Origin of the sequence: Sphingomonas sp. BAUL-RG-20F-R05-02, from assembly GCF_022662305.1 — a bacterium.
In the GTDB taxonomy this organism is placed as follows: Bacteria; Pseudomonadota; Alphaproteobacteria; order Sphingomonadales; family Sphingomonadaceae; genus Sphingomonas.
Map to the genome: position 1 here is coordinate 57672 of NZ_JAKNQH010000008.1, position 56315 is coordinate 113986.

The window sequence follows — 56315 nt, forward strand, 5'->3', positions numbered from 1 at the left end:
CTACGGCACGGCGGCGATCCCGCTGGGCGACAATGCCGGCGCGGTGGTCTCGTTCGAAAACAGCCGTTACGGCTACCCCCGCCGCTAACCGAGGAACGGCAACCAGCGGAAGCGCGGGCCGGTGCGCGCGGTAACGATCGTGCCGCGCATCACCGCAACCGGCCACGGCTCCAGCCGTTGCCCCTTGCACGGCCCGGAGATGCAGGCACCGTCCGCAACTTCGAACAGCGCGCCGTGCCAGCGACAGGCGAGCAAGGTGCCGGTCGAGACCTGGTGCACGATATAATCGTCCGGTGCCGCCGCCAGCGGTACGCCAGCGTGCGGGCACAGATCGACGTACCCCGTCACCGTATCGCCGGTGCGAACAACCACGCCGTCGAACCTCCCGGCCTTGAACGACAAGCGGAAACCGCGCGCGGCACCATCGGCGATGTCGGCGAGCGGCCCGAGTTTGATGCCGGGCGGCGTAATGTAGATGCGGGTATCGGTGGCCATCGCGGCGCCTTATCGAATCAAAAAGCTTTGGATGCTACCGCCTTCGCGGTTGGGGATCGGGGGAGCTTCGCGAGCATGCAGCAATTTTCGGCATCGGCATTCGGCGGCCAAGGCGCTATGCGCGGGACTATGCAACGTCCTGCCCTCTCCGTCGTCATCCCGTGCTATAACGAGGCTGCCTGTCTCGATCAGCTTTACGCGCGCGTCTCCGGCGCGGCGCGGGCGGCGGTGGGTGAGGATTTCGAGATCCTGTTCATCAACGATGGATCAAAGGACGATAGCTGGCCGGTGATGCAGCGCCTCGCCGCGGCGGACCCGCACCTCGTCGCGATCAACCTGTCGCGCAACCACGGCCATCAGCTTGCGCTCACCGCCGGGCTCGACCTGTGCGCGGGCGAGCAGATCCTCATTATCGACGCCGATTTGCAGGACCCACCGGAATTGCTTGCCGACATGCGCGCGATGATGACCGCGCAGGACGCCGACGTCGTTTATGCGGTGCGCCGCAAGCGCGCGGGCGAGTCTTTGTTCAAGAAGGTGACGGCGGCGGCGTTCTACCGGCTGCTCGACCGGGTGACCGACACTGCCATCCCGCTCGATACCGGCGATTTCCGGCTGATGAGCCGGCGCGCGCTCGACGCGTTCCTGTCGCTCCCCGAACAGGCGCGCTTCATTCGCGGCATGGTTGCATGGGTCGGCTTCCGGCAGGTGCCGTTCGTGTACGACCGGCACGAGCGGTTCGCCGGTGAGACCAATTACCCGCTCGGCAAGATGATCCGCCTCGCGCTCGACGCGGTAACGGGGTTTTCAACCGCGCCGCTTCGGCTCGCCAGCCACGCCGGGCTGGTGCTGACCGGGCTGTCGCTGCTGCTGTTCGTCTACATTGCGGTCGGTTTCCTCACCGGCAGCGCGGTGGCGGGCTGGACCTCGACGATGCTGGTAGTGGTGCTGCTGGGTGCGGTGCAGATGTTCGTCTTGGGCATGATCGGCGAGTACCTCGGCCGGCTCTACGTCGAATCGAAGCGGCGGCCGTTGTATCTGGTAGCCGACGTGGCCGGGCCGGTGCAGGGCCGCGCGACGCTGGGCTTCCGCGCCGAGCCGCGCGTGGTACCGGGCGAAGCAGCCGTGGAGACTGCGGCGGAGTAAGCCGCGCCGTCGGCTCCGCGCCCGGATCGACGCTCAGCCGGTAACCTTCGCCAGCAACGCCGCCGCTGCCGCCGTCTCGGCCTCCTGCTTTGACCCGCCCTCGGCCTGCGCCTCCGCAAACCCGCCCAACGTCGCCTTCACGATGAAGCGCGGTGCATGGTGCGGGCCGGAACGGTCTACCACCTCGTAAGCCGGCGCCTTGCGGTTGTTTGCCGCCGCCCACTCCTGCAACGCCGACTTTGGATGCAGCGGCGCCGCCGTCGCGCGCATCGGCCGGTCGCCCCAAGCGGTACGGATCGCGCTCCGCGCCGCCTCCAGTCCGACATCGAGGTACAGCGCGCCGATCAGCGCCTCCATCACGTCGCCGAGCACATTGTCGCTGTCCGCCGCGCCATCGTCGCGCGCCTGTTTGCCGAGCCGCAACTGCGCCGGCACGCCAAGCGCGCGCGCGACGTCGGCGCACGCCGCGCCGGTTACCAGCGTGTTAAGCCGCCGCGAGAGCGCGCCTTCCGGCTCCTTGGGGTATAGCGCGTACAGCCACTCCGCCATGACGAGGCCGAGCACGCGGTCGCCGAGAAATTCGAGCCGCTCGTAATTCGCCGCCGCCTGGCTGCCATGCGTCAGCGCGCGCTCGTAACTGGCGAGATCGGCGGGCGCATGACCGAGCGCGCCCGCGATCCAATTCCTAAGCGCCTTGCTCAAAAGCCTTCCCCGATGCGGTTCAGCCGCGCGGCGGTGAACCACGTCCACGGCAGCAGCCAGTTGGCCGAACCATCGGTCGACCAGAAACCGACCACCGCCTTGCCCTCGATCCGCTCCATCGGCACGTACCCCATGCCTGAGGCTTCACCCGGCAACGCGTCGGCGGGCGCTGGGAAGCGGCTGTCCGAACTGTTGTCGCGGTTGTCGCCCATCACGAACACGCGGCCGGCGGGTACGGTGTATAGCTTGGTGTCATCGCGGTCGGGCATCTCGCCCTTGTCGAGCACGTTGTAGCTCTTGCCGTCGGGCAGCGTCTCGCGGAACTGCATGTAGCGGCATACCGGCTTGCCCTTGGCGTCGACGCTCTGGAACGGCGTGTCGCAGGCGTCGGTGCCGTAATTGGGCGACAGCGGCAGGATGAAATCGCCGATCCGTTGCTTCGGCACGGCGACGCCGTTGAGGATCACCTGACCGTACCGCACCTGAATGGTGTCGCCGGGCAAGCCGATCACGCGCTTGATAACGTCGACGTCGTCACCCGGCGGCCCGCGGAACACCACCACATCGCCGCGCGCCGGATCGTGCGGGAAGATACGGCCGGGGATCAGCGGCACGCCCCACGGCAGCGACCAGCGCGAGTAGCCGTAATTCCATTTCGAGATGAACAGGTAATCGCCGATCAGCAGGCGCGGCATCATCGATTCGCTCGGGATGCTGAACGGCGCGAGGATGAAGCTGCGGAAGATCAGCACGACCACCGCAAGCTTGAGCAGGAAGGTCAGCGTCTCGCGCGTCTCCGAACGCGGCTCTCCCGCCTTGGTGGTAACGCGGGCGGGTTTTAAATCGGGTTCGGACATTTTCGGGCCTTTGGTCAGGGTGCCACCCCTCGTCAAGCTGGTGGTTGTAATGTGGCGCGGCTAGGACGATCTGACCATCCCGTCCTAAACCATTTCCGAGGTGCCCATGCCCGCCGACTGGACCGCGATCGAACAGCTCCCTGCAACCAAGCTCACCGAGCTTTTCGCCGCCGATGCCGGGCGGCTCGGCAGCCTCAGCCTCGACGTTGCCGGCATCCACTTCGACTGGTCGAAGACGCACCTCACCAAGGATGCGGTTGCCGCGTTCGAGGCGCTGGCGAAAGCGCAGGATCTGGCCGGCAAGCGCGAGGCGCTGTTCGCGGGCAAGGTCATCAACACCACCGAAGGCCGTTCGGTCACGCACGTCGCCGAACGCGGCGAGGGCGCGGAGGAGGACGTCGCCAAGGCGCAGGCGCTGCACGCCCGCATGCGCGCGCTGATCGACGCGATCGATGCCGAGGCGCTCGGCCCGATCGCGCATATCCTCCACGTCGGCATCGGCGGGTCGGCGCTCGGCCCCGATCTGCTGGTCGACGCGCTCGGTCGCGAATCGGGCCGCTACGACGTGGCGATCGTCTCCAACGTTGACGGTTCGGCGCTGGAGGAGGTGTTCGCCAAGTTCGATCCGACCGCGACGCTGCTGGTGGTCGCCTCCAAGACCTTCACCACCAAGGAAACCATGCTCAACGCCGAAAGCGTGCTGCAATGGATGGCCGAGGGCGGTGTCGAGGACGTCTACGGTCGCGTCGTCGCGCTGACCGCCTCGCCGGACAAAGCGGTCGAATGGGGCGTGGACGAAACGCGCGTGCTGCCGTTCGCCGACTCGGTTGGCGGGCGCTACTCGCTATGGTCGTCGATCGGTTTCCCGGCCGCGCTCGCGCTCGGCTGGGACGAGTTCGCAGACCTGCTGGAAGGCGCGGCCGAGATGGACCGTCACTTCAAGCAGACCGCGCTTGGCCAGAATGCGCCCGCGCTCGCCGCCTTCGCCGACCTCTACTACGCGCAGGTCCGTCACTGTGAGACGCGCGCCACGTTCGCCTATGACGAGCGACTGCGGTTGTTGCCGTCGTACCTCCAGCAGCTCGAGATGGAATCGAACGGCAAGGGCGTGACCATCGACGGCCAGCCGCTCACCCGGCCGAGCGCGCCGATCACCTGGGGCGGCGTCGGCACCGACGCGCAGCATGCGGTGTTCCAGTTGCTCCACCAGGGCACGCACCTCGTGCCGGTCGAGTTCGTCGCGGTGATCGAGCCGGGCGATACGCTGTCCGAGGATCACCACCGCCAGTTGCTGCTCAATGCGTTTGCGCAGGGTGCCGCGCTGATGGCGGGGCGCGACAATGCCGACAAGGCGCGCGCCTATTCAGGCGACCGGCCGTCGTCGACGATCCTGCTCGACACGCTCGATGCACGCACGCTCGGCGCGCTGATCGCCTTCTACGAACACCGCACGTTCGTCAGCGGCGTGCTGATCGGCATCAACTCGTTCGATCAGTTCGGCGTGGAGCTGGGCAAGGAAATGGCCAAGGCGGCGGACGCGGGCGGCCAGGAGTTCGATGTCTCCACAACCGACCTCATCAAACGCGCATTCGGATGATCCGGTAGGCGGCGGGCTCACCCGGGTCCGCCGCCTCCTCCTGAACAATGCGTGGCAACACCGGCGCCGCGTGACGCCGGCTTATGCGCCCTGTGGAACCGGCGCGCTGGTGCCGCCGCTGGTGCGGTGCGCGACCCGCATGTCATCGGTGAAGATCAGCCCGCTATTGATCCGCCAGTCGCCGATCAGCGGATTGCTGGGATCGGGAACGGTCAGATATCCGGGTTAGGGCGTCTCTTGCGGGGTGTCCCGTGACAGCCGGCAAGCACCAGCAGACCTCACAGAACAAGAGGTGGCGTATCGACCTGATTCTGCCGACCCTTGCAGCGCTGCGGGGCGCTCCCCAACTTCCGAACATGCGGGCCGTCCGGCCCTCAGCCAAGCGCTTCCATGCAGCAAAGCCGCATTGCGACAAATGCGCTTTCATGGGGTTCGTGCGCGGTCTAGGAGCGCTGGATGAGCGATAGTTACGATTATGATCTGTTCGTCATCGGCGCCGGTTCCGGCGGCACCCGTGCCTCGCGCGTCGCCGCAGCCTATGGCGCCAAGGTCGCTGTGGCGGAGGAATACCGCGTCGGCGGCACCTGCGTCATCCGCGGCTGCGTACCGAAAAAGCTGCTGATCTACGGCGCGCATTTTGCCGAGGATTTGGCGGACGCACGCCGGTTCGGCTGGAACGTGCCGAGCTGCGATTTCGACTGGAAGGTGCTGACCGACAACGTCTTCGAGGAGATCGACCGGATCAACGGTGCGTACACCTCGACGCTGACCAACAACGGCGTGACGATCATCAACGATCGCGCGGTCGTAACCGGCCCCAACAGCCTGCGCCTAGGTGACGGGCGCGAGGTGACCGCGGCGCGCATTCTGGTCGCCACCGGTGCGACGCCTTCCGTGCCGAAGTGCCCAGGCCACGAACTCGGCATCACCTCAAACGAGGCGTTCCACCTCGAAGCCATCCCGAAGCGGATCGTCATTGCCGGTGCCGGTTATATCGCCAATGAATTCGCCGGCATCTTCCACCAGTTCGGCGCGCACGTCACGCTCATCAACCGGACCGACGTCATTTTGCGCGGTTATGACGAGCAGATCCGCGATCGGCTGCTCCAGATTTCGATGATGAAGGGGATCGACTTCCGTTTCCACGCCGATTTCCGTGGCATCGAGAAGCAGGCCGACGGCAGCCTGCTGGTGTCGATGACCGGCCACGACCCGATCGAGACCGATTGCGTGATGTTCGCGACCGGCCGCGACCCCAACACCGAAGGTCTAGGGCTGGAGAGCGCCGGCATCACGGTCGATGCCAAGGGCGCTATCCCGGTCGACGATAGCGGACAGACCGCGTGTGCGAGCATCTACGCGATTGGCGACGTCACCAATCGCGTACAGCTCACACCCGTGGCGATCCGTGAGGGGCAGGCGTTCGCCGACACGCTGTACGGCGGGAAGCCGACGCGGGTCGATTACGACAACATCCCCTCGGCGGTGTTCAGCCATCCCCCGATCGCAAGCGTCGGGCTTACCGAGGGGCAGGCCAAGAACAAGTTCGGCGCGGTAAAGGTCTACGCGTCGGATTTTCGGCCGATGAAGAACGTACTCGCCGGCCGCAACGAGCGCGCGCTGTACAAGATGGTGTGCGATAGCGTGACCGGGCGGATCCTCGGCCTGCACATGATCGGTCCCGACGCGCCGGAAATCCTGCAGGCGGCGGCGGTGGCGGTCAAGGCCGGCCTGACCAAGCAGGCATTCGACGACACGATCGCGCTGCACCCGACGATGGCGGAAGAACTGGTGCTGCTACGATAGCCAGCCCGCCGGCCGGGCGTCAGTGCGCCCCGGCCGGCGTCTCCATGATCTCGGTCAGGACGCCGCCCATATCCTTGGGGTGGAGGAAGAACACCGGCGTACCGTGCGCACCGATGCGCGGCTCCCCGAGCAGGCGAACACCCCGACCCTCGAACCACGCCTTGGCAGCGGCGATGTCGGGCACTTCGTAGCAGACGTGGTGCTGCCCGCCGGCCGGGTTCTTGGCGAGAAAGCCGTGGATCGGCGATGCGTCGCCGAGCGGCTCGATCAATTCGATCTGGGTGTTGGGGGTGTCCACGAAGCAAACCTTGACGCCCTGCGCAGGCAAATCGAACGGTTCGCCGATGCGGGTGGCGCCCAATAGGTCGCGGTACAACGCCACCGATGTCGCGATCGAGGGCGTCGCTACCCCGATGTGATTAAGCCGGCCGAGCTTCATCGCCTCAATTTCCCGCATCATCGGTCTTGGGTGCCGGAACGGGCGGCGGCGGCGGTGCTGGCATCTGGCCGAACACTTGCCCGCATGCCTCCACCGTCTGGCGGATCGGCGCCTCGCTGCCCGGCCCGGTGAATACCGCGTCGACGGGAGCGTTGGCGGGGTCGATCGCGCGAATTTTGATGGTGTGGGCGTGCGCGATCGCAACCGTCAGCGTGGTGACGACACCGTCCTGCGCGGTGAAGGCGCCCCCGCCGGGGAACTCCCAGTTGGTGCCGAGCGCCGGGCCGTTATCGGCCGTCAGCGTCACCGGTCGCGGTGTCGCCCTGGCGAAGCCACCCTTGGGGATGAACTGCACCGATACGTTGTTGATGTTGCCCGCCGCCCGATCGCACCGCACCACCAGCCGTGCGCCGCCATCGGCGGTGCGGACCGACACCGACGTCGAGCCGAGGTGCGTCGCGGGATCGATCTTGGCAATCGTGGTCCAGCCGGGCGCGGCAGCGGCGGGCACCGCGGCCGCCTGGAGCAGCAACATCAGGATCATCTTCGCTCTTTCCTCCGGCGATGGTCGCACACGCTGGGCCAAAGCCTAGCCGCGAGACAAGCGGCGCGCAAATAGCGGCAATTCGAACGCGCCGCCACCTTGCCACGTCCCCGCCTGACCGGGCAAAGAGCCTGTCAGGAGACCGGCATGTCAGAACAGACCCTCTACCCCGTGCCCGAGGAATGGGCGAAGCGCGCGCGTGTCGATGCGGCGGGCTACGAACGGCTTTACGGGCGCTCGCTCGCCGATCCGGGCAGCTTCTGGCTGGAGCAGGCGCGGCGGCTGGACTGGATCAAGCGGCCCGAGATCGCCGGCGACTGGTCGTTCGACGAAAAGGACTTCCGCATCCAGTGGTTCGCGGACGGCAAACTGAACGTCGCCGCCAATTGCATCGACCGGCATCTGGCGAAGCGCGGCGATCAGACCGCGCTGATCTGGGAACCGGACGATCCCAACGCCGAGCCGCGCCGCTTCACCTATGCCGAACTCCACGCCGAGGTGTGCCGCTTCGCCAACGTGCTCAAGGCGCAGGGGGTGGCCAAAGGCGACCGCGTGACGGTGTATCTGCCGATGATCCCCGAGGCCGCGTTCGCGCTGCTCGCCTGTGCGCGGATCGGCGCGATCCATTCGGTGGTGTTCGGCGGCTTCTCGCCCGAGGCGCTCGCGGGGCGGATCACAGATTGCGACAGCCGGATCGTCATCACCGCCGACGAGGGCCGGCGCGGTGGCAAGACCGTGCCGCTTAAGGCTAACGTCGATGCGTGTGCGCCGAATGCGCCGGCGCTGGAAACGGTGATCGTCGTGCGCTCGACCGGTGGCGCTGTGACGATGCAGAATGGCCGCGACGTATGGTATCATGAGGCGGCGGCGAGCGTCTCCGCCACCTGCCCGCCCGAGCCGATGGGCGCGGAAGATCCGCTGTTCCTGCTCTACACCTCCGGCTCGACCGGCAAGCCCAAGGGCGTGCTGCATTCCTCGGGCGGCTATCTCTTGTGGGCGAGCCTGACGCACGAACTCGCCTTCGATTACCGCGCGGGCGACGTGTGGTGGTGCGCCGCCGATATCGGCTGGGTGACCGGACACAGCTATATCCTCTACGGCCCGCTCGCCAACGGCGCGACGACGCTGATGTACGAAGGGCTGCCCAACTGGCCCGACGCGAGCCGGATCTGGCAGGTGTGCGACCGGCATCATGTGCAGGCGCTCTACACCGCCCCCACCGCCTTGCGCGCGCTGATGAAGGAGGGCGACCAATACGTCACCAAGACCAGCCGCAAATCGCTCAAGCTGCTCGGCACGGTCGGCGAGCCGATCAATCCGGAGGCATGGCGCTGGTATCACGATGTCGTCGGTGAGGGCCGCTGCCCGATCATCGACACTTGGTGGCAGACCGAGACCGGCGGCCACATGATCGCCCCCCTGCCCGGTGCGACCGCCTTGAAGCCCGGTTCCGCCACCACGCCGATGCCGGGGGTAGACCCGCAGATCGTCGATGCCGAGGGGCAGGTCCTGAACGGCGCGGCCGAGGGCAACCTCGTTATCGCGCGGAGCTGGCCGGGGCAGATGCGGACCTTGTGGGGCGATCACGAGCGGTTCTTCCAGACGTACTTCACCACCTATCGTGGCAAATACACTACGGGTGACGGCGCGCGCCGCGATGAAGACGGCTATTACTGGATCACCGGGCGGGTTGATGATGTCATCAACGTGTCGGGTCACCGCATGGGCACCGCCGAGGTGGAAAGCGCGCTGGTACTGCACCCGCAGGTGGCGGAGGCGGCGGTCGTCGGCATGCCGCACGACATCAAGGGGCAAGGCATCTACGCCTATGTGACGCTGAACGCGGGCGCGGAAGCGTCCGACGACCTGCGCCGCGATCTGGTGAAATGGGTGCGCGGCGAGATCGGGCCGATCGCCACGCCCGACAAGCTGCAGTTCGCGCCCGGCCTGCCCAAGACGCGCAGCGGCAAGATCATGCGCCGCATCCTGCGCAAGATTGCGGAGGGCGACGTGTCCGCGCTCGGCGATACCTCGACGCTCGCCGATCCGGCGGTGGTGGACGATCTGGTGGCGAACCGCGTGGCGTAGCCGCGCGGGGGGATTGCGGAGCGGCGAGCGTACCGTTACGCTTTGACAATACACTGTTTGTTGGGGGACTTCATGCGCTTATCGATCCTGCTCCGCTGCTCGGCGGCGGTTGCGCTCGCCGTTGCCGTTCCGATCGTCGCGGCGCCCGTCGCCAAGACCGTCTACGGCGATTTCGGGGTAGATCTCGCCGCGCGTGACACGGCAGTAAAGCCGGGCGACGACTTCTGGGCCTATGCCAACGGCAACTGGGACAAGGCGACGCCGATCCCCGCCGACAAGGCTTCCACCGGGCCGTTCGTGCTGCTGCGCGACAATGCCGAGGCAAATGTCCGCACCATCCTCGACGACATGGCAAAGGATCCGGCGAAGTACGGCGCAACCGGCCAGCAGGTCGGCGATTTCTACGCAAGCTGGATGGACGTGCCCGCTATCGAGGCAAAGGGCGCCGCGCCGCTGAAACCCTATCTCGCCAAGATCGCGGCGGCGAAGGACCGCACCGCGCTCCAGACGCTGTTCGCAAGCGTCGGCTATGCGACGCCGGTCGAGATCGGCATGATGCCCGGCCTTGCCGATCCGACGCACTACACCGCCGTCGCAGGGCAAGGCGGGCTGGGCATGCCGCGCGACAATTACCTGCTGCCGGGCGAGAAGTACGACGCGTTCCGCAAGGCGTACCGCGCGTACATCCAGCAGATGCTGACGATGGGCGGCATCGCCGACGCCAGCGCCAAGGCGGATGCGATCTTCGCGCTCGAGACCGCGATGGCGAAGGACCAGTGGTCTCCGGCTGAAAGCCGCGACATCGCCAAGCTGAACGACCCCGAAGATATCGCCGGCCTCACCGCCAAGGCGCCCGAGTTCGACTGGCCGCTGCTGGTCAAGACCGCCGGGTTGGAAGCATCGCCCAAGGTGCTGATGACCCAGAACACCGCGATCGCGGCGATGGGCAAGCTGTTCGCCGCCACCCCGGTATCGACGTGGCAGGATTACCTCGCCTTCCACTTCATCAGCGATCACGCGACCTACCTCACCAAGGCGTTCGACGACGCGCATTTTGCCTTCTACAGCCAGACGCTGTTCGGTGTGCCCTCGCAGCGCGAGCGTTGGCGGCGCGGCATCGCCATCACCAATGGTGCGCTCGGCGAGGCGGTGGGGCAACTCTACGTCCAGCGCTTCTACCCGCCCGCCGCCGAGCGCCAGATGAACGAGCTGATCGAGAACCTGCGCGCCTCGTATCAGGAGCGGATCTCCAAGGCGCCCTGGATGGACGAGCCGACCCGCAAGGCGGCGCTTGCCAAGCTCGCCGCGTTCGAGCCGCGCATCGGCCACCCGACCAAATATATCGATTATTCCAGCTTCAAGGTGGTCCGCGGCGATCTGCTCGGCAACGTGATGCGGTCGGGCGAGTTCGAGCATCAGTTGGAGCTGTCGCGCTTTCCGAAGCCGGTCGATCGCAGCTTGTGGGGCATGACCCCGCAGACGGTGAACGCCTATTACAGCCCGCTCGCCAACCAGATCACCTTCCCCGCGGCGATCCTGCAACCGCCGTTTTTCGACCCCAATGCCGATCCGGCGGTGAATTACGGCGCGATCGGCGCGGTGATCGGCCACGAAATGGGCCACGGCTTCGACGATCAGGGCGCGGGGTTCGGTCCTACCGGCAAGTTCGAAAACTGGTGGACGCCGACCGCCAAGGCGCAGTTCGAGAAGCGCACCGCTGCGCTCGCCGGCCAGTATGATGCGTACGAACCGGTGCCCGGCACACACATCCAGGGCAAGCTGACGCTGGGCGAGAATATCGGCGATCTCGGCGGGATCGAGGCGGCATACGGCGCGTACCAGCGCTATCTCGCCAAGCACGGTGCGACAGGCAAGATCGATGGCTTGACCAGCGACCAGCGCTTCTTCCTCGCGTTCGCGCAGGCGTGGCGCGGCAAGACGCGGCCGGATGCGCAGCGTCAGGCGCTGCTCACCGATCCGCATAGCCCGGTGTATTTCCGCACCAACGGCGTCGTCCGCAACGTCGATGCATGGTACACCGCGTTCAACGTCAAGCCCGGCGACAAGCTGTACCTGCCGCCCGCGCAGCGCGTTCACATTTGGTGACACTCGCGTCGGGGGGCGGCGAATCTCACCGCCCCTTGGCGAACGAGTCGAAGGAGCCTTACCCAGCCGCCCTGGCCAGAGTGTAGGCGTAGCGTGCGCGCTGCTCCGAGCCCTTCGGGTACTGGCGCAGCTGGTGCAGTTGCTCGCCGGTCAGCGTGAAGCGCCGGTACCCGTGCGACACGAGGCAATAATCCAGTACCGCCTGTAGCTGGTCGACGACGTCGTGGTATGCGGCAACGCGAAACATCTGCGTGTAGGTCGAGTTGCGGTACAGCACGCGGTCCGGCGCCACCACGTTCATCGCCGCCTGATAGCCGGCGGCGCCTCGGTAGTCGGCGCCGCCCGGGCCGGTGGTGTGTTGCAGGCCCTGCACCAGCCCGGCCAGTTGCGCACCGTTGAGCGCGGCCAGCGCGTGCGCCGTTCCCGGCTTCATGCTCACCTCCAGGCCATAGGTCTGGTTTGCGCACGTCAGCGCATCATGCTGATAGTCGGCAAACGACACGCCGGGTTTGGTCCAGCTGACATTGTCGGGCTTGCGCTTGGCCTCGGCGGGGCGCGCCGTGATGGTCACGGCGGTGACGAGCAGGGCACCGGCTACAAGCAGACGAACCAATGGCATCGCATGTCGCTCCAACTATGCCCGCGCAGGTTCAGACTTCCGGCGCGAGCCGTTTCGCAGAGGGTATATCAGGCTAAAACGCCGCCGATGCGGTATCGTTCAACCGCGGGTATTGCACCGCCTTAGCCGATCAGGCTGACCCGCCCGCCGGCGTGCCGTTCCAGCCGCGCCGCCAGTTCCAGCTCCAGCAGCACCGTCTGGACAACCATCGGCGCCGCGCCGGACTGGCGGATCAGTTCGTCGACGGCGACCGGCACCGGGCCGAGCAGCCCGGAGATGCGATCGCGTTCGGCCGCGCTGGCATCCTGCGGCGGCGGTCCCGCGAAACGCGCGATCGGTGAACGCACCCGCCGCGCGTCGATCGGACGGATCGCCTCGATGATATCGGCGGCGGACTGGATCAGCGTCGCACCTTCGCGGATCCAGCAAATACGGTTGCACCACGGGTTCGCAGACGCTTTATGCTGCCCAGCTATGACCCTTCCTGCCTTCATTTACGCCCGATACAGCGCTGCCGAACAGGGGCGCGGCACCTCACTAGTGCGCCAGTTCGAGAAGGGTCGAGATTACGCGCAGCTTAAGGGCTGGCTTGTCGATCCAGACCGGGAAATATCCGACAAAGGACGTTCCGCATTCCACGGCGCAAACAGGTCCGAGGGTGGAGCGCTTTACGAATTCGAGCGGCAGGTTGAGAAAGGCTTCTACCGGAACGGCGCGGTGTTCGTTTGTGAGCACTTCGACCGCATCAGTCGAATGGGCTGGGAAGAGGTTCACGCCTTTCTAAAGCTATGCGTCAGCAACGGTGTCAGCGTCGCGACGATAGAGGGCGACCGTTACTATCCTGCCGGTCAGCGCATCGACGGCGGCACCATCATGGAATTGGTGTTCAAAGCGGAGGGCGCGCGCGAGGAGAGCGACAAAAAGAGCAAGCGCGGTCTCTACAATTGGTCGAAGAAGGTAGAGGCCATCCAGAACGGCGATAGCGCAGCCAAAATCGGCTTGGCACCCGGTTGGATGGATCGCGACCCGAAGACCAACGAGCCGGTGCTAAACGACCATCGCACGAAAGTCCTCCGCGAGATATTCGACCTCTATATCGACGGACACGGCTTGCCCTCGATCGTGCAGGTATTGAACGACCGCAAGGAGCCAAGCTGGTCCATTGGCGGACGTGCAAAGGGCAATGGTTGGAATACTGCCTACCTGCACAAGCTGCTCACCAACCGCGCCGTGCTTGGTGAATACGTACCGATGTCGCGCACGCATGGCGGGATTGTGGAAACAGCAAAGGGCCTTCGTGTCGCAAATCACTATCCGCAGGCCATACCTGCTGAGGTGTTTGAAAAGGTCGAGGCGGTACGAAAGCTGCGTCGGTTTAGCGGTGGACCAGCCGAGGCAAACGTCAGCAATCTATTCTCAGGGTCCGCCTTCTGCACTTGCGGCGCGCCCATGTATTTTCAAAGCCAACAGAAGGCGGGACGGTCCACCAACCATAAAAGTCGGATCGACGGCCGCAAACTCACCTACACTAGTGGGGTCAATCGCAGCTACCTCAAGTGCAACAATAACCGTCGCAAGCATAAATGCGGCAACGGCATCAATTTCCGCTACGAGCACTTGGAACCGGCCATCTTGGATGCGGTACTCGCTGTGGCGATTGACGATAAGAAATTCGCCATACCCGACCAGATAGCCGCCCTTAGTGCGAACATAGCTGAGTTGGAGCGGATGATCGAAAACAAGCGCCACAATCTAACGTCGATTGTCGATGCGCTCGCGGAGCAGTTCATCAAAGCGCTGGCCGTCAAAGCAGCGCAGATTGAAGCCGAGATTGACGAGGACGAGATCAAGCTACGTGAGATGCGCGACGACTATGCGCGTCAACGTGGTGGTGCAAACCCGATTGAACATCTGGCCCGAGTGCTTGAGGTCAAGGAGAGCATCAACAGTGAGGATAAGCATGCGCGATACAGCGCGAGGGTCCGGGTCAAGCAGGCGCTCTCGTTCCTCACTCGATCAGTCTTTGACGCCGATGGCGCGGTAACGGTCATGCTCCAGAACGGCCTCATGGCTTGGCGCTTCGATCGCAACGGCAACCAAATCGCTGCGCCAGTGGACTTGCGCAACCGCTTGGACCTTCATCGCGGCCTACCGGGCAATCCGCAGATGATTGCAGACGTGCGCAACCGTATGGAGCAGCCAGATCGACCAAAAGTCGATCCATCCGAGCAGAAATGGAAATACGGCGGCTGAGAGCGTCTGTGAGGACCAGACAGGAAGAGCGCACCCAGCAAGCGCGCTCCTCGTGTGTGGCTCCCTGTGGCCCCTGCTAGGGCGTCAGTGGCGCGGTAACTCGACTACGTTGTCCTCGTGGCCGACCTCAATGCGGAAGTGCGTGTTGTAGCGCTCGCAGTAGCAGCGCACGCCTTCGATCGTCACCGCAAACTGATCGTCTTCGTACTTTGCATCATAATCGAAGTTGTTGATTGCGAAGTCTGCGATTGCGTTCAACTCGATCTGCGTAAGCATGTGTCGGCTCCTTGTGTCCGACACTCGATCAATACTCTCCTATTCAGAAGAGCAACCAGAAAATCACCTACTCGCCATTCTTCTATTCGGACCACCTTTCCATTTGCTCTGTCACCAGAATGACGCTTGATACCTTTGTGGCACAAAAAGGAGTAGCCACATGGAATGGAAAGCAATGCTCGGCCCGGTAGCGCTGGAGCAGCTACAGGCAAATCATCGGGAGCAAGAACCGCTCAAAGGCACCAAGCGTAAGATCGACTTCCTGCCTGTCTGCAAACTATTTTTGCTGTGGGCGAGCGCGACGTGGTTGGTCACGGAACTTGACGAGGACGGCTTAGCGTTCGGGCTGGCCGACATTGGTCATGGTACACCAGAACTCGGCTACTTCTCGCTCGATGAGATATGGGAGGTAGTTGGGCCGGGTGGTCTGCGCGTGGAGCGCGACATACACTGGCAGGCCAAAAAGCCCCTAAGCCAGTATGCAACCGAAAGCCGTCGATCGGGGTACATCAAGGCATAGCGCCTGAATAAATAGAAACGGCAGGACATTATTTACCCTGCGGTTTCTCCTTGCAATACGGTTGGGAGCCGGTGGTTTGGTCATTTCCACCGGCGTACACTTCGGCGAAAAGCGTTAGAAAGGACCTTGTTTGCGCAACGCTGCTTTTCGCTTGGCTTGCTCCAACTCTCGCGCCCGGGTGGCGAGCCTCAGCTTCTCCTCATGCTTTTTATTATTTTCGACAATGCCGTAGATCACTGCGACTGGGATAATAGCACAACAAATCCACATAAGAACATCGCCACTATCGTAGCCAGTAACTGAGCCAAGCGCAGCCACGCCAACGGTGACGGCTATGATCCCGACTATCGTGCCAAGGATAATTCCCACGATGCCGATAAATCGCGAAGCACCTAGCATGAGGATAGCGGCGATGACGAGCAGTAGGAATACGATCATCGCACGACCCTTCTTTAAGCGTTCGCGGCTTCCTTGGCGGCGCGCTGGCGCTCGGCGCGAGCCTGTGCGGCCTTCTTCATGTTGGCCTTGGCCTCGTCGCTGACCGGCCCACGCTTGCCACCTGCCTTGGAGATATGCACCTGTGCATCGCCGTTGCCGTGGTTCTTCAACTCGGCATCAAACTCGCCAGCATCCACGGCGGCTTTGAACGCCTTCATGAAATCACCAAAGCGCTCCTCGGGAAAATGGTTGGTCGCAACGCCGTTGATGTCAAAGGTCTCGCCCTTCAGCTTCACCGTCAAGGCAACCACACCGTTGCTGGCCTTCCACCAACGGCCCGGCGCTTTGGTGCTGCCGTTCTCGAATTGCTTGGTAGCCTGCTCAATGCCCTTGAGCAGCGGCGCGCGGAGTTGTTCCGGCTTGGCTTCCTTGCGGTTAAACGTCTCCGACAGCTTATTGTCGATGAGGCTTACGAGATCTTTGAGCGCCATGTTGCTTCTCCACTAGTAGTGGAGCGATAGGTGCTGCCGATAAGCAGGATGTCAAGCGCAGACGCAAAAACGGGAGGCCGAAGCCTCCCGCTGGGTAGTGTTGGTAGAGGGTTACTCGGTTGGCGTTTCCTCCGGCTTGCTGGCTTTCTTGGCAGCGCGCGTGGTTCGCATTTTGTCCTTGCGTGCTTCCATAGCGCCGGTTGCAGCGTTCAACTGCTCGTCCAGCTTGCCCGCTGCGATCTCCTTCGCAAAGTAGTCCAATGCGGCTTCGAAGTCCTTTGTTTCCACGGCCAGCTTGGTTTCTTCGCCAGACAGTTTGAGAGGCTTGTTGGCTACGCGAATGGTGAACGCGGTGTGGGAAGCACCGCTGGTAAACCAGCGCCGACCTTCCACCCTGGGGTCTTTGAAAAGCGCGAGTTGCTTCTTGATCCCGTCGAGCACAACCGCCTTTGCAGTGCGTTGACTCTGCGCGCTGTCTGCGAACTCCGCGACGGTGTGTGCGGGCTTGAGGTTCTTGGGGTCGAAAGCAGCCATCGTATTCACTCCGATCTTGTAGCGCTCGATTGCCCTACCCCAGTCGTATGTGTTCGCCTGACAAACAGAGCAACCGAAAGGCGACATTTTGTAATATCAGTTCATGCGAATCCAGCCTGCTCCGTCAAGAACATGATGGCCGCCGCCGTTTGGTTTAGTTGATAAGCCGCCAATTGCTTCTCTACTATACGGGGAACCGAACCTGCGCCGTGGCCACCCTCTTTGTTCCTGACGGTGGCCACCCCCATCAGCATCATACGAAGGCCCTTCATCTGCTCCTGCATCCAAGAGGGAATAAGCTCGTGATCGTAAAGTGCTTTGATCAAGGCAGAGGCATTTGAATTCACGTCAACATCTGTCCAGTCTTTTTGAGCGGCTATCACTTTGATCACGCTCTCAAAAGCTTTTCCACAATCGGCGATGCAATCATCGTAATTGCGCTGCTTGAACTCCTCAAAGGCATCGCGGAATTCAGAATTTGCCGCTTCGAAAATAGGGGATGCCAAAATAGCAAGTGCCGGGACAACCACCTCTTGGTAAGCGAACTGTGACGTCACCTCGATCAGTTGGCCATCCTGATATTGAAACCCAAACCCATCCTCCATCATCCATGCGTTAATTGTGTCAATTATAGTAATTATTGCCGGCGTTGTCCTCGTTCCGAATGAACGCACGTTCACATAGTCGACAGCTTGCGCTCTTTCTAGCGCTAGCGAACATGCCGCCTCCAGCGCAGTTAATCTAAGATCGTGCTCAAGCTCAGTTGTGTTTGGTCGCTCATCAAACCACCAAGACATAAACTCGCCTCCCAAGTCATGACCTTTCGCAAGCGCAAGCACTCCCGCTTGCTCCCTCATGAAAACAACGAGATCACCCATAATTTGTTTGTCGTAGGCGAAGGTAGCATTTAGACTTAAGATATTTTGAAAGAGCTGTGTGAGCAGTTTGCGTCCAAACGGCTCGGTTCGGAATACGGGGGCAGCGCCGTTGTTTTTTCTTAATTGTTTCCGGCGAGCATAAGTCATCGGCAAAGCCATAATCAACGGAGCCCTTTTCAATACCCGAATGCGTAAATAGCCGTATGGCGCAGAACAAACAAAAGCAACTAGATGGGGACACGGCAAAGAGCATCGCACAGATCGCACGCAGGGACCGTGAACTTGCGACGATCGCGGAGATCGCGGACAGCAACCTCAATCCAAAAGATCATTGGCGCTCGGTTTTGCCAGAGCATATAGAAGCGATCAAAACGCGCCTTCTTGGAGGCGACACGCTGCGGAGGACGTGCCGCGCGCTTGGCCTTGATCCAGCAAGCGTCACGCGAAACCTGCATGAGAACCCCGAGTTGCTCGCGCAGTATCTGGATTGGAAGGCGTTCGGCACGCACGCGCTTTACGAGAACCTGCTAGAATTGCCTTTCGATCCGACTATGAGCGATGCCGACAAGCTGCTCTATTACAAGGTCGTGTCTAATTACGCTCCAAAGATGAACCGTCAGGTGTATGGTGACAAGGTGCAGGTTGATGTCGTGGAGCACAAGCCGGTTATCCTCGATTGGAACATCATTGAGGGTGATGGCGGGGACGGCGTTTAAGTAAGAGAGATTTCATTTGCCCTCAAGGTAGAGCGAACATAAACGACGACTACGGGTCGCAAACCGTTGAAAGCCCCGGCAGGAATACTGCCGGGGCTTTCTTGTATCTCCGGCGCATCATAGTCACAGACACCCGCAGAACCCTCAGGAACGCCAGCAAGCCCCACTTATGGAGTTGGGTAGCGCTAAGCAGGATAGACCCTCACAGACGCTCTACGAGCCAGCCCCGTAAGAACAGGGATTACTCTGCCGTGATGTAACAGCAGACCCACAAAAGCCGTAACAGCAGGCTTGCTCTTCTGACAATGTGACAACAGAGCATGAGGGTCTAGAGGAGATTGTTACATGCTTGTCGGCTATGCCCGCGTGTCCACAACAGACCAGAGCCTAAATATACAGATAGCCTCACTAATCGCGGCTGGATGCGAGAAGGTCTTTAGTGAGAAGCTATCTGGGACGACGAGCAACAGGCCGCAACTCCAGACGGCGATGGAGTTCGTGCGGGAAGGCGATGTGCTGCTCGTAATGCGGCTCGATCGCTTTGCGCGTAGCAATCGCGATCTCCACAACATGCTCCATCAGCTTGTAGCGAAGGGCGTTGGCTTCCGCTGCATCGAACAGGCGGGCATCGACACGACAACTAGCCTCGGCAAGCTGATGCTTGGCGTGCTTGGTAGTGTGGCAGAGTTTGAAACTGATCTCCGCAGAGAGCGTCAGCGAGAGGGCATCGACGCCGCTAAGGCCAAGGGAGCCTACAAGGGCGGGAAGGCCCGCATTGACCCTGCTAGGGTGCGTGCGATGCTATCTGAGGGGATGAGACCGGGAGAGGTTGCGAAGGCACTCGGATGCAGCCGCATGACGGTTCACCGGGCGTCGGCCTAATCAAGAGCAAGGGGTATATACCCCTGCCTCCTTTTCAGGCGCTGGGTGTGTGCTCACAGATATTTCTCCACTCTGAGAAACCACCGCCGCGCAGATATTTTTTGCCACCTTTCTAAAACCTCGCAGCAAGAATATCCTGCCATGCGGGGGAACCATGACGAAATCACCTGACTATTACGCTGTTCTCGGCGTTAGCGCCGCCTCTGATGAAGTGGTTATACGCGCGGCGTTCAAGGCGCTGATGCTCAAATATCATCCTGACACGAACAGAAGCCCGGACGCTACGGCTCGCGCCGCTGCAATCAACGAGGCGTTCAGCGTTCTGGGCGATCCAGAACGTCGTGCGGCTTACGACGCCTCACGTCGCGAGCGCTCCGCACCGCCAGCCTCGCCTCCGCCACCACCAGACAAGCCGGCGTCTGGCGCAGCCGCTAACTCCGAAGTGCCGAAGGTAGCAGCAAAAGCCGGTTGGGGCAGTCGCATCGTTGGGATGATAGCGGTCGTCCTTGTCGGAGGAGTCGTTCGCGTAGCCATTCAGAGCATTAACAGCGGATACCATTCACCTGCTTTGGCGAGCACCGCCGCCGCTGGAGAACCGGAAATGACGGACACGCTATCCGATAACATCGATGTTGCGGCAGACCGAATGGATGCAATGGCTGACGCTACTCAGCCAGCCGGATTTGGCGGGAACACTCAGGCCCTTTCGTCGCCGCCATCTGGAACGGAGACGTTCACCTTACAACCGCCGACAAGCATAGACTTCAATGTGATCGAGGGCGCGGGCAATACCTTCGCAAAGGTGCTCAGTCGCGGCGGAATTGCCGGAGCGCGGGCTTGGAGCCAAGAATGTCATAGCAAGTTGGCCAAGGCCCCTAGCTGGCCGGGCGCTGATCGCTGCGCTGCTTTTGATTACGCTGCTCGGTACATGGACCTGAGTTTCGTTCAGGCCGCAGGTACGAGGGCCGACCCATATTTCGCCTTCGAGGCCGAAAACCAAGGTGACAACTACAAGGCTGTTGGCGGTCAGTATTACATCGCTGGCGAACGTCTTCAGCATATCCGCTCTGCCGTCGAACCAGTCACTTATGAAGCCGTCATGGCCGGAATTCGTCAGCGCGAAAATAGCAATGCGCCTGATCCCGGGATTGACACCACAACAAACGATGCAGCGACGAACTAAACGAGAGGCTGCATTACGACTATTTTCCTACTCCAAGGTAGGCCGGTCTTTTTCAGCTTACGTCACGATCCTGATTATCTATCAGGCGCTCGAGAAGCATCAGCGATGCGGCCTCATCAGCATCCTTTTTTTCACGACTTTCCATTCGTACTGGGATCAAATCGTTATCCAGGACGATCAGTGCGTACTCCATGTATCCAATAAAGTCGGTCGCATCGGTGAAATAATTGCGGAATGCGTTTCGCACATCTTGCCGATTTCCCCTTACAAGCACGATGTCTTTCCGGTTGTCCTTGTTGTCATCTTCCAATTCGAACAGATCAACGATCGCCTCGGCAGCATCCTTATAAGTCCGCACCTCAAGAGGTGATCCCTCGGAGAATATGAGGATGATATTGTTTCGGTTTCCTTTCATACCGATGTTGGATTTCTCCAATTCTCGGAGCATGTCCATGAAGTTCAATTCGTGATCGTGAGCAGTAAAGAGGGCTACCAACTCTTCATTCGCGAGGTGCTCTAGAGGCCCATATCGACCCTCAAACACTCGTGCGATCATTTCACTGGCACACGCCAAAATGTCTTCGTAGCGGCGATCGCCCGACTTGAACTTCGGATTACTGCCCGTCACAAGCCCAACAATCTCTACGCACGTTGCCCACGCATGTTGATAGATCGTTCGATACTGCAACTCGATCTGAAGACCTTTATAGCTTGCCCCGCGATTGCTGTTTACATCATACTTGTAAACGTCGTGGATACCCCTGTAGCCATCACCCTTTGGTGACTTAATATAGTCGTACTTGTTCGGGTCATTTCTAAGTTCGTGCTTGAAGCGCGCCTTCTGAAACTGCTCCCGGAATTGGTACAACTCCGCAATTGTGGGAAAAATAAGCCGGCAACCCGCTACGTCATCCATTCGATGAAGTCGCATCCCCGGCAGGCGACGCAATTTGCCAAAGATCGTGCTTCGCCGCTTATGCCGCTGGGCTACGACGATATTCTTGTTGCGTGTTCTAGTCCGCAACACGGCTTGGAAGCTGTTTAGCACATGACGATGCGCCGCGCGCCATCGTTCGATGACCGTATAGTCTTCGGCAGAAGCCGTACCCTCTCTGACAGCGTTACCCGCTCGGCTTACACGCTCTCTAGAGCCGCCAGGGAAAGTCTCGACAGGTAAGGCCATAAAGAGACGTTAAGGCGTAGAACTAAGGAAATCAAACCACAAATCCAAATACGAAGTCGTACAACTTCAACGGTTTCTCTAAATATCGGATGAAAACTCCGCTTAAGGGCATCGTTCCACAATTCGTATTCAATAAAGACCAGAGAGCCGCTTATGCTCTGGCTACCACCGCGGCACACAAGTACCTCTTGTTTTACGGGCCTAGCCGTTCCGGCAAGTCGTTCCTGATCCTCTTTATCCTGATCCTGCGCGCCTTGCGTGCGCCGGGCTCGCGTCATGCCGTGTTCCGTGGTGCGCGCAACGCCTGCGAAACCACGCTGTTCAAGCTGACGCTGCATCAGGTGCTCGACAAGTGCTTTCCCGGCATCAAGAACCAACCCGGCTTCGACATAGCGCTATCAACGATGACCGTGACGTTCCCCAACGGCTCGATCATCACCTTTGATGGCCTAGATGCCGATCGAATGGACAAGGTGCTCGGCAACGAGTTCAACACCGTCTGGATCAACGAGTGCAACGACGACGAGATTGACTACGGCACAATCAGCCAGTTGATGTCTCGTTTGTCCGTGGTCAGCAAGACCGAGGACGGTAAGCTACTCCAGAACAAGATGTTCTTTGACTGCAACCCGCGCTTCTATAGCGATTGGGAATACAAAGCCTTTAAGCTGAACATCAATCCCGAGGACGGCGATGCAATGCCCGATCCCGAGGAGTGGTGTGTTGCCAAACTCCGCACGGAAGCCAACCAAGAGAACATCGCAGCCGATTACATCAAGACGCTGCACAAAGGTAGCGCGGCGAAGCGACAGCGCTTCCTTGTCGGTGAATGGACGGATGAGAACCAGCATAGCTTGTTTACGGAAGCTATGTTCAGGGATCATCGCATTCCCAAGCCGCTGACCGTGCAGGAACCGCATGAGGTTCTAGATATGCTGGCGGATCAGGGCATCATGCTCGACCGCATCACAATCGCCGTCGATCCTGCGAAATCCGACGACGCCAAAAGCGATCTCACCGGCATCACCGTTCAGGGCATCGCCAGCGACGGTCAGGTCTATGTGTTGGAGGATCGCAGCGACCGCCTCTCACCTATCGTGGTGTGTCAGGACATCAAAGAAGCCTACGACGCTTGGGGTGCCAGCCGCATCATCGTAGAAAGCAATGCCGCTGGCTCGTGGCTCGACGCGACCATGCGAACCGTCTGGCCCGCTGCTCCACTAAAGAACATCGCTGCAACAGCGCAGACTGGCGGCAAACGTGAGCGCGCGGAGCCTGTGTCAGCGCAGTATGAGCGCGGCATCGTCCACCACGTAGGGACGTTCAAGGATTTGGAAGTTCAGATGATGGAATATGGCAGTCCAGCGCAGAAGCGACGTGGCAAGTCGCCCGATAGGCTGGATGCGGTAGTATGGGGCATCACCGAATTGCTCGACCTCGCGAACGAGCAGAAACGCACGCCCGGTTACACCGCGATCAAAACAGTTCGCCTTCGCTGACTTTCTAGGCTTTCACTGCTAGATACAGCGCTTTGCCAAGTTCAGTGGCGTCGATATATTCTCGTTGCTTGACCCGAGACGATATCTCCCTACCCCAAGCAATGTGCTCCGGTGTCTTTGTCGCAACGGCTCCGCCGCTGCCGCTGAAATCTAACCTCATCGCGCGCGAAAGGCACCCCTGAACAACTAAATTATCAATTGATATTGGCGTGAAGTTGGGATGAACGTGCTTCAACAAGGCATATAGCCAATCTACCGGCCACCCTTTCTCTCGATCGTCGCCTATCCCATGCGTGTCGCTGTAAACTCCTGTATCCGGGAACGGCTCATCGGAATACATCCGCTGAAATAGAGAGGCATCTTCCGGCGTCAGTCGCGCCAAAACATCAATAAGCCGCCTATCACTCCCGGTATTGACTCCGTCATCCGAAGCACGAGCCAAAAGTCGCGCGAAGAGAACCTGTATCTCAGGCTCATCCTGCTTTGTCGCCTCGTCAAACCATGTGAACGCGAATTTATCAGGTATCTTAGCCGCGTTCATTTTCAAACCAAGGCGATCAGCCTCTGCTTTTAACAAAGGCTGATACTTCATGGCATTCTTCATACGCCAGTAGGTAGCGCGATCTCCAATTAGTGAAGCCCATGCTTCCGAGAGCGAGCCACCAACAGGAGCCATCATCTCTTTTACGAGATCGATAGCTTTTCCAAGTCCAAGAGCATCCATAGGTCTTTGCTGCCAGAACTCGTCACCAAGGTAAATACCAGCGGCGGGAGCCGTGCCCCTTGCCAAGCGTGCGTCTGTGACGCTCCCCCGAGTGCCCTTGGCAAGAGGATCACAGTGCCTATCGACTTTAAGATCAACGAACCCGATCCCCGCATTTCGTGCCACTACTGCGAATGGGAAGATAACCGCGCTTTCGTTAACGGCGAACGCGCTGTGAAGCGCATGGGCAGGAAGTACCTGCCACAAGCCAACCCCGACGACACCCAAGCAGAATATCAGGCGTTCCTAGACCGGACCCGCTTTCTGCCAGCCGCTGCGAAGATCGCGCAGGGCTTGTCCGGTCTCATCTTCCGCAAGCAGGCGCAGCTTAACAGCGCCAGCACACGCATCCAGCTTCTCACGCAGCTAATCACCCCGGATGGTCAGAGCCTAGACGATCTAGCCGAATGGGTGGTCCGCGAGACGCTGATTACCAATTTCACCGGCCTGCTTGTCGATCATCCTGACCGCACCGGCTTCGACGGCCTGAGCGCTGCAAATGAAATCGAAAAGGGCTATCGTCCTCGCATCGCTGGTTATTGCGGCGAAGCAATCCTTGAGGTCACTCCCGGCCTCGTAAACAACCAGCGTCAGATTGTCCGCGTGCGTCTCAGTGAGGACGAGGGCGCGACGATCCGCGAATTGATGCTGAATAATGGCGTCTATCAGGTCCGTCTCTGGACGCGCACCGATGGCGGCTTTGCACCCGGCCCGATCACCACCCCCGGTCGTAACGGCCAGCCCCTTAGCGAAATCCCGTTCGTGCTCGTCAGCACCGGCGACAAGCTGACGCCTGAACCGTCGCTGCTCCAGCACTCGGTTGACCTGAACCTCCAACATTATCGCGTTCAGGGGCTTCTTACGTCCGTGCTCTACTTCCTTAGCGCGCCGATCCCTGTCGTGACCGGCCTAAAGCCAATCCAAGGCGCTGACGGCAAGGACATGCCGATCAACCTAAGCGTTGCCCCCGGCGCGGCGTGGGTCTTCCCCGAACCCGATACCAAAGCCGAGTATCTGGAGTTTAGCGGCGCTGGTGCGTCCACGATCACGGAGGAATTGAAGAATATCAAGGACGAGCTTTCGACCATTGGTCACTCGATCCTTGCACCTGAAAAGCCAGCCCCAGAAGCGGCGGAAACGCAGATGCTGCGCCGTGCTGCGGAGAACGCCACGCTGGCCGGCTTCACGCGCTCGATCTCCCGTAAGCTGGAAAAGGCGCTCAAGCAGTTCGCACAATGGACGGACCCAGCCGCATCGGATCTAGCGTACAGCCTCAACACCGACTTCCTGCCACAGCAGATGTCACCGCAAGAAATGACGGCGCTGCTACAGGTTCTGGTGGCGGGTAAAATCTCGCATTCGACATTCCTCTACGCGCTGCGCGATGGGGAGATCGTCTCGCCCACGCTGGACGTGGAAGCAGAGATTGCGGCGACCGAACAGGAAGCGGCTGACCGTCCGCCGGTCCTCTAATGGGCAGCGTGAACGAAGCCCTGCGCGACAGGGCGATCCGGCACGCACTTGAGATTGGGCGATACGGCAAGGGACGTTCAGGTCTCCAAGGTGCTCTTCACGAGCTTTGTGGTCTTCAAGACCCTGAGCATCGCATCCACCTTCCTCCAGACCGCGAGTGCGTTCCAGTTGGTTGGCAAAGCCGCCGAGGGACTTAATGCGATCATCAAGGGCGCGACCGCAGCACAGGCATTGTTCAACGCGGTCGTCCTCGCCAATCCTTTCGTGGCGGCAGCGGCAGCAATCACCGCGATCGTCGGCCTGCTCTACACGTTCCGCGATAGCATCACGCTTGGTGGCGGCTCGCTGACCACGCTGGGCGATCTGGGCCGTGCGTGTTTCGAGAGCATTATGCCTGCCGTCAACGCGGTTGGCTCCACCATTAGCAGCGTCTTCGGCGCGATCAGCGGCACGGCGCAGACCGTGTTCAGCGCGGTCGGCGGTTTCCTCACAAACGCATTCTCAGGCGTAAGCGCTGCTTGGCAGTCCACATTCGGGGATCTCGATCTTTCTTTCTCAGGGGTGCTGACCGGTGCAGCGCGTGTCGCTGACGGCATGGTCGGCCTGTTCCGTGGCTCGTTCCTCGCGATCGGCGCTATCTGGAACGATCTGCCCGCACTGCTTGGCCCTAACATCATGTCCATTCTGGCCGGTGCGAAGAGCATCGTTGTCGGTATCGGTCAGGGCATCGCTGGCGTTTACAGCGCTGTCGTAGGATTCGGATCGTCGGTCGTTTCGACCGTGTCCGCGATCTTCAACAGCGTTGCCAGCTTCATCGAAAAGTGGGCCAACACGGCAATCACCGCGATCAACGGTGTGATCGCTGGCGCGAACAAACTGGGCGCAAGCATTGCGCCACTCGACAACATCACCATCGGCAAGGTCGCTGCGCCTAATGTGCAGACGCCATTCCAGAAGGCAGGCCAGGACGCTAAAGCCGCGTTCCTGTCAGGGTTCGGACACGAAGCAGAGAACGCCGTTACGGGCCTGCTCAAGCGCGCGGACGCCATTGGTGCTAAACGTCGCGGACAGGGCGCAGCGGGCGCCACAGGGGCAGCACAGGGCATCACAGCCCCTAAGCCTAACGACGATGCGTTCGCGGACGATAAGAAGCCGAAGAAGACTAAGGCCGAGGAGGAAGCCGAGCGCCGCGCCAAGCAGGAAAGGGAATTCTGGGCGACGCTCAAGGGTGAGGCCGAGACGGCCAAACTGCTTCCAGCAGCCGCAGAGGATTACAAGAAGGAACTGGAACTCCAGAAAATCCTTGGTCGCGATCTTACCGATAGCGAGAAGAAGCGCGTCGATAGTCTCATGGACGAGGCGCGCACCTCCAAGTTCGTCACCGCTGCACTGAACGACCACAACAAGGCTGCTCGTCAGAACGCACAAGATCAGAGCGCGTTCGCGGCTAAGATCATGGGCCAGACAACAGAGCAAGCAGACGTGGAACAGGCCATGTTCACGTTCCGCAACAATGCGCTCGACGCTGGGGTTAATCTGGCGAGCAAAGCCTACCAGATCGCAGAAGCACAGGCGCGCTTGGATGCTCAGAATGCTTCTTCGATCAAGAAGAAGAACGAGCAGCTTGCAACGGCAGTTGATCTCGCGGGCCAGTATAGCACGGCCTACCAGAAGTACGCTGACAACAAGAAGATGATCGACAACAAAGCGGCTCTGGAAACTGGCTACAATGGCGGCAAGAACGACATTGGCATCACCAAGCAGGTTCACGATCAAATCGTGGAAGGCATGGGCAAGGCGATCACCGACAAGGCCGCGCAGCTTGAGGATCAATTCGGCCAGCGCATCAGCGATCTAGGCGACCAGATTAGCGGCAAGTGGGGCGATGCAATCAGCGGCATCGGCAAGCTGATTTCCAGCATGGCGAAGGCCGCGCAGGGCGACTTCTCCGGTCTGGGCGTTGCTGGCAGCCTCATCAACCTGCTTGGTACGAACAAGGACGGCAGCAAGAACGATCTGTCCAAGCAGGCATCCACTTCCACCAGCGATATGGTTCAGGGCGTTCTCAAGAGCAGCACCTATACCGCGCCCCTCAAGAGCCTGTCCGATGGCTTCGGCAGCTTCAAGACTGACCTAAAGGGCCTGTTCGGCAAGAGCGGCGACTTCACCAAGAGCCTTGGTAGCGTGCTGGGCAAGGCTGGCGCAGGCGCAGCCATTGGCGATGCAGTCAACGGCCTTGCGGGCGCGCTCGGCGTCAAGCTGAACAAGACCGGCAGTTCGCTTGGTGGCGCTGTAGGCGGCTTGGCCCTCGGCCCCTTGGGTGCAATCGGCGGCTCGATCCTCGGCGGCTTGCTCGGCAATCTGTTCAGCAAGCCCAAGTCCTCCAGCACCGGCTTCACCACCGATGCCAAGTGCAACGTCGCGGTTGGTAACGTCTCGGGCAGCAATGCATCGTTGAAGGCCGCTACCAGCGGTGCAGCGGGCGAGGTTTTGTCTGGCCTACAGAAGATCGCGAGCAGCATCGGCGGTTCGCTCACTGGCGCACCTAATCTCCAGATTGGTACGTGGGACGGCAAATGGCGCGTCAATGACAACGCGACATCCTCGAAGCTGAATTACAACAATTTCAACGAAAGCACGCTTCACGACTTCGGCGCAGATGGTGAGGCTGATGCCGTCGCGTATGCGATCAAGAAGGCGTTGACGCAGGGCGTAATCACCGGCTTGAGCGACCTTGCACAAAAGGCATTGAAGGCGCTGGACGCTGATAGCGCTGTCTCGTTCATTCAGCAGTGGTCGTCTGCGCTCTCGGACTTCAAGAGCATGACCGATCCAATGGGTGCGGCTGTTCAGGCAATCATCGACCCCTTGAAGGCGTTGCGCGAAACAATGCTAACGATTGGCGCCTCCACGGAAGACCTGACCAAGCTGGACGAGTATCGCGCAGCCAAGCTGGACGCGGTTCTAAAGCAGCAGACCCAGAGCTTCACCGATATTCTTGCCAACCTCAATGGTGATGCCGGTGGCGTGACCGCGCTCTCGCAGCTTACCAGCGAACTATCTGACTTCGACAAGTTCAAGTCTGACATCGCAAGCGGCAAGACAGTCAATCAGGATGATTACAGCGCATTGGTGCAGAAAATCATTGGCAACGCTGGCAACGTCTATGGCACCAACAACAGCCAGTATCAGGACATCGTGTCGCAGTTGAAGGGCACGACCACGGATGCGCTTGCAAATGCAACAAAGCAGTTCAACGCAGATGCCGGTTCAGTGCCAACTGCAACGTCCACGGACATCGCGACACAGACGACCGCGCTAACAAGCGAACTGAGTGTCCAGACAGGCTACCTCTCGCAGATTGCAGCGGGCATTAACAACCTGAGCACAAGCGGCGGAACTGTCACGACCTATGGCAGCGTCAACGGCTCTGTGGCGAAAGCCTATTAAATAGAAGATGGCGACTACACTTGATCCGAACCGCGCGGCCTTCGTTACCAACGAGTACCGCTATGTCACTCCAACCAGCCCGACTGTGAAATCTCGCAATCCAGCGGCTCGCGAGGTCAAGGTAGATACAAACCTCGACCAAGCAGCCGCCACGGCACTCGCTGCAAAGTATCTGGCAGAGAACATCCAGCCCCGCGTGTTGGAGATTGTGCTGCAAGGTATCATCAACTTGGACGCGTTCATTGGTGGACCGCCAAGCTACATTCCCAACTTCCCCAAGCTGGCAACCGATGGCCGCACAATGAAAGTCATTGGCGCAACCGTCGATTACGGCGCGGGCAAAACAACAGTGAGGGTTCGCGGCTAATGGGTCTTTATGTTTGTGCGCCTAGCGCGTTCTCCGTCACCAACAGCAATTCCGGCCCGCTTACGCCAGCTTCACAGCTAGGCTTGGAAGTGCCCGGCATGGTGTGGCGCTCGGCTAACCTCACCACCGTTTACCTGACCGTCCTCGTTCCCGCTGGCTGGGACACGGTCGCGCTGGTGGAAAACAATATGCGATCCTCGGACACATGGCGCATTCGTGCTGCCTCGACAGAAGCCGCCACTACTAGTGGACCAACCTATGACAGCGGCACGCTCTCCGCTTGGAGCGGAGCGGCCCCAGCCAATCGTGCAATGAGCCTCGTTGCCTTGCCCACTGCACGTACCGAGACTTACGTTAGGATCGACATTACGAGCACCGGCAACCCAGACGGCTTCGTGCAGGCGCAACGTCTCGTAATCGGCAAGCGCCTTGAAAACGTAGGCGCAGACCTCGGCGTTGAGCGCAGTTATGAAGATACCTCGAATGTCGAAGACGGTCCCGGCTATATGCAGATCGACCGCTTCAATGTCCGCACGCAATGGAAGTTCACAATCAGCGACATCAAGGAAGCTGATTGGGAGGGTAATTGGGCACCGTTCCTAAAGCGCGTTGGCGTTAGCCGCTCGTTCCTGTTTGTCGAGGATAGCAACCCCGCGTTTCTGAATAGCCGCTCTGGCCTCGTTCGTAGCATCGTAAGTGCAAAGGGCGCACCGAAGAGCAGCGACTTCTACGTGCTCGACATGACGGTTAAGACGGTCAGCTAAGAACCGCCTCCCTCGGTAAATAACCGATGGGAAACATGCTAATCGAAGTCGCGCCGCTCCTTAATGGAGTTACAAAAACTGTCTGGATGTCATCTGCTGGCAATTACGACGCTAGTGGCACTTTGCTGAACAACTTGCAGTGGCTGCCGGTTATCACACAACAGCCGACGCGAGACATTTCGCTTTCCAGCGATGGCGTGTTGGACACGATCACGGTCAGCTACGGCGCAGTCAACTTCTGGATGGCTCCAGACTTCTCGAATGAGGTTTGGTCTAGCTACGAATGGGTAGGCGCACTCGCGCGCATTTACGTCGGCAATGCAGGCGATCCGTTCACCGCTTACACTCAGATTTTTGAGGGCAGCGTAAGCAGCCTTGAGCGTGACGGCATCACGGCAACGATGCAGTTGCTCGGCCCAGACGCCTCCCTCGATCGAAATATCCTGTCGCTGACTTACGGCGGCACTGGTGGCGCAGATGGTCCGCCCTCGCTGGCAGGCAAACTCAAGCCGATGGCGTTCGGTCAGTGCCTTACCGTCGAGCCTGTCCTTGTCGATCAGGCGCACTGGATTTATCAGGTCCACGGCTACGGCGCGGTATCCGCGCTCAACGTCTATGACTTCGCTATTGCGCTCGATCCGGCCAAGCGCAAAGCCGATCAGGCCAGCTATTCCGACCTGGCCGCACTGACGCTGATTCCCGGCGAATGGGCGACCTGTCTCGCGCAGGGCTTGTTCCGTCTCGGCGCTACCCCGACGACCAAAATCAGCGCAGACGTGACCGTCGGCGGCTCCACGGTCGCGACCATCGTTCCCGCCATCCTTGCTGTCGCAGGCGTGCCCGCCGCGAAGGTCGGAGACTTCTCCGCGTTCTCGTCGGCTGGCTGGTGCCTCTATCAGACCGAACAGGCGACCGTTGGTGATCTCGCACGAGCTGTGCTCCAGCAGGCAGGCGGCTACCTCATCGCGGACGGTACGGGCAAATGGAGATGCGGCGACTACTTTGCGCCTCAGGCAGCGGTGACGCTGACCCCGGACAGCACGTCCATGCCGCTGGTGCAGTCCTACAAGGAATTGCCCAGCGCAGCGCCGATCTACAAGGCGAGCATCGGTTATAGCCGTTGCTGGAACGTCCACAGCGATAGCGACGTGTCGCCGGCTCTACGCGATCTGTCTGACGCGAACGCTGCCAATGCGGCTGCACTGAAGGCGCTACAGGATAACGCCGCGCAGACTGCATCCGATGCACAGGCTGCAAAGGCCCGCCTCGATAGCATCGAAGCCGACGGCGTGCTCGATCGCAGCGAGAAGGCAGAGGTTATTGCCGAGTTCTCGACTGAGACCGCGCAGCAAACCGGCCTCCAGAACCAGACCACGAACGTCGATGTCACCAGCGAGAAGGCAAACCTCGCATCCGCATACGCGGCCCTGAAAGCATATCTGGAAGGCTTGTCGCCTGCCTACACTGACAGCACTCAGAACACGACAATCGACCGCGCCACGTTCAATACCAAGTGGGGTAATTATTGGCTCGCCAAGCAAACTCTGGTGAACAAGCTGGCCGGTCTAGGCTCCACGACTGCGAATTGGGGTGGCGTCACCGGCACCGGCAAGCCTGCCGATAACGCGGACGTTACCAGCCAGAACACGGCCAAAGACACCGCCGCAGTTGGTGGCGTAGCAGCTTCTACGGTTGTCGGCGCGATCAAAGATAGCAGCGGCAACGTCGTAGGCGTTCAAGCGCTTAAGGATGCGACCGCAGCCGCAGCATCGACCGCAGCTACCGCACGAACCGAAGCGGCACAGGTCCGTACCGATCTCACCCCGTCGGTTTCGCAGGCTCAGAGCGATGCGACCGCAGCAAAGACGGACGCGGCAAAGGCCCGAACCGATCTGGCCTCGGAAGTGTCCCGCGCGCAGGGTGCAGAGGGCACGCTGACCACGAACCTCGCAAGCGTCAAGCAAACTGCCGACAAGGCTACCACGTCCATCAGCGACGAAATCCTTGCTCGCACGACAGCAGACAGTTCGCTTGCAAACCGCACGACGACTTTGGAGAGCGGTTTCACTAAACTAAACGACAATCCGAACCTGCTTGGTCCTATCAATGAATGGACCGGCGCGGTGACTTACTTCGCGAACCAAGTCTGGGGTCCAATCATCGCTTGGTCGGGCACCCTGCCGGATCATGAAGAGGTTTTCGCGACCAGCCCGCGTGTCACACTACAGGCGAGCACCACCTACACACTCAGTTGCGATCTTCAAGGCGCAGGCGGTGCAACCGTTTACTCCAACATGGACGTGGTTTGCTACGATGCTTCGGGCAACATGCTACTCGATGGACCAAACACCAACAGCATTACCAATCAGGACTTCTCTGACAGTCGCGGGATTGGTGCGGTTGCGATCACGTTCACGACACCGGCCAACACCAGCTATGGAATTGTGCGGCTCGTCGGCAACGCCCGTAACGTAACGCTCGCCTACATTGGTGCGCGCAAAGTCAAGCTGGAGCGCGGTAGTGCCGCGACGATCTACAACGACGCAATGGCGTTGCCGATCGTCAACGCATCGTTGAAGACGGAAGCCACAACGCGCGCGACCGCAGACACGGCCATCAGCAATCGCACCACTACTCTGGAAAGCACGGTCAATAATGCGACGACCGGGCTAGCAGCGACAACCGCGCGCATTGCAACAGAAGAGACCACGCGATCCAATGCCGACACTGCGCTGGCTAATCGGGCTTACACTCTCGAAAGTCGAGCAGGTAACTCCTCCAACTACGCGAACCCCAATGCCAACTTCACCGCTTGGCCCGATGGTGGCGCAATTCCGGCTCAGTGGTCTTTCTGGAGCAATCGCGGCACCTTCACCCGCGAGAACTCACAATTCACAAACGGAAACTACCTACTCGGTCATGCCGTAACAGATGGTAACGATGCCGGTCTAGCGACAACCGTTTATCTAACCCCCGGCTATTGGGTCATGGAGGGGCAAGCATGGTGCTCGTCTGGCACATTCGCTGGCGCTGGTATGTATGTCGATAACCTCGCGCTGCTGAACTTCTCGACTGTCCCAGATAGCAATAACACGACAGGTGCCGGCGGTCTCGGTGTCCGTAACTGGTCATTTATGATCCAGACCGCATTCACTGGTAACGCAGTTCTCTACCTAATGACCAACTGGAGCAGCTTCGGAACCACATCGGCCAAAACACTGCATTGGCTAAAATGCGGCATCCGTCCTGCGACCGATGGCGAGATTAAAGCACAGAAGGCGGATGCGACCCTCAACAATCCGGGTGGCATCGTCGCTCGTATGGGCACTGAGGAGACGACCCGTGCAAGCGCAGACACGGCTCTAGCAAATCGCGCAACGTCTCTTGAGAGCACGGTCAACACTCCGACAACCGGCCTTTCGGCTCGCATGAGCACGGAGGAGACGACACGCGCTAACGCAGATACGGCATTGTCTAATCGCGCTACCAATCTGGAAAGCACCGTCAATAATGGTACCAGTGGTGTAGCTGCAACCTATGCGCGCATTGGTGCAGAGGAAACCACCCGAGCGAACGCCGTTAGCGCCGTTGCGAACCGCACCTCCACGCTGGAAACACGCGCGGGCAACAGCACGAACTTCACAAACGCAAACCCGACATTCGCGGCTTGGCAGGACGGTGCAGCTTTCCCCGCACAATGGAGCACTTGGCAGGGCGGCACAGTCTCGCGTGAAGCGGTCAACTTCACCTCAGGGGGCTATGCGGCTTACCAGAACGTACCAAATGCCGATCAGGGTTTTTGCACTCAGTTCTACGTTACGGCGGGTTATTGGGTCTATGAAGCAAGCGTCTGGTGCTCAACCGGCACGTTCCAAGGTGCGGGCCTTTACGCGGATAATCTGCCCGGTCTGAACTTCTCAACCGTTCCTGACATCAACAATGTGACGGGTGTTGGTAGCACCGGCATTCGCAATTGGTCGTATTTGGTCCAGACTACCTACACCGGCCAGATCAACCTCTACGCTATGGGCAATTGGGCGAGCTTCGGCACAACGTCTGGCAAGGTACTCCACTGGCTTAAGGCGGGCATCCGCCCTGCGTCTTCCGCAGAAGTCCTCGCGCTTAAAGCGGACGCCACTCTCAACAATGCGGGCGGCATCGTTGCTCGTATGGGCACGGAGGAAACCACGCGAGCAAACGCGGACAGCGCACTAGCGAACCGCGCAAGCACTCTGGAAAGCAATTTCACAAAGCTGCTTCCTGCGCCAAACCTGCTTGGCCCTCTCAACGATTGGACCGGCCCCGGCTCGTTTATCACCAACGGCTATTGGGGTCCGACATTCCAGTGGGGCGGCCAAAGCGGTGATTTTGAGCAGCTATTCGCACAAAGCCCGCGCGTTTACCTGCCCGGCAACGCGACCTTCACTCTAAGCTGCGATCTACTCGCTGCGGGTGGTGCGACCGTTTACGCAAGCATGGATGTTATCGGCTACGACGCCAATAACAATCTCGTCCTAGATAGCCCGAATACCAATAGTCTTACAAATGCTGACTTCTCAGATGCTCGCGGTATTGGCGCAATCGCTGTTACATTCAACACGCCATCCAATCTCGCATACGCTTACGTTCGCCTACTTGGTAACGCGAGGAACGTAGCGCGTGCAGACATCGGTTGTAGGAAGGTCAAGCTAGAGCGTTCGCCATCGGCAACGGCTTACAGTAACGACATGGCTGTCACGATCGTCAATTCCTCGATCAAGGATGAGGCGACCACTCGTTCCAGCAATGACGGCGCGCTATCAAATCGCATCGGCACGCTGGAAGCGAGTATCTACACAGGCGGCACCGGCCTTGCTGCTCGCATGAGCACAGAAGAAAATGCGCGAGCGAACGCAGACGGTGCGCTGGCTTCTCGCACAGGCACGCTGGAGGCCAGTGTAAGCACAGGCGGCAATTTGCTCACGTCGAGCAACTTCAATAGCGGTTCTGCTGGTTGGGGCGCTGCCTACACCAACGCTTCGTTCTCGGCTGGTATCAACATCGCGGGTGACGATTGGCACCCCGCAAACGAAAACGCATTGTCATTCACGCAGAATAACAACGACGGTGGGCAGTACGGATACTGGTACAGTGATCTTATTCCGGTCAATCAGGGGCAGTGGTATCAGGTCTCCTGCTACGTTGCGAGCCATCGCGCCGATAGCGGCATCGGCTATGAGTTCTGGAACTACAACGGCCAGACGCTCCTCGCCAGCACCCAACCAGTTCGTATCTCTCGCGGCAGCAATGCCAACGGCGGCAAAGACCTGAATAGCTGGGACAGGGTTTACTTCAACGTCCAAGCCGCAGGCCCGCTGATGAAGGCGCAGCTTTGGAAGTGGGGAACGAACGGCGGTAACAATGACAGTTACGCTTGGTTTGTTCGTCCGCAGATTTGCGCCGTGGCAAATGGCAATGCGCCCTACAATCCTTATTCGCCAGCAAGCGGCTCCGCGCAGTTGGGTAACACCACTGCTCGCGTAGCTACATCGGAAGCTGCAATCAGCAACCTGAACGGACGCGCTGCGGCTTACTGGCAGGTTCAGACGGTAGCGGGCAACAACCGTGCTCAGCTTACCGTTCGTGCAGATGCAAATGGCGGTGCGGGCGTGGACATCGTGGGCGATGTGAACTTCTCCGGTAACTTGAACATCGGCGCTGATAGCGGAGGCAATCGCACAAAGATCACCAATCAGAACTATCAGGTCTTCGATGGCAACGGAGTGCGTCGTGTCGCGCTCGGGCTGGGCTTCTAATGGCAGACGGCCTACAAGTCTGGGATGGTAGCGGCACTACCATGTTTGATGCGACCACGCAGGTTGTGAAGTTCCTCGGAACCATCACAATCGGCTGGTCTCCGAGTGGTGCAAACTACACAGGGGACGCACGCTCCGGATCATTGAGCGATGGCCGTTTCACGCAATACGGGGGGCACGTTCCCTTCTTTGCGCGTATCGACGGCGGCTATGCGAACGATTATTCGGACGCGCAGTGGAGTTTCAGCGGTAACACACTGACTTGGACGTATCCGCTTGCTGATCCCAAATATGTCACGCTCAACGGCACGACCTATCCGGCGGCGCGACCCGTTCAGACGATTATCTACGGTATCAGGTAAGTATCTGATGACCGATGGTATTCAGATAAACGACGCAAACGGCAAACTCCAGTTCAATGGGGAAATGCAGACCTATGCCTTGCGCTTAACCGGCACGGCTTACGTCGAGAGCAGGGCCATCGGCAACACTTGCCCGACCAGCGTGCTCATCCCTACGACCGACACCTACAGCAACGCTCTCATCGCCCTGGGCAATGGTAACGGCTACGCGGCTGCTTATGCGGGCCGCTACAACAACCAACGCATCTACGCCACCAACAGCGCTCCAGCGGGAACGCCCTTCGACTACTACATTTTTGAGCGCAGCAACCTCATCCCGGCGACCAACTTCGGCTTGGAGGTTCGGAACGCCAACAATGAGATTACCTTTTCCAGCAATCAGCGGGTAATGAGCATCCCGACGATCTTGGGCAATCCCGGCCTTACCGATGGTGGTAGCCCGAGTGCAACTTATGGCGGGCGCACGCTGGCTTATTGTCAGGCGAACTTCGCAGGGCACACGCGCAAGGGTGGCGTCCTTTACAGCAACAGCAACGGTGGTCCGCTCATAGCGGACGGCACCGGTCCGTGGTGGCGCTACTCGCAGGACGGCAAAGTGTATGGCGCAGTCGTGTCGAACAATCGCCAGACAGTGACTACCAAGCAGATTAGCTGGAGCGATGTTCAGGTGCGTGCTCAGACAGCTAATCAACCATTGCCCGACGATGTTACGCGAGACGTTGTGATGTTCGTTGTTGACGTGACGGGCATCCCCATCGGCCAACAATTCTTCTAAACCGCTTAAATAGGCGACTAACAATAAGAGGGAGAACCCCCATGCCTACAGAGACTATTACCGACGATCAGGCAGCAGCGCTGCGCGAACAGCTTGCTCTTTATGAACGTCAGAAAGCCTATCAAGCGGCTCTTGCTCGCAATGCCCTCTGCCTCGTGCTCAAACCGATCGTAGAAAGCGAAGAGTTCATCGACCTGCACCAGAAGATCAGCGACATCAGAGATAACGGACCCAAGGACGATATGTTCTTCGGCATCCCTCTGGATGCGATCTTTAACGGCATGACCGGCCTTGGCATTCAGGTGGCAAACTGGACTGCACCCGTCGATCCAAACGCACCGGTCGCTCCACTAGTAGTGGAGGGCAGCACCAATGAATAAGGATCAGGAAGCAGCCGCACACGCCGCAGCAGATGCGGTTCTAGCTGGCCGCGCGACTGCTTACTGGCAGGTTCAGCCTAAAGCTGGCGAGAACAGGGCGGAACTGACTGTCACCGCCGACAAGCCTGAGATTGCCGAGCAACCATCGTTCTTTAAGGATGTGCTAAACGGGGTCGTGGGCATCGCTAAGACGATCTGGCACGTTCCGGCAGCACAGGGCGCAATCGCTACGCTGGTGGTGCGTGCGGGCGTTCCTGCGACGGTCGTGGCCGTCCTCGTCCCGATCATCGACGCGCTGGTGAAATGATGAGCGATCCCGCAACCCTTGTCGACATCGCCGGGATGAACATCACGGCTGGTTCCCTAGGCATTATGCTGACGGGGATCGGCGGTGCCATCACGTTCTGGTTCAAGCTGAAATCTGAGGGTCGCGAGACACGTAAGGAGCAGGCAGCAGCGCGCGCCGTCGCGGAGAAGGCGCTTAATACGCGCCTTCATCCTATCGAGGTCGCGATCAGCACGTTCAAGAGCAAAGAGGAGCTGGCGGATGACCGCGCAGCAATCCTTCGCGACATCGACGATATTCATCATGATCTAAAAAACGAGCGCAGCCGTGTTGATGCCCTCGACACCAAGAGGCAGGAGAGCGACCGTTGGCCAGCAAAGGTCGATCTTACGATTGCGAACATCGAGAAGGGTCAGGCTCGCATCGAGATTTCGATCAAGGAGAACCACAAGGAAACGCTGGAGCAGATGAAGGCTTGGGCCGAGCAGTTCAGCGCCAGCATCCGCGAGGTCAGGGACGTGAAGCCTCGCACTTGAAGCGCTCGATCCTGCATCCTAGGTAATGCGCCTACGGGTTTCACCCGCAACAGGCTCGCCACTGCTGGCAGTGGGGCAGTCCTTGGCTGGGAACTGATCGCCCATCACGTTACCGTCCACGCCGCTTTTCACATCGCATTCGGGTTTGTCCCGAAGATCGGAGAATGGCTTATGGAAAAGGTAGCTGACATGGCAAAATCAATGACGACGATTTGGAATACCTACTCATCGGAAATCAAAGAGCTTTCACTCTCGGTGCTGGTAACAGCGGCTGCAACAATCTGAGGCCCCGGCGTTGTCCGGGGCCTTTTGCAATTACGACCGCGCTCATCTGGGACGAATGGGCCTAGGGCAAACAGTGGCGCGGCTGCTTTATGGTTTCTGCGCGGCGGAAATCACAGGGCTTTGCCTCGCAAGTCGTGAATAAGTGGGTTTTGGCCGGGGTTTCCGCTTGGGGGTAATCCCGGCGGCGCGGTATTCTCTCGCCATGCCCATACCCATTCCCAAATCGCGTGCCGCCGATAGGCGCTTCAAGGAGGTAGAGACCGTCAGGGTTTTCACCTCTGCCGGTCATCCTTGGATCGGTTTTGCGGCACTGGTGCTCCTGCGCGCGCCGCTAATCGTCGGGGCAGTCCTAGCTATCCGGCATTTCACCTGACAACCGATCTGGGCAAGGCGATGAACGATAGCCCGTCTCAGCCCCGCCATCTGCGACGAACGGGCTGCGTCCAAAGCCCATAATTCAGGTGTCATCGACACCCTCCGTTTTGGGCCAAGTCAAATCAGCGGTGACGTAGCATATTGGCGCGCTGTATGATGCTGACATGCAGCAATATCTCGATCTCATGCGACGTAAGACGGCACGCGACGATGTTGCAATCGTGAAGGATTTCAACGCTCGCGGGCATCCTTGGATGGCTTTCACGATCGCGATGGTTTCGCGCATACCTTTTCGCTTCATCTCGACCGTCATCGCGGGACAGACGATTATCGACCACCTACCGATCTGGTCTTGGAGATGATCGAACACCCGCTTCAGCCCCGCAGATGCCCGTGCAGCGTCGTTCCGATATTCTCATACATAACGGGACATAGTCTCGTTGCTGGTATCACGGCAGCGTTCGCGATACTTTGACACCGCCGTCTATCGGCTATGGAGTTCATTATGCTGAAATCGCTTCTGCTCGCCGTTTCCCTCGTTGGCCTCGCCGCCGCACCCGCAATCGCCGCGCCCTGCCGTGACGCCAAGGGCAAGTTCGTTAAATGTGCGGATAAAGCAACGGCCAAACCCGTGCGTTGCAAAGACGCCAAGGGCAAGTTCGCGAAGTGCGGGACAGCGGGCGCGAAAGCAATCTGACACGAATGCATTGCAGGGGGCTGCCAGAACAGCCCCCTGCGATTTCCACCTAACGGAACGCGCCCTTGTAAGCGCCGCAAGCGTGCTTCTTGATTTCCGCACGAGTTATCTCGTTGCCGTCAATCAGATATGCGCCCACGATCTGGTTTTCGCCAGACCACTCCAGCGCCACGCATGCCTCAGCGGCAACCGGCTCCTTGCGGGCAAAGCTGTCCGAATAGTCGTAAACCGCGCTCGTCTGGAACAGGTCGCCATACTCACGTCCACAAGACGCACTCCGATAAGCCGGATACACTGTATCGTTGAGCATCTGCCTGAACGGCGCATTCTCAAACCCTTCACCGTTTAGACGCTCCATCGTCCAATCAAACGCGCCGAATACAAGCCTGTAGGCCTTCCCGTTAGAATCGAGATTGCCTGAGGCCGTTGCCTTGCCATTTGCGTCCTTGACCCAGATGCTGACGTGCGGGCTGGTGCGGCGCGGCGTTCTCAGATGAGCTATCTTCTCTTCATACTGCTCTGGATGAATGATGGAAGGCTGAGTGCCGTCATGCTGTTCTGGCTCGACATCTGAGTGAAGCTCTGGCTTCTCACGAGCCTGCGGCGAAGCAGCAATCATGTCAGGCTTATGATTTACTTTCGTTTCGTTTCGTTTCGTTGAGCAGAAAAACTCCAGCTTTTCCACGGCGTTGCGGGGCATTTTTGCTGAAACGATGCTGAAAGCGTGCTGAAACTCTGCTGAAAGAATGCTGAAAAACTGCTGAAAGGCATCTTCAAGTTCCGCATCTTTCAGCATCCTTTCAGCAACCGGTTCAGCATCTGTGTCAGCATTGCGCTCGCGACCTTCGGCAAACAACTCCTCGAACGGGCGGACCTTGTCCCAGCCCATCCTCTTTGCATAGTCACGCTGATGTCGAGTTAGGATGATCGTTTCTGGGTAGTCCAGAGCCTCGCCAGTGCGAATGCGGATGTTGTCGAGCAGGTTTTTTCTCAAGCCGTTGCCCACCCCCTTCTTGGTCATCAGGTCAGGTATAGCGCGTGCGAGAACGCCGTAGGTCTTTTTGTCGTTGATGCTACCAAAGCGGCCACCGATTGTCGCGAGAGTTGCGTTGATGTGTGTGAACAGAGGTGTGGCGTTTTTTGCCATCTTATATCTCCCAAAGAAAAGCCCGCCTGTGCGGGCTGGATTTGCACAGGCGGGCCAAGGCTATTCTTCGAGATGCAAGGGGCTCCGCTGTCATAGGCAACAGCGGTTTCCAGCCCCGTCGCTTACATTTATATTTATAACAAACGGGTCAAACCGCTGTCACTATATGAGTGCACCGGCACTCAATAAGACCAGAAATCCCCCAACGCCCGTATCACGCCGTCCATGTTCCCAGCTTCCCAAGCAGCATCGGCGATCATCTTTGCGTTACGTCGATGGGCGAGCACCTTAGAGGAAACGTCTTCGTCTTCTTCGTCGGCACTAAGTGCGTCCGAGGTAATGTGTAGGGAATAATCTAGGTCATCCTCAAGCACCGAACCATTCTCAAGTATCGAGCGCAGCCGTGGGTCCGATACGTTACCAAAACTCATTGGTCGCTTCCATTCCATTCTCTCAGATATGCAACTATTAACGCTATCGAAATCGCTCTGTCATTATCGATTCCTCAGTGCGTCTTGCACCCGCACGAGGCGTGCATCTAATCGCGCGACGCTGCAATGACGGCCTGAAGTGTCGGGATCATAGTAAGCTGCTCTGACACTCGTTCCGTCAACATAAGCCTCGGCGACAACCAACGCCTTTTCGAGTTCAACTCTGACCTCGGCGGCAGAGGTTGCGAACATAGCTTGGCCGCTTTTCTGGATGCGCCGCGCTCGGTTGTATGCGCCAATCGCCTGTTTGCGCTCGTTAAAAATCAGATCATTTGGCGCAACGTCGCTCCAAGATCGAATGTGACGCACCAGTTCTCTAGATGCGCGCTCGACCGCCTCTTCAGTGCCGGGAACCGCTTGCGCTTCGACCAGTGCCTCGCCGCGCTCGCGCAGATCGCATAAGACGCCCAAGTGCTCGTTCTCCACGCCATCTAGCGCGCACTCCTGTAGACGCGCCCAGAAGCGGCCCTGAGGGTCGTGTATGAGCACGTCGAGCTTTCGCAGCTTTGCCCAGCGCTGCTTGACGTTCCAGACTTGCTCTTTGGACAGTCGCATAGCTTTGAAGCCGTCAAGACGCTCCGCTCTAAGCGGAGGCGTCGACACAAGTGCGCTAACCGGGATCATGTGATGAGCGGGTGATCCACGCCGGAAGTTGCGTCGAAAATCTGTCGCGGTAACGCCGGTTGCAAGCAAGATGTGGGTGTATTCGCTGGCGCTCTGCTTCACTACCGTTTCGAAAGCGGGCCACGCTGCGCGATCTACGCGGACTTCTCGTAGTGTCGCGACCAAATCGGGGGTCCAATCCTTCACCTCGCGCTTAGTGCGTCTTACCTGATGATAGCGTTGATCGCTCGACTTCATGCGGCTTTGTGGCTCGCCCCAATTGCCAAATTATTAAAGGCTAGACGTTTACATTTTGGAAACGAACGCCGGATACGCAGGGGGCGTCGGGAGCAATCCAGACACGCTATTTGACACGACGAAATCTCTAGAGGCGACAGGGCAACTAGTCGGGAAACCGGCAATGTCTGGGAGGAAACTCCTTTGCAGTCCAGCGCAGCGGTTGGTCCCACGACCTGATGCCAATGCATCAGGCCGACGAACTTAGGTTCACCATACGCTGAATATCGAGAGTTGCGGCAGTAATGTCGCGTCAAGCTGCTCGATAGCCTTGCTGTCAAAGGAGATCAGCTATGTCGAATGCAAACAACAATCTCGTCAGCACCTCGCTGTCGAACAACACCAATCTCGACCTCGATGTTACAAACGAGGCCGAGTTCAAGAAACTGTATGAGGGTTTCCGCAACAGCGTGATGGCCATTGGTAAAGGCTACTCAGCCGAAGCCAAGAAGCTCTCCACGCGCAAGCGAGATGCACTCTACGTCGATCTCGGTGCGGCAGCCGCCGTCGCCGAAGTGATGCTTGATCCCATGAACGTCGATTATCTGATCGACGCTCTCGACTTTCATGGCATTCCTGCCGTGATGGACCCGGATAAGGGGAATGTATTCGTTCCTATCTGCCGGCTCCTTTGGGGTCATTGGCCAAAGGCAACCAAGGGCAATCCCGATCCCGCGTTCACGTGGGATCGCAGCCCTGAACTGTATGGCAAGGTGCTACGGGGCGCTCGCGTCCTTGGCGTCAAGCCTGCTGATCTTGCTGCTCAACTCTCGAAAGAGAAGGGCTTCAAGAAGTTCAAGGAAGCCGACGATAAGCGGTATCTCAAGGACGATCTCGATGAGAAGGTGAAAAAGGAGCGGTTCGAAAAGGTCATCTCTGATGACCCCAAGGCTGTCTTCCCTTCGGAAGGCTTCAATATCCCGACGAAGGACCGCCCCTCTTTGGTGGCTGTTCTATGTGCCGTTTCCGACGATGGTCTAGAGCTTCGTGCTCTCCAGAAATTGGACATATCGGTTCAGACGCTGGAGCAGCAAGTTCACAAGATGGCTCCCACACTTGTGGGGGGCATTTTGTTGCGACAGGCTGAGCGCAAGGCGAATGATGCGGAGGCTCGTGCATTGGCAGCGGAAGCTGCTCTGGCACAGTCCATTACCGACGTTGCTGTTGACGTTGCAGCGGGCGTAGCCCGTTGGAACGACGACAACGCAGCTTCCTGAAAACATGGGGCCGAGGGGAAACTCTCGGCCCTATTTGATTAGGAGGCCGCAATGGCATCTGCCCTTTATATCAGGCTGCTTGAACGTAAGATCGAGCGGCTCAAAGACCCATATGGGCTTAGCGCGCGTGAAAAAGCCGGCATCGACGGAATGCTGACAGTTGAAGAGTTGGAAGAGGTAGATAGGCTTCGTCGGGAGATTTATGAATACAACGAATTCATGGCGCTCCCCACGGATCTTTATCGTGAGTATCGCTTCACAATGTATAACGCTTTCAGCTTGTTCTATCAGGAATATCCTGGCCAAGTCTCAAGGCTCAAAAGTGCCAAAAAGCGTATTGCCGCGCGGCGTGCACGAGGGATCAAAAACCCTACGGCTTATGCCGCTGACGAGGAAAAGGTGCGATTTCACACCGAATTTCCGATGGTCCTCGTCAACTCCATCCGCGCCGCTTACGAAAAAATGTCAGCGGAAGATGCTCTTTTCTGGGAGCATCGTGGAGAGTGGACGCCCGACAACCTCCCTCGCCATGTGGAGAGTTGGGAGAACGTCTTTTGGCCAAATCATCCCAATGCACGCCGTCAGGCCTACATTGAGGTTTTTAGCAACAAGATCCAGCAAAGTCGTGCTGGCTTATAAATGACGATTTCAACCCGGTAGGTTCATCCCTGCCGGGTTTTTGTCGTATTCGACAGCGTCGCGGTTCAGTTGCTGATATTCGCGTTCCCAGCCCCTTTGACCCGCCTTTTCGGTGTTTGGCGATAATTATTATTGACAACATAAAGGGAGGGGCACCCAATGAACAAGATCGACATCACCCGTTTTCACTCTGGTAAGCGCGGCTACATCAAAGCCGACAGCAGTAAGATCGCCGTTGATCCAGAAGGTCGCTTGCAGGAGATTGTGCAGCATATAGAGAATGCTGTGGCTCAACTCAGGTTCGGACAGGGCGAGCCACGCGGACTTAGCTTCGCGGAATGGCGCGGCGCACGTTGCAGCAACACGGAGGCCAACCTCGTCGCCGTTCACGCGCTGGCGCTCGATTACGATGCCAAGCAATTCGAGGCATTGAAGGACGCCGCCGATAAGCTGGGTTACGCTAGGCTCTGGGTCTTGGGTGAAGACCGCGCACAGACAACCAACGCAGTTACCCTCGTGATCCCCTTTAAGGCGTCTCTGACGCCCGCGCAGTATGCGCGCATCGCAAGTTGCATCGCGACCGAGTTGGGCATCTACGGGATGCTAGAGGGCGCTCTAGCGGCTACTCACATGGTCAACGTCCACGCGACAACCCTGACGGCGTTCGAGCGCGGCAAAGTGCTGGACGGTGAGGCTTACATCAAGCGCACGGCCAAGATGTTTCAGGGCATGGACGCCCGCCGCTACGAACGACCAGCCCCACCCACCCCAGCTGTCGAGGTTCAGGTCGAGCGTCCCTTCTACACCACCAGCGATGGCCTGTTCGAGATGCCGTTTACCGACGCCGATCTTATCGTCATGCAGGCTCACCAAACAATTCACGGCACCACGCCAGACCTGACCCAATACGGCAGGCTGATCTACTAACAGGAGCGCAGCGTCGAGCAACCGGCGCTGCCGCCATGAAAGAGCCACTTACTGCTTCGGAGGTGTCGCCTCGATTGCATCTAACTGTGCCAACAGGTCCGCGAACTGATCGTCCTCAGGCTCCAGATGGTACACCCGCGACAGCTTCGCGCCAAATGCATCGACGTCTCGCTGGGTCAGCAATCCCACGGCTACGACTTGATCGCCTCGCACACGCCATCTCCTCGTTGAATTGTATCAACCAAGGGCGGCGTGCGTTTGTTGCGACATTATTACACGAAAGCGGCAGGGCGTTGGCCGCACCCGGAACGGTCCTGCTCAGATAGGGCAGCGAAGTCATGGTGGGTTAAGGTAAAACCATTAGGAACCTATTTTCCAGCCGAGGTGATTTGGGTCGCTTAAGGTGGTGTGGCTAACCCGGTGCCCCCCGCGCCGGGTTAGTCCTTCTCCCGGCTTTCCCGGATCAGCGTTTTAAGCTGCTTCTTTATCGTCTCGCCCGATAGGTGTGCGTGGACGCTTTCATGCTGCTCTTTGGTAAGCTGCCGCTCGATATCTTTGACGTTCGAGACGGAGCCTGACCTAGCAAGCTCGTAGGCACGCTCGACGGTAGTCTTCATCTATCCTCCTGTGGAGCGCCAAACGGCCCGTCCCACGAGATCGTGCGCGGCTGCTCCCCGTATTGGTCATCCATATATTCGTGAATTGCAGCGCGGAAGTTGGACGCCTCCTCCTCGGTTTCAATGGCTCGCGGCCATACGGTCGTCTCCTCGATGGGTGCGCCCTTTGGCGTTTCGTCGTACCATTCGAGTTTGATTTTGATATGCGGCATCGAACCACCTCCGATAAAATCTCGCCTGCCGACTTTCCTACAGTTCTCCTTTTGTTCTAACAAGGGGCCGAGGAGGATTCGGTATGGCAAGCGTGACACCAGAGCTGATTGAGGACGTAATCGCGGAGGCACCTGCATGGTGTAAGATCGCGCTGACGATGCCCAACGAGCGCCTACGCGGCGATGCTCACGCGGCTCTGGCGCAGCACGTCTATGAAGCGCTTTATCAGCAGGTCGTCATCGATCTAGACCAATTGGCACTCCCACTTTGACGTGGGCGCCAACATACGGCTCAGGTCGCTTAGCGATTATGCTCGCCACGACGCCAATCTCCTGATCGACTGCCGTGCGTGCGATCATGTGGGCATCCTCGATACGAGGAAGGTGCAACGCTGGTACTTCTGCCACCGCTGGAGCGAGCAAATTGAGGTTCTAGGGCTGCACCTCTACTGCTCTGTATGCCGGGGAAAACCTAATCGCATCCGGCCAACACCGCGCAAACCTGACCGGCCGGAATGGATGGAACTAGAGCAGGATTGGAAGCGGCTGGTGAAGAGGCTGCGTGGATAGGTTTCCGCAGAGGTTGCTATCGTTCAATCAAAAGTGATTTCTACCATATCTACTTGAACTTATGTGCGAAAACAATAATACTTCAAGTCGTCTCTCTTTTTCGATAGTATTCAAGCTGTCTTTCGCTGATTCTGTTGAAAAAGAGGCAGAATGAAAGGGTTAGCTGTAGCAGTCTCGGTGTGCGTCATGGCCACCATCACGTTGTCCGGATGTTCTAGAAGCGATGCGAGGAAAAGAGGGCTTTTGGATGCTAACCAAAACCTCGTCGATAAAATAGCGGACAATCTGTACGCGCATATACATGCTGACGGGAAATGTCGCCTACTCTTCGTAGATTACGATGCGCAGGTCGCACTACGCACAACCGATCGCTCTGAATCCTCAGGTGTTCCCGGTCATACGATTGTTCTACACCGGATTATCAATGGCAATCGTTTGCCAGACGTACAGTGTAATGGTTCGGATGCTTGTGCAAAAACCGAGAGCGACGTTGGCCTTGGATGCCATACGTCTTGTGTTTACGGCACCATCGACGGCACTCACAATACGCCACAGGCGTGTTGGAATCCGTAGCTGTCAAAGCCTGCGGGGCCGGCATCATCGGAGAGTAGCTCCTCGATGTTACGGTACAAAGGACCGCCCAAAACTGCGAAAAACGATATAGGCGGGTCCGTAGTGCAACCAAAGTATGCTGGATCAGGCCATTGCAACCTTGCGCGCGCGGGTCGAGCGGACTGCCCGGCACCGCCATTACCTCACGCCCCATCTCGCCCGCCAGCCGCGCGGTGATGAGCGAGCCGGAGCGCGGCGCCGCCTCCACCACCAGCGTACCGAGCGAAGCGCCGGCGATGATGCGATTGCGATGCGGGAAGTGCCGCGCGCGCGGCTCGATACCGGGCGGTTGCTCGGCGATCAGCAGCCCTTCGCGGGCGATCCGCTCCTGAAGGTCGGCGTTCTCGGGTGGGTACACCACGTCGATACCGCCCGCGATCACGCCGATCGTACCCCCCTCGATCGAGCCTACGTGCGCGGCGGTGTCGACACCCCTGGCGAGACCCGACACCACCGTGATGCCGTCCCGTCCCAGTTCGGCAGCGATCTGCCGCGAGAAGCGGCACGCCGCCGCCGACGCGTTGCGCGCGCCCACCATCGCCACGCAATCGCGCGCCAGCAGCGCGACATTGCCGCGCACCATCACCACCGGCGACGCATCGTCCAGCTGCGCGAGCAATTCGGGATAGTCGGCATCCTCGATGAACAGATGGCGCGCGCCGAGCTTGCGCGCCGCCGCGAGTTCGCGTTCCGCTACGGCTGGCAAGGCGACCACCGGCGAGCGCCCGCCACCGCGCGCCGCCAGCCCCGGCAGCGCCTCGATCGCTGCCGCCGCATCCCCGAACCGCGCAACCAGCTGGCGATAGGTGACCGGGCCGATCTGCGCCGTGCGGATCAGGCGGAGACGCGCGACCTCTGCCGCATCAGCCACGCGCTTTGCTGCCGACCCGTGGTTCACTGCCGTCGAGCAACCGCTCGATATTGGCGCGGTGCTTCCACAGCACAAGCAGCGCACACGCGATCAGCGCCGGCACGAAATCGAACCGGTCGAACAGCGCGGCCGCAACCGGCGCGCTCACCGCCGCCGTCATGCCCGCGACCGAGGATATCCGCACCCCCGCCAGCAGCCCCAGCCACACGACCGCATAGACCAGCCCGATCGGCCAATGCAGCGCGAGCACAATGCCGAGCAACGTCGCCACCCCCTTGCCACCGCGAAAGCGCAGCCACACCGGATAGAGATGGCCGAGAAACGCCGCCGCCCCGGCCAACACGCCGGTTCCGGGCACCAGCGCCTCGACAATCGCCACGGCCGCGAAACCCTTCAGCGCGTCGAGGATCAGCGTCGCCGCCGCCAGCCCCTTGCGCCCGGTCCGCAGCACGTTGGTCGCGCCGATGTTGCCCGACCCGATCTGGCGCAGGTCGCCCGCGCCGAACGCGCGCGTGAGAATGACTCCGAACGGAATTGAACCGAGCAGATAGCCGAACAGCAATACGGCCGCCGGTGTACCCCATAGATATTCGGTCGGCATGGATCGTTTCGCCCCCAGTTGTCACCCTTCTAGCGGCACGCGGGCGCACGCGCCATGCTCTCCATCAAGCACGGAGATTGTCAAACCGTGGGTTGCGGCTATGGCCTGCGCCGATGAGCGACGCGCGGCCGATCCTGTTCTTCGATTCGGGGGTCGGCGGCCTCTCGGTGCTCGGGGCCACCCGCGCTCTGCTGCCGCAGGCTCCGTTCGTCTACGTCGCCGATTCGGCCGGCTTTCCTTATGGCACCAAGACCGAGGCCGAAATCGCCGCGCGCGTGCCGGCGTTGCTCGGGCGGCTGGCGGAACGCTATCGCCCGCGCCTGATCGTGATCGCGTGCAACACCGCCTCTACGATTGCACTGGGCGCGGTGCGCGGCGCGCTCGACCTGCCGGTGGTCGGCACCGTGCCCGCGATCAAGCCCGCCGCCCAGACCAGCAAAACGCGCGCGATCGGCGTGCTCGGCACCGATGCCACCGTGCGCCAGCCGTATGTCGACGATCTCGCCGCCCGGTTCGCAGCCGATTGCGTGGTCCTGCGCCACGGCTCGGCCGAACTGGTAGCCCTCGCGGAGGCCGAATTGCGCGGCCATGTCGCCGCGCCGGAGCGTTACCGCGCCATCCTGGCGGGACTGCTCGATCAGCCCGGCGGCGAGCGTATCGACGTAATCGTCAACGCCTGTACGCACTTCCCGCTGGTGGCGGGGCAGCTTGCCGCCGCTGCCCCCCGGCCGCTCACCTTCGTCGACGGTTCGGCCGGGATCGCGCGGCGGATCGCCCATCTGACGCAGGGACAGGACTGGCCGGACACGCCCGGCGCCGGGCGCGCCGTGTTCACGGGCGTCGGCGCGGAAGATGCGGCGCTGCGCCCTGCCCTGTTGCGCTACGGGCTTTGCGACGTGGAGTCGCTTTGACGGGTCTTGCACCGATGCGGCAGGGCTGCGACAAAGTGTCCAGCAGCAAAGGCCGGCGCGATCGGTCTACAAGGGCGTGCCTGCATGCGGACGTGTCACGCACGAATGCACGCAATGCGCTGGAATGTGGGAGGGATTGCCCCTAAATGCCGACGATCATGGAATCGCATGCACCGGCGCGCGGGGTCGATTACTCGCGGATTTTCACTCAGGCGATCGATCGGCTGCACGCCGAGGGTCGGTACCGGGTGTTCATCGACATCCTCCGCAACAAAGGGGCGTTCCCCAACGCGCGCTGTTTCGCCGGGCATAACGGGCCGAAGCCGATCACGGTGTGGTGCTCCAACGATTACCTAGCGATGGGCCAGCACCCCAAGGTGGTCGCCGCGATGGAAGAGGCGCTCCACGATGTCGGTGCGGGTTCCGGCGGCACGCGCAACATCGGCGGCAACACGCATTACCACGTCGATCTGGAAGGCGAACTCGCCGATCTGCACGGCAAGGAAGGCGCCCTGCTGTTCACCAGCGGCTATGTGTCGAACGAGGCGACGCTGGCGACGCTCGCCAAAATTCTGCCGGGCTGCGTGATTTTTTCCGACGAGCTCAACCACGCCTCGATGATCGCCGGCATTCGCAACGCCGGCTGCGAGAAGTTCGTGTTCCGCCACAACGATCTCGACCATCTCGAAGAACTGCTGGCGGCGGTCGATCCCGCCACGCCGAAGCTGATCGCGTTCGAGAGCGTGTATTCGATGGAGGGCGACGTCGCGCCGGTGGCCGCGATCTGCGACCTTGCCGACAAATACAACGCGCTGACCTATCTCGACGAGGTGCACGCGGTCGGCATGTACGGCCCACGCGGCGGCGGCATCTCGGAACGCGAGGGCGTTGCCGACCGGCTGACGATCATCGAGGGAACGCTCGGCAAGGCGTTCGGCGTGATGGGTGGCTATATCGCGGCCGACCAGATGATCGTCGACGTGATCCGCAGTTATGCGCCGGGCTTCATCTTCACCACCTCGCTATCGCCGGTGCTGGTGGCGGGCGTGCTGGCGAGCGTGCGGCACCTGAAGGCGTCGAGCGTGGAGCGCGAGGCTCAGCAGGCGGCGGCGGCGAAGCTGAAGGCGATGCTGACGGACGCCGGCCTGCCGGTGATGCCGGGCGAAACGCATATCGTCCCGCTGATGGTCGGCGATCCCGTCAAGGCCAAGCGGATCAGCGACATCCTGCTTGCCGAATATGGCGTGTACGTACAGCCGATCAACTATCCGACCGTGCCGCGCGGCACCGAACGGCTGCGCTTCACGCCGGGTCCGGCGCATGACGAGACGATGATGCGCGACCTGACGAAGGCGCTGGCGGAAATCTGGAGCCGGCTGGACCTCCGCAAGGCGGCCTGACCCTCGCCGGAACCTGAATTGCGTCCGGAGGTTGTATCGTAACGAACCTGCAACGAAGGACGTTACGATGGGAAAAGGCTGTATTCTCTGGCTGTTGGGCGTGCCGATCCCCGTAATCCTGGTGCTGTACCTGCTATTCCACCACTAAACCTCGCGAAATCGGCGATGTCGAAGAAACCGTTTCAACATCGCCGTCAGAGAGGTTGGCCCAACCGACCGATCGCACTCGCAAAACGCTCGCGGCGGCATCAGCCGCCGCACGTTAAACCGCCCGGCTCAATCGAGCGGACCACGCATAGCCGTTGCGCAGCGAGGCGAAGCTTGCGGTCAGGCCGGTATCGCGCGCGATACCGCAGGCAGCGCCTTTCAACTCCGCACGCGGCGTCACGTCGAACTTGGCGAGCCACGCGAACAGCAATGCCTTGAACGGCGACGGCAACCGCTCCTGCTGGCCGAAATCGACGATGTCGAGCCGCCCGCCCGGCGCCAGCTTGCCGGCAGCCTCGCGCAGCGCGCCCTTCCAGTCGGGTATCATCGAGAGTGTGTAGCTCTGGAAGATGCGGTCGAACGTCGCGACCCCGAACAGCGCCATGTTGTCGAACGCGGTGGCATCGCCCTGGGCGAGCGTGATGCGGCCGGTCAGGCCAGCTTTGGCGATACTCGCCCGCGCAGTCTCCAGCATCGCCTCGGAGATGTCGACGCCGTAATAGCGCGCATCCGGCCAGCGCCTAGCCGCCGCGATCAGGTTGCGTCCGGTTCCGCAGCCGATCTCCAGCACCGTGCCGTTCGGCGGCGGTGCGAGACCGGCGATCAGCGCGTCACGGCCGAGCAGATAATATTTGCGGGTCAGATCGTAAAAGTGCCGCTGCGTCTTGTAGATCGCATCCATATGGCCGGCATGACCGGCGCCCACATCGCCCGCCATTATTTCAGCACGTAGAGATGGACGCCGCCATAGATCGAGGAACGATCGCGTCGCGTGTAGTCGAGCGAATCCTCGGCGCGGTAATCCCATGCCGACAGGATATCGTCCGGCACCCGGCCCGGCAGGATCGTGGCGATGCCGGCGGTGCGGAACAGCACGCGCGCGCCCGGCTTGGCGGTACGGGTGATCTCGCCCCACAGTTCGGTAAGCTGCTGGTCGGTCATCCAGTCCTGCGCGTCGAGCAGGATGTAGCGGTCGAGTGAGCCGGCATCCTGACTGCGCAGGTATTCGGTGAAGTTGGTGTGACGCACCTCGATCCGGCTGACCCGGTCGACGATCTCGCCGTAATGCGCCTTCTGGAGATAGGGCGGCAGCGGGGCATTGGGGTCTTCGCTATAGCCGCGGTTGAACGCCTGCCACGCGAAGTAATTGTCCTTGAGATCGAAATCGCAGGCGAGCTTTTCGAGCCGCTCGCGCAGCACCACCGCCATCTTCTCGTCGCCGGCGAGCGCCTCGTATTGCGCGGGCGGGATGCCGAGCCCGAACAGCGAGGCGGGCTGATCGGTCAGCCATTTGATGAAGCCCTTGTCGAACACCGGCGCGAACTCGCGGTCGAAGATCTCGCGCTGCTCCTGGATGGTCTTGGCCTTTAGCAGCACCTTCGGGTTCACGCCGTTCATCCGCGCGATCAGATGCGCCGCGCCGATGAAATTGCCGAGTAGACCGCGCTTGTAGACGCCCTTGGCGAAACCGCCGATCCGCCGCCGGCCGACCATGTCGCGACCTTCCCAATACCGCTTGCTCGTCTCGTCGAGATGCGGGCGGACGTAGGTGCGGTAGGCGAGGATATTGGCACGGCTGTTGGCACGCGCGAAGAAGCGGTGGAACGTCGCGTAATCCGGCAGATGTCGCGCCGCGACGACCTTGAGCTTGTTGAGCGCGATATGCGCGGTGTTGAGATCGACCGCGGTGATCGCCTTCGGGTTGGCGGTCAGATACGACATCATGTTGCAGCCGCCCGATGCGATCGTCACGACATGGCTGTCGGGCGTGATCGCCAGCGCTTCCATATCGACCGCCGGATCTTCCCAGATCTGCGCATACACCAGCCCCCGGAACGCGAAGGTGAAGGCGCGTTCGAGGATGCCCTGTTTCGACAGATGGTCGTGACGATGGACCGCCGCGCGGACGGCGCGGTTCTTGGGCGGGCGGGCGGCGATAGCCATTTCAATCTCCTGCGGGCCGGCGGGGTCGCGCGGCGCTCAGCTACGACAAAGCGATGACGCTTCCATGACGCGTTCGCGTCCAAATGAAAAGAACCTGTCGGTGGGGTGTTCCACCGACAGGCCCTTTACATTTGTCACCCGGCACGAGCTATCGAGGGAGGAAGTACGTAGCCGGGGTACCTGCCTTTCGCCGCCGAGGAGAAAGACTGCCGAAGATACGACGCGCGGACCACTTCGGATGCACCGCGATGCCGATTGCCGCTATTTTATGGCATCAGTCGACCGCCACTGGCGCCGACCTCAAGCGTAAGCGATCGGAGTGCCTGTTCCGCGCTGGCGAGCAGCGACCGGAGCTTAGGCATGCCGCAGACTTACACCGCGGAAAGATCGCCCTTCAGCACGATCGGCCCGGTCGGCGCACCGGTCGGCGAGCCGCCCTCCGGCTCGATCGTCACCGCCAGCGTCGCGCCGGCGGCAAGCTGGCGGCGAACCGCAACGCCCGGCGTAACGCTGGTCGCGCCGCCGCTCGCCAGCAGGGCGAGCGAATGCGGCGTCTTGTCCGCGCCGATCACCCACAACTCGGCGCTGCGGCCGGCGGCGGGCGTATCGCCCGACGTGACGCGCAGCAGGCCGCGCGCTGGATCGTACACCGCCGCGATCGCCGTGCCCTTCGCGGTCGGTGCGATCGACGCGACCAGCAGCGACCGCACCGCCGGCGTTTCGACCGGCGCCGGTGCCGGCAGCGGCGCCTGCGGCGGTCGCGCGACGACGAACACGAGCAGGCCGGCAGCCGCGATGCTGGTCAATCCCGCCAGCGCCGGCCAGAAGCGGCTGCGCGGAGGCGCCACGCCATGCGGCGCGTCGATCGACCGCTCGACGCGCTCGAACACGCCGCCCGGCGCGGCGACCTCCGGCCAGATTGCGAAGAGCTGCCCGAAATAGCTGCGCCACGCCTCAACATCGTGCGCAAAGCCGGGTTCAGCCAACACACGCCGCAGCGCGGCCGCGCGTTCCTCGCCGTCGAGAACACCGAGCGCCAACTCGGCGGCGGTGACGTCCGGCATATCCTGCGGCGTGCGGATGTCGGTCATGCCTCAAGACACTCCCGCAACCGCGCGAGGCCGCGCCGCACCCAGCTCTTCATCGTTCCCAGCGGCACGCTCACCCGTTCGGCGAGTTCGGCATAGGTCACGCCCTGGAAGAACGCGGTGCGGATCGAATCGCGCTGGTTGTCGTCGAGTTCGTCGAGGCAACGGTGCAGGCTGTGCGCCTCCTCGTCGGCGATCAGCGTGTCGCTGGCGATTGGCGCCGTATCGGGGAGGTCGGGCGCATCCTCGATCGGCGCAGTCGGTCGGGAGCCTTGCGCGCGCCGCCAGTCGATCGCGCGGTTGCGTGCTATCGTCGCCAGCCAGGTGATCGGGCTGGCGCGCGAGGGTTCGTAGGCGCCGGCACGCTTCCAGATCGTCAGATAGACATCGTGCAACACGTCCGCCGCCGCCTCCCGCTCTCCGCAGATACGCAGGCAGACGCCAAAAAGCTTCGCGTTGGTGCGCAGATACAAGTCGCGGAACGCGGCGCGGTCCTCCTCGCCGGTGCGCAGCAGGATCGCGACGAGTTCGGCGCGCGCTGCATCGCGCGTTGCAATCGATCCGGCTGGTGTTTCCGTCATGCTACCGCTCTATGGTGTCGCGGGTCGGACCGCAACGGGTGTGGCAATCATCGGCGGCTTTGCGTAAGAGCCGCGCGTCGCCACCTTACCCGGGACTCGCCGCCTTTGCGCATCGCCTTCGCCTCCGATCATGCCGCCGTCGATCTCAAGGCCGCGCTCGTCGCGTGGGCGCAAGGGGCGGGCCATGACGTGACCGATCTCGGCCCGGAAACCGCGGCACGGGTCGATTACCCGGATTATGGCTATCGCCTCGCGGAATATGTCGCGGCGGGCGCGGCGGATTTCGGCGTGGCGCTGTGCGGGTCCGGCATCGGCATCTCGATCGCGGTCAACCGCAACCACGCCTGCCGTTGCGCCTTGGTGAGCGATCCTTTCGCCGCCACCCTTGCCCGCCAGCATAACGACGCCAACGTCATCGCGATGGGCGCACGGCTGATCGGGCCGGACATGGCGCAGGCCTGCCTCGAATCCTTCCTCGCCGGGCAGTTCGCCGGCGGCCGTCATCAACCGCGCGTCGACAAGCTCGGCGCCCCCGCCCTCGAAAGGGAAAGCGCATGAGCACCCAGATCGCTGACAAGCCCCTCAACGACGTTCAACCCGACGGCTTCTTCACGCGCAGCCTCGCCGATGCCGATCCGGCGGTCTTCGCTGGCGTGCGCCACGAACTGAAACGCGAGCAGGACCAGATCGAGCTGATCGCCTCCGAAAACATCGTCTCCAAGGCGGTGCTCGAAGCGCAGGGTTCGGTGTTCACCAACAAGTACGCCGAAGGCTATCCCGGCAAGCGCTACTACCAGGGCTGCCACCCCTCCGACGAGGTCGAGCAGCTTGCGATCGACCGCGCCAAGCAACTGTTCGGCTGCGGCTTCGTCAACGTCCAGCCGCATTCGGGCGCACAGGCCAATGGCGCGGTGATGCTCGCGCTGGTCAAGCCGGGCGAGACGGTGATGGGCCTCAGCCTCGACGCCGGCGGCCACCTCACCCACGGTGCGCGTGCCGCGATGTCGGGCAAGTGGTTCAACGCGGTGCAATACGGTGTCGATCCGGTCACGCACCTGATCGACTACGACAAGGTCGCGGAGATCGCCCGCGCCAACACCCCGAAGATCCTCATCGCGGGCGGCTCGGCCTATCCGCGCGAGATCGACTTCGCGAAGTTCCGCGCGATCGCGGATGAGGTCGGTGCGTATTTCATGGTCGACATGGCGCATTTCGCCGGCCTCGTCGCGGCGGGCGCACACCCCTCGCCGCTGCCGCATGCGCATGTCGTCACCACCACCACGCACAAGACGCTGCGCGGGCCGCGTGGCGGCATGATCCTGACCAATGACGAAGCCATCGCCAAGAAGATCAACTCGGCGGTGTTCCCGGGGCTTCAGGGTGGCCCGCTGATGCACGTCATCGCCGCCAAGGCAGTCGCCTTCGGCGAGGCGCTGCGGCCCGAGTTCAAGAGCTATGCGGCCGCCGTGATCGAGAATGCCAAGGTGCTGGCCGCAACGCTTAAGGAACGCGGTGCGGAGGTCGTCTCCGGCGGCACCGACACGCACCTCGCGCTGATCGACCTCACCCCGCTCGGCGTGACCGGCAAGGACGCCGACGAGGCGCTGGAGCGCGCCGGCATCACCTGCAACAAGAACGGCATCCCCAACGATCCGCTGCCGCCGACCAAGACCAGCGGCATCCGCGTCGGCTCGCCCGCCGGCACCACGCGCGGGTTCGGCGTGGCCGAGTTCCGCGAGATCGGCAACATGGTCGCCGACGTGCTCGACGGCCTCGCCAAGAAGGGCGAGCAGGGTGACGCGCAGGTCGAGGCGGACGTG

General features: G+C 60.5%; 56 protein-coding genes and 1 pseudogene (2 of these 57 cut by a window edge). 32 read left to right on the forward strand and 25 right to left on the reverse strand.

The window, feature by feature from the left end; all coding sequences use genetic code 11:
• A protein-coding gene (locus L8F97_RS16100; RefSeq protein ID WP_242152511.1) for a hypothetical protein crosses the window boundary here: on the forward strand, positions 1 to 88 show its end. It extends 284 nt beyond the left edge of the window; the window shows 88 of its 372 coding nt (coding positions 285-372); its start codon lies beyond the left edge, outside the window; its stop codon occupies positions 86 to 88.
• On the opposite strand, the gene L8F97_RS16105 is transcribed toward L8F97_RS16100, so the two are convergent.
• Positions 85 to 495, reverse strand: coding sequence for a Rieske (2Fe-2S) protein (locus L8F97_RS16105; protein ID WP_242152514.1), 411 nt, complete (start codon positions 493 to 495; stop codon positions 85 to 87). The genes L8F97_RS16100 and L8F97_RS16105 overlap by 4 nt on opposite strands.
• Positions 496 to 624: 129 nt before the next feature.
• Between L8F97_RS16105 and L8F97_RS16110 the strand changes: the two genes are divergently transcribed.
• Entirely contained in the window at positions 625 to 1641 is a 1017-nt protein-coding gene (locus L8F97_RS16110) for a glycosyltransferase family 2 protein (RefSeq protein ID WP_242152517.1), read from the forward strand.
• Between the two features lie 33 nt (positions 1642 to 1674).
• Here the strand turns inward: L8F97_RS16110 and rnc are convergent, their stop codons facing one another.
• Together rnc and lepB are read right to left on the reverse strand one after the other, a co-directional pair.
• On the reverse strand, positions 1675 to 2343 hold the full coding sequence (rnc, locus tag L8F97_RS16115; RefSeq protein WP_242152520.1) for a ribonuclease III: 669 nt from the start codon (positions 2341 to 2343) through the stop codon (positions 1675 to 1677).
• Positions 2340 to 3200: a signal peptidase I gene (gene lepB, locus L8F97_RS16120; protein ID WP_242152523.1), complete on the reverse strand. Its 861-nt coding sequence runs from the start codon at positions 3198 to 3200 to the stop codon at positions 2340 to 2342. The genes rnc and lepB overlap by 4 nt, the downstream gene beginning before the upstream one ends.
• 106 nt (positions 3201 to 3306) lie before the next feature.
• On the opposite strand from lepB, the gene pgi reads away from it, so the two are divergent.
• The gene (gene pgi, locus L8F97_RS16125; protein WP_242152526.1) at positions 3307 to 4797 is read left to right on the forward strand and encodes a glucose-6-phosphate isomerase; all 1491 of its coding nucleotides are present in this window, start codon (positions 3307 to 3309) and stop codon (positions 4795 to 4797) included.
• Positions 4798 to 5253: 456 nt separating this feature from the next.
• Positions 5254 to 6603 carry a glutathione-disulfide reductase gene (gene gorA, locus L8F97_RS16130; protein WP_242152528.1) on the forward strand — a complete coding sequence of 450 codons (1350 nt, stop codon included), beginning with the start codon at positions 5254 to 5256 and terminating at the stop codon, positions 6601 to 6603.
• 19 nt (positions 6604 to 6622) lie between these two features.
• Here gorA and mce read toward each other — a convergent pair whose 3' ends face one another.
• Complete coding sequence (gene mce / locus L8F97_RS16135) at positions 6623 to 7042, reverse strand: methylmalonyl-CoA epimerase (RefSeq protein ID WP_242152835.1); 420 nt, start codon at positions 7040 to 7042, stop codon at positions 6623 to 6625.
• Between the two features lie 4 nt (positions 7043 to 7046).
• Complete coding sequence (locus tag L8F97_RS16140) at positions 7047 to 7586, reverse strand: hypothetical protein (protein ID WP_242152531.1); 540 nt, start codon at positions 7584 to 7586, stop codon at positions 7047 to 7049.
• 147 nt (positions 7587 to 7733) lie between these two features.
• Between L8F97_RS16140 and acs the strand changes: the two genes are divergently transcribed.
• Both acs and L8F97_RS16150 read left to right on the forward strand, forming a co-directional pair.
• On the forward strand, positions 7734 to 9674 hold the full coding sequence (gene acs / locus L8F97_RS16145; RefSeq protein ID WP_242152534.1) for an acetate--CoA ligase: 1941 nt from the start codon (positions 7734 to 7736) through the stop codon (positions 9672 to 9674).
• A gap of 72 nt (positions 9675 to 9746) precedes the next feature.
• Positions 9747 to 11780, forward strand: coding sequence for a M13 family metallopeptidase (locus L8F97_RS16150; RefSeq protein ID WP_242152537.1), 2034 nt, complete (start codon positions 9747 to 9749; stop codon positions 11778 to 11780).
• Between the two features lie 58 nt (positions 11781 to 11838).
• Here L8F97_RS16150 and L8F97_RS16155 read toward each other — a convergent pair whose 3' ends face one another.
• A complete protein-coding gene (locus tag L8F97_RS16155; protein WP_242152540.1) occupies positions 11839 to 12399 on the reverse strand; it encodes a hypothetical protein in 561 nt (186 codons plus the stop codon).
• Positions 12400 to 12521: 122 nt separating this feature from the next.
• Positions 12522 to 12839 (reverse strand): annotated as a pseudogene (locus L8F97_RS16160) (DNA-protecting protein DprA); the annotation flags it as partial.
• A 34-nt stretch (positions 12840 to 12873) separates the two neighbouring features.
• Between L8F97_RS16160 and L8F97_RS16165 the strand changes: the two are divergent.
• Positions 12874 to 14652 (forward strand): recombinase family protein, encoded by a 1779-nt coding sequence (locus L8F97_RS16165; RefSeq protein ID WP_242152543.1) that lies wholly within the window; start codon positions 12874 to 12876, stop codon positions 14650 to 14652.
• 84 nt (positions 14653 to 14736) lie between these two features.
• Here the strand turns inward: L8F97_RS16165 and L8F97_RS16170 are convergent, their stop codons facing one another.
• Positions 14737 to 14928, reverse strand: a complete 192-nt coding sequence (locus tag L8F97_RS16170; RefSeq protein ID WP_242152546.1) for a hypothetical protein — start codon at positions 14926 to 14928, stop codon at positions 14737 to 14739.
• Positions 14929 to 15088: 160 nt separating this feature from the next.
• Between L8F97_RS16170 and L8F97_RS16175 the strand changes: the two genes are divergently transcribed.
• Positions 15089 to 15448, forward strand: coding sequence for a DUF2958 domain-containing protein (locus tag L8F97_RS16175; protein ID WP_242152548.1), 360 nt, complete (start codon positions 15089 to 15091; stop codon positions 15446 to 15448).
• A gap of 114 nt (positions 15449 to 15562) precedes the next feature.
• Here L8F97_RS16175 and L8F97_RS16180 read toward each other — a convergent pair whose 3' ends face one another.
• From L8F97_RS16180 to L8F97_RS16195, 4 genes are all read right to left on the reverse strand, one after another.
• Entirely contained in the window at positions 15563 to 15886 is a 324-nt protein-coding gene (locus L8F97_RS16180; protein WP_242152551.1) for a hypothetical protein, read from the reverse strand.
• Between the two features lie 14 nt (positions 15887 to 15900).
• Positions 15901 to 16377 carry a hypothetical protein gene (locus L8F97_RS16185; RefSeq protein WP_242152554.1) on the reverse strand — a complete coding sequence of 159 codons (477 nt, stop codon included), beginning with the start codon at positions 16375 to 16377 and terminating at the stop codon, positions 15901 to 15903.
• A 111-nt stretch (positions 16378 to 16488) separates the two neighbouring features.
• A complete protein-coding gene (locus L8F97_RS16190) occupies positions 16489 to 16911 on the reverse strand; it encodes a hypothetical protein (RefSeq protein ID WP_242152556.1) in 423 nt (140 codons plus the stop codon).
• A 101-nt stretch (positions 16912 to 17012) separates the two neighbouring features.
• Positions 17013 to 17936 (reverse strand): STM4504/CBY_0614 family protein, encoded by a 924-nt coding sequence (locus L8F97_RS16195; protein ID WP_242152559.1) that lies wholly within the window; start codon positions 17934 to 17936, stop codon positions 17013 to 17015.
• Between the two features lie 56 nt (positions 17937 to 17992).
• Here L8F97_RS16195 and L8F97_RS16200 point away from each other — a divergent pair, with 56 nt between their 5' ends.
• From L8F97_RS16200 to L8F97_RS16210, 3 genes are all read left to right on the forward strand, one after another.
• Positions 17993 to 18505 (forward strand): hypothetical protein, encoded by a 513-nt coding sequence (locus L8F97_RS16200; protein WP_242152562.1) that lies wholly within the window; start codon positions 17993 to 17995, stop codon positions 18503 to 18505.
• Between the two features lie 345 nt (positions 18506 to 18850).
• The gene (locus L8F97_RS16205; RefSeq protein WP_242152565.1) at positions 18851 to 19387 is read left to right on the forward strand and encodes a recombinase family protein; all 537 of its coding nucleotides are present in this window, start codon (positions 18851 to 18853) and stop codon (positions 19385 to 19387) included.
• 154 nt (positions 19388 to 19541) lie between these two features.
• Positions 19542 to 20570, forward strand: a complete 1029-nt coding sequence (locus tag L8F97_RS16210) for a J domain-containing protein (RefSeq protein ID WP_242152570.1) — start codon at positions 19542 to 19544, stop codon at positions 20568 to 20570.
• 52 nt (positions 20571 to 20622) lie between these two features.
• On the opposite strand, the gene L8F97_RS16215 is transcribed toward L8F97_RS16210, so the two are convergent.
• Positions 20623 to 21753: a RelA/SpoT domain-containing protein gene (locus L8F97_RS16215; protein ID WP_242152573.1), complete on the reverse strand. Its 1131-nt coding sequence runs from the start codon at positions 21751 to 21753 to the stop codon at positions 20623 to 20625.
• Between the two features lie 89 nt (positions 21754 to 21842).
• Between L8F97_RS16215 and L8F97_RS16220 the strand changes: the two genes are divergently transcribed.
• Positions 21843 to 23252 carry a phage terminase large subunit gene (locus tag L8F97_RS16220; RefSeq protein ID WP_242152576.1) on the forward strand — a complete coding sequence of 470 codons (1410 nt, stop codon included), beginning with the start codon at positions 21843 to 21845 and terminating at the stop codon, positions 23250 to 23252.
• Positions 23253 to 23256: 4 nt separating this feature from the next.
• Here the strand turns inward: L8F97_RS16220 and L8F97_RS16225 are convergent, their stop codons facing one another.
• Entirely contained in the window at positions 23257 to 24042 is a 786-nt protein-coding gene (locus L8F97_RS16225) for an Abi-alpha family protein (RefSeq protein WP_242152579.1), read from the reverse strand.
• Positions 24043 to 24090: 48 nt separating this feature from the next.
• Here L8F97_RS16225 and L8F97_RS22865 point away from each other — a divergent pair, with 48 nt between their 5' ends.
• The 12 genes from L8F97_RS22865 (at position 24091) to L8F97_RS16285 (ending at position 39560) form a co-directional block, all read left to right on the forward strand.
• Positions 24091 to 25488 (forward strand): DUF4055 domain-containing protein, encoded by a 1398-nt coding sequence (locus L8F97_RS22865; RefSeq protein WP_242152583.1) that lies wholly within the window; start codon positions 24091 to 24093, stop codon positions 25486 to 25488.
• 54 nt (positions 25489 to 25542) lie between these two features.
• Positions 25543 to 28938: a hypothetical protein gene (locus tag L8F97_RS16235; protein ID WP_242152585.1), complete on the forward strand. Its 3396-nt coding sequence runs from the start codon at positions 25543 to 25545 to the stop codon at positions 28936 to 28938.
• Between the two features lie 7 nt (positions 28939 to 28945).
• Positions 28946 to 29305 (forward strand): hypothetical protein, encoded by a 360-nt coding sequence (locus tag L8F97_RS16240; RefSeq protein ID WP_242152589.1) that lies wholly within the window; start codon positions 28946 to 28948, stop codon positions 29303 to 29305.
• A gap of 83 nt (positions 29306 to 29388) precedes the next feature.
• The gene (locus L8F97_RS16245) at positions 29389 to 30069 is read left to right on the forward strand and encodes a hypothetical protein (protein WP_242152591.1); all 681 of its coding nucleotides are present in this window, start codon (positions 29389 to 29391) and stop codon (positions 30067 to 30069) included.
• A gap of 35 nt (positions 30070 to 30104) precedes the next feature.
• Positions 30105 to 35864, forward strand: coding sequence for a hypothetical protein (locus tag L8F97_RS16250; RefSeq protein WP_242152595.1), 5760 nt, complete (start codon positions 30105 to 30107; stop codon positions 35862 to 35864).
• A 41-nt stretch (positions 35865 to 35905) separates the two neighbouring features.
• Positions 35906 to 36226: a hypothetical protein gene (locus tag L8F97_RS16255; protein WP_242152598.1), complete on the forward strand. Its 321-nt coding sequence runs from the start codon at positions 35906 to 35908 to the stop codon at positions 36224 to 36226.
• 7 nt (positions 36227 to 36233) lie between these two features.
• A complete protein-coding gene (locus tag L8F97_RS16260) occupies positions 36234 to 37001 on the forward strand; it encodes a hypothetical protein (RefSeq protein ID WP_242152601.1) in 768 nt (255 codons plus the stop codon).
• 41 nt (positions 37002 to 37042) lie between these two features.
• The gene (locus L8F97_RS16265) at positions 37043 to 37381 is read left to right on the forward strand and encodes a hypothetical protein (protein ID WP_242152602.1); all 339 of its coding nucleotides are present in this window, start codon (positions 37043 to 37045) and stop codon (positions 37379 to 37381) included.
• Positions 37374 to 37688, forward strand: a complete 315-nt coding sequence (locus tag L8F97_RS16270) for a hypothetical protein (RefSeq protein ID WP_242152605.1) — start codon at positions 37374 to 37376, stop codon at positions 37686 to 37688. Before L8F97_RS16265 ends, L8F97_RS16270 begins: the two co-directional genes overlap by 8 nt.
• Positions 37688 to 38203, forward strand: a complete 516-nt coding sequence (locus L8F97_RS16275; RefSeq protein WP_242152608.1) for a hypothetical protein — start codon at positions 37688 to 37690, stop codon at positions 38201 to 38203. The genes L8F97_RS16270 and L8F97_RS16275 overlap by 1 nt, the downstream gene beginning before the upstream one ends.
• 824 nt (positions 38204 to 39027) lie before the next feature.
• Positions 39028 to 39225 (forward strand): hypothetical protein, encoded by a 198-nt coding sequence (locus L8F97_RS16280; protein ID WP_242152611.1) that lies wholly within the window; start codon positions 39028 to 39030, stop codon positions 39223 to 39225.
• Between the two features lie 143 nt (positions 39226 to 39368).
• On the forward strand, positions 39369 to 39560 hold the full coding sequence (locus L8F97_RS16285) for a hypothetical protein (RefSeq protein ID WP_242152614.1): 192 nt from the start codon (positions 39369 to 39371) through the stop codon (positions 39558 to 39560).
• A gap of 49 nt (positions 39561 to 39609) precedes the next feature.
• Here the strand turns inward: L8F97_RS16285 and L8F97_RS16290 are convergent, their stop codons facing one another.
• The 3 genes from L8F97_RS16290 to L8F97_RS16300 all read right to left on the reverse strand — a co-directional run bounded on the left by L8F97_RS16290 (position 39610) and on the right by L8F97_RS16300 (position 41924).
• On the reverse strand, positions 39610 to 40707 hold the full coding sequence (locus tag L8F97_RS16290) for a hypothetical protein (protein ID WP_242152617.1): 1098 nt from the start codon (positions 40705 to 40707) through the stop codon (positions 39610 to 39612).
• Between the two features lie 182 nt (positions 40708 to 40889).
• Positions 40890 to 41138 (reverse strand): hypothetical protein, encoded by a 249-nt coding sequence (locus L8F97_RS16295; protein WP_242152620.1) that lies wholly within the window; start codon positions 41136 to 41138, stop codon positions 40890 to 40892.
• Between the two features lie 63 nt (positions 41139 to 41201).
• A complete protein-coding gene (locus tag L8F97_RS16300) occupies positions 41202 to 41924 on the reverse strand; it encodes a hypothetical protein (RefSeq protein ID WP_242152624.1) in 723 nt (240 codons plus the stop codon).
• A gap of 467 nt (positions 41925 to 42391) precedes the next feature.
• Here L8F97_RS16300 and L8F97_RS16305 point away from each other — a divergent pair, with 467 nt between their 5' ends.
• From L8F97_RS16305 to L8F97_RS16315, 3 genes are all read left to right on the forward strand, one after another.
• Positions 42392 to 43315, forward strand: coding sequence for a hypothetical protein (locus tag L8F97_RS16305; RefSeq protein ID WP_242152627.1), 924 nt, complete (start codon positions 42392 to 42394; stop codon positions 43313 to 43315).
• A gap of 51 nt (positions 43316 to 43366) precedes the next feature.
• The gene (locus L8F97_RS16310) at positions 43367 to 43954 is read left to right on the forward strand and encodes a hypothetical protein (protein WP_242152630.1); all 588 of its coding nucleotides are present in this window, start codon (positions 43367 to 43369) and stop codon (positions 43952 to 43954) included.
• A gap of 159 nt (positions 43955 to 44113) precedes the next feature.
• Positions 44114 to 44881, forward strand: a complete 768-nt coding sequence (locus L8F97_RS16315) for a hypothetical protein (RefSeq protein WP_242152633.1) — start codon at positions 44114 to 44116, stop codon at positions 44879 to 44881.
• Positions 44882 to 45318: 437 nt separating this feature from the next.
• On the opposite strand, the gene L8F97_RS16320 is transcribed toward L8F97_RS16315, so the two are convergent.
• Together L8F97_RS16320 and L8F97_RS16325 are read right to left on the reverse strand one after the other, a co-directional pair.
• Positions 45319 to 45498 (reverse strand): hypothetical protein, encoded by a 180-nt coding sequence (locus tag L8F97_RS16320; protein WP_242152636.1) that lies wholly within the window; start codon positions 45496 to 45498, stop codon positions 45319 to 45321.
• Positions 45495 to 45710, reverse strand: coding sequence for a hypothetical protein (locus L8F97_RS16325; RefSeq protein WP_242152638.1), 216 nt, complete (start codon positions 45708 to 45710; stop codon positions 45495 to 45497). The genes L8F97_RS16320 and L8F97_RS16325 overlap by 4 nt, the downstream gene beginning before the upstream one ends.
• A gap of 83 nt (positions 45711 to 45793) precedes the next feature.
• On the opposite strand from L8F97_RS16325, the gene L8F97_RS16330 reads away from it, so the two are divergent.
• Positions 45794 to 45982, forward strand: coding sequence for a DUF6771 family protein (locus L8F97_RS16330; protein ID WP_242152641.1), 189 nt, complete (start codon positions 45794 to 45796; stop codon positions 45980 to 45982).
• Positions 45983 to 46701: 719 nt separating this feature from the next.
• Here the strand turns inward: L8F97_RS16330 and dprA are convergent.
• Together dprA and plsY are read right to left on the reverse strand one after the other, a co-directional pair.
• Positions 46702 to 47763 carry a DNA-processing protein DprA gene (gene dprA / locus L8F97_RS16335; protein WP_242152643.1) on the reverse strand — a complete coding sequence of 354 codons (1062 nt, stop codon included), beginning with the start codon at positions 47761 to 47763 and terminating at the stop codon, positions 46702 to 46704.
• Complete coding sequence (gene plsY, locus L8F97_RS16340) at positions 47756 to 48364, reverse strand: glycerol-3-phosphate 1-O-acyltransferase PlsY (RefSeq protein ID WP_242152647.1); 609 nt, start codon at positions 48362 to 48364, stop codon at positions 47756 to 47758. Before plsY ends, dprA begins: the two co-directional genes overlap by 8 nt.
• Positions 48365 to 48477: 113 nt before the next feature.
• Here plsY and murI point away from each other — a divergent pair, with 113 nt between their 5' ends.
• Positions 48478 to 49275, forward strand: coding sequence for a glutamate racemase (gene murI, locus L8F97_RS16345; RefSeq protein WP_242152650.1), 798 nt, complete (start codon positions 48478 to 48480; stop codon positions 49273 to 49275).
• A 146-nt stretch (positions 49276 to 49421) separates the two neighbouring features.
• Entirely contained in the window at positions 49422 to 50675 is a 1254-nt protein-coding gene (gene hemA, locus L8F97_RS16350; protein WP_242152655.1) for a 5-aminolevulinate synthase, read from the forward strand.
• Between the two features lie 262 nt (positions 50676 to 50937).
• On the opposite strand, the gene L8F97_RS16355 is transcribed toward hemA, so the two are convergent.
• The 4 genes from L8F97_RS16355 to L8F97_RS16370 form a co-directional block, all read right to left on the reverse strand.
• A complete protein-coding gene (locus L8F97_RS16355; protein WP_242152660.1) occupies positions 50938 to 51600 on the reverse strand; it encodes a class I SAM-dependent methyltransferase in 663 nt (220 codons plus the stop codon).
• Positions 51600 to 52826: a DUF3419 family protein gene (locus tag L8F97_RS16360; RefSeq protein WP_242152663.1), complete on the reverse strand. Its 1227-nt coding sequence runs from the start codon at positions 52824 to 52826 to the stop codon at positions 51600 to 51602. Before L8F97_RS16360 ends, L8F97_RS16355 begins: the two co-directional genes overlap by 1 nt.
• Positions 52827 to 53197: 371 nt before the next feature.
• Positions 53198 to 53917 carry an anti-sigma factor domain-containing protein gene (locus tag L8F97_RS16365; RefSeq protein ID WP_242152666.1) on the reverse strand — a complete coding sequence of 240 codons (720 nt, stop codon included), beginning with the start codon at positions 53915 to 53917 and terminating at the stop codon, positions 53198 to 53200.
• Positions 53914 to 54495: a sigma-70 family RNA polymerase sigma factor gene (locus L8F97_RS16370; RefSeq protein ID WP_242152669.1), complete on the reverse strand. Its 582-nt coding sequence runs from the start codon at positions 54493 to 54495 to the stop codon at positions 53914 to 53916. The genes L8F97_RS16365 and L8F97_RS16370 overlap by 4 nt, the downstream gene beginning before the upstream one ends.
• 105 nt (positions 54496 to 54600) lie before the next feature.
• On the opposite strand from L8F97_RS16370, the gene L8F97_RS16375 reads away from it, so the two are divergent.
• Both L8F97_RS16375 and glyA read left to right on the forward strand, forming a co-directional pair.
• A complete protein-coding gene (locus L8F97_RS16375) occupies positions 54601 to 55053 on the forward strand; it encodes an RpiB/LacA/LacB family sugar-phosphate isomerase (RefSeq protein WP_242152671.1) in 453 nt (150 codons plus the stop codon).
• Positions 55050 to 56315 carry the 5' portion of a serine hydroxymethyltransferase gene (gene glyA, locus L8F97_RS16380; RefSeq protein ID WP_242152673.1) on the forward strand. It continues 54 nt past the right edge of the window, so only the first 1266 of its 1320 coding nucleotides appear in the window; its start codon is at positions 55050 to 55052; the stop codon falls past the right edge of the window. The genes L8F97_RS16375 and glyA overlap by 4 nt, the downstream gene beginning before the upstream one ends.

Bases quoted from the DNA above. Each gene is read 5' to 3' on its own strand.
- L8F97_RS16105 (WP_242152514.1), bottom strand. From the start codon at position 495: ATGGCCACCGATACCCGCATCTACATTACGCCGCCCGGCATCAAACTC.
- L8F97_RS16110 (WP_242152517.1), top strand. From the start codon at position 625: ATGCAACGTCCTGCCCTCTCCGTCGTCATCCCGTGCTATAACGAGGCT.
- lepB (WP_242152523.1), bottom strand. From the start codon at position 3,200: ATGTCCGAACCCGATTTAAAACCCGCCCGCGTTACCACCAAGGCGGGA.
- pgi (WP_242152526.1), top strand. From the start codon at position 3,307: ATGCCCGCCGACTGGACCGCGATCGAACAGCTCCCTGCAACCAAGCTC.
- gorA (WP_242152528.1), top strand. From the start codon at position 5,254: ATGAGCGATAGTTACGATTATGATCTGTTCGTCATCGGCGCCGGTTCC.
- mce (WP_242152835.1), bottom strand. From the start codon at position 7,042: ATGAAGCTCGGCCGGCTTAATCACATCGGGGTAGCGACGCCCTCGATC.
- L8F97_RS16140 (WP_242152531.1), bottom strand. From the start codon at position 7,586: ATGATCCTGATGTTGCTGCTCCAGGCGGCCGCGGTGCCCGCCGCTGCC.
- acs (WP_242152534.1), top strand. From the start codon at position 7,734: ATGTCAGAACAGACCCTCTACCCCGTGCCCGAGGAATGGGCGAAGCGC.
- L8F97_RS16150 (WP_242152537.1), top strand. From the start codon at position 9,747: ATGCGCTTATCGATCCTGCTCCGCTGCTCGGCGGCGGTTGCGCTCGCC.
- L8F97_RS16155 (WP_242152540.1), bottom strand. From the start codon at position 12,399: ATGCCATTGGTTCGTCTGCTTGTAGCCGGTGCCCTGCTCGTCACCGCC.
- L8F97_RS16165 (WP_242152543.1), top strand. From the start codon at position 12,874: ATGACCCTTCCTGCCTTCATTTACGCCCGATACAGCGCTGCCGAACAG.
- L8F97_RS16170 (WP_242152546.1), bottom strand. From the start codon at position 14,928: ATGCTTACGCAGATCGAGTTGAACGCAATCGCAGACTTCGCAATCAAC.
- L8F97_RS16175 (WP_242152548.1), top strand. From the start codon at position 15,089: ATGGAATGGAAAGCAATGCTCGGCCCGGTAGCGCTGGAGCAGCTACAG.
- L8F97_RS16180 (WP_242152551.1), bottom strand. From the start codon at position 15,886: ATGATCGTATTCCTACTGCTCGTCATCGCCGCTATCCTCATGCTAGGT.
- L8F97_RS16185 (WP_242152554.1), bottom strand. From the start codon at position 16,377: ATGGCGCTCAAAGATCTCGTAAGCCTCATCGACAATAAGCTGTCGGAG.
- L8F97_RS16190 (WP_242152556.1), bottom strand. From the start codon at position 16,911: ATGGCTGCTTTCGACCCCAAGAACCTCAAGCCCGCACACACCGTCGCG.
- L8F97_RS16195 (WP_242152559.1), bottom strand. From the start codon at position 17,936: ATGACTTATGCTCGCCGGAAACAATTAAGAAAAAACAACGGCGCTGCC.
- L8F97_RS16200 (WP_242152562.1), top strand. From the start codon at position 17,993: ATGGCGCAGAACAAACAAAAGCAACTAGATGGGGACACGGCAAAGAGC.
- L8F97_RS16205 (WP_242152565.1), top strand. From the start codon at position 18,851: ATGCTTGTCGGCTATGCCCGCGTGTCCACAACAGACCAGAGCCTAAAT.
- L8F97_RS16210 (WP_242152570.1), top strand. From the start codon at position 19,542: ATGACGAAATCACCTGACTATTACGCTGTTCTCGGCGTTAGCGCCGCC.
- L8F97_RS16215 (WP_242152573.1), bottom strand. From the start codon at position 21,753: ATGGCCTTACCTGTCGAGACTTTCCCTGGCGGCTCTAGAGAGCGTGTA.
- L8F97_RS16220 (WP_242152576.1), top strand. From the start codon at position 21,843: ATGAAAACTCCGCTTAAGGGCATCGTTCCACAATTCGTATTCAATAAA.
- L8F97_RS16240 (WP_242152589.1), top strand. From the start codon at position 28,946: ATGGCGACTACACTTGATCCGAACCGCGCGGCCTTCGTTACCAACGAG.
- L8F97_RS16250 (WP_242152595.1), top strand. From the start codon at position 30,105: ATGCTAATCGAAGTCGCGCCGCTCCTTAATGGAGTTACAAAAACTGTC.
- L8F97_RS16255 (WP_242152598.1), top strand. From the start codon at position 35,906: ATGTTTGATGCGACCACGCAGGTTGTGAAGTTCCTCGGAACCATCACA.
- L8F97_RS16260 (WP_242152601.1), top strand. From the start codon at position 36,234: ATGACCGATGGTATTCAGATAAACGACGCAAACGGCAAACTCCAGTTC.
- L8F97_RS16265 (WP_242152602.1), top strand. From the start codon at position 37,043: ATGCCTACAGAGACTATTACCGACGATCAGGCAGCAGCGCTGCGCGAA.
- L8F97_RS16270 (WP_242152605.1), top strand. From the start codon at position 37,374: ATGAATAAGGATCAGGAAGCAGCCGCACACGCCGCAGCAGATGCGGTT.
- L8F97_RS16275 (WP_242152608.1), top strand. From the start codon at position 37,688: ATGAGCGATCCCGCAACCCTTGTCGACATCGCCGGGATGAACATCACG.
- L8F97_RS16280 (WP_242152611.1), top strand. From the start codon at position 39,028: ATGCAGCAATATCTCGATCTCATGCGACGTAAGACGGCACGCGACGAT.
- L8F97_RS16285 (WP_242152614.1), top strand. From the start codon at position 39,369: ATGCTGAAATCGCTTCTGCTCGCCGTTTCCCTCGTTGGCCTCGCCGCC.
- L8F97_RS16290 (WP_242152617.1), bottom strand. From the start codon at position 40,707: ATGGCAAAAAACGCCACACCTCTGTTCACACACATCAACGCAACTCTC.
- L8F97_RS16295 (WP_242152620.1), bottom strand. From the start codon at position 41,138: ATGAGTTTTGGTAACGTATCGGACCCACGGCTGCGCTCGATACTTGAG.
- L8F97_RS16305 (WP_242152627.1), top strand. From the start codon at position 42,392: ATGTCGAATGCAAACAACAATCTCGTCAGCACCTCGCTGTCGAACAAC.
- L8F97_RS16310 (WP_242152630.1), top strand. From the start codon at position 43,367: ATGGCATCTGCCCTTTATATCAGGCTGCTTGAACGTAAGATCGAGCGG.
- L8F97_RS16315 (WP_242152633.1), top strand. From the start codon at position 44,114: ATGAACAAGATCGACATCACCCGTTTTCACTCTGGTAAGCGCGGCTAC.
- L8F97_RS16320 (WP_242152636.1), bottom strand. From the start codon at position 45,498: ATGAAGACTACCGTCGAGCGTGCCTACGAGCTTGCTAGGTCAGGCTCC.
- L8F97_RS16325 (WP_242152638.1), bottom strand. From the start codon at position 45,710: ATGCCGCATATCAAAATCAAACTCGAATGGTACGACGAAACGCCAAAG.
- L8F97_RS16330 (WP_242152641.1), top strand. From the start codon at position 45,794: ATGGCAAGCGTGACACCAGAGCTGATTGAGGACGTAATCGCGGAGGCA.
- plsY (WP_242152647.1), bottom strand. From the start codon at position 48,364: ATGCCGACCGAATATCTATGGGGTACACCGGCGGCCGTATTGCTGTTC.
- murI (WP_242152650.1), top strand. From the start codon at position 48,478: ATGAGCGACGCGCGGCCGATCCTGTTCTTCGATTCGGGGGTCGGCGGC.
- hemA (WP_242152655.1), top strand. From the start codon at position 49,422: ATGCCGACGATCATGGAATCGCATGCACCGGCGCGCGGGGTCGATTAC.
- L8F97_RS16355 (WP_242152660.1), bottom strand. From the start codon at position 51,600: ATGGCGGGCGATGTGGGCGCCGGTCATGCCGGCCATATGGATGCGATC.
- L8F97_RS16360 (WP_242152663.1), bottom strand. From the start codon at position 52,826: ATGGCTATCGCCGCCCGCCCGCCCAAGAACCGCGCCGTCCGCGCGGCG.
- L8F97_RS16365 (WP_242152666.1), bottom strand. From the start codon at position 53,917: ATGACCGACATCCGCACGCCGCAGGATATGCCGGACGTCACCGCCGCC.
- L8F97_RS16370 (WP_242152669.1), bottom strand. From the start codon at position 54,495: ATGACGGAAACACCAGCCGGATCGATTGCAACGCGCGATGCAGCGCGC.